Raw genomic sequence first — 57,671 nt, 5'->3', positions numbered from 1 at the left:
GAAACTTTAGGTGGAGCCACAACGCATTGTGAAATTTCAGGAGTGACTGATTATAAGGCAAAAGATGATAAAGACGCACTTGATAAAATAAAAAACATTATTGACAAAATTGGCGATTATGATAAAGCAGGTTTTAACCGAATCAAAGCCGAAAAACCTGCTTTAGAACCGAAAGACATTTATGGAATTTTACCTAAAGCCAGAAATGAGCAATATGATATGATGGAAATTATCAATCGTTTAGTTGATAATTCTGAGTTTGAAGCTTACAAAGAGGGTTACGGACAAACTATAATTACAGGTTACGCCAGAATCGATGGTTGGGCTGTTGGAATTGTAGCGAATCAAAGAAAAGTTGTAAAAACAAAAAAAGGCGAAATGCAGTTTGGCGGTGTGATTTATTCTGATAGTGCAGATAAAGCAACCCGATTTATTGCAAATTGTAATCAGAAAAAAATTCCATTGGTGTTTGTACAAGATGTTACGGGTTTCATGGTAGGATCAAAATCTGAACAAGGCGGAATCATAAAAGACGGTGCAAAAATGGTGAATGCTGTAAGTAATTCGGTTGTACCTAAATTTACAGTTATTGTGGGTAACTCATACGGGGCAGGAAATTATGCCATGTGCGGAAAAGCGTATGATCCAAGATTAATTTTTGCATGGCCAAGCGCTGAACTTGCCGTTATGGGGGGAACTCAGGCTGCAAAAGTTTTGGCACAAATTGAAGCTTCTTCGCTTAAAGCAAAAGGAGAAATTGTAGACGAAGCCAAAGAAGCTGAATTATTCGCAAAAATAAAAGCACGTTATGATGAACAGACTTCGCCTTATTATGCCGCTTCAAGATTATGGACAGATGCTATTATTGATCCGTTAGATACCCGTACATGGATTTCTATGGGAATCGAAGCGGCAAACCATGCTCCTATTCAAAAACAATTTAATTTAGGTGTGATTCAGGTTTAATATTTCCTCAATAACAAAAACCTTAAAAAGCAATAAACTTATTTCCAGATACTTAAATTAATTATATCATTAAAAATTAGTAACTTTAATGTGTAATTTTTAATCACACAGTATCATGGAAAATGTAAAAAGTTTAAATAAATGGGCGAACTCGCACACTTATTTACCTGTAGATTTAGTACGTATTGCTTTGGGTGTTTTTTTATTTATGAAGGGTGTTTGGTTCGTAACAAACATTCAATATTTACATGATCTAATTTCTCCTATTGATCAATATGGCGGTGGTATGTTTCTCTTGCATTACATTGCACCGGCACATATGATTGGAGGGATTATGATTGTTTTCGGATTACTTACACGTTGGGCAATCGCAGCGCAATTACCCATACTTTTTGGAGCAATTCTCATCAACTTTATGGGACATATGCATTCTGAAAGTTTAATTTTGGCAATAATAGTTTTAATTGCTTGCGTTTTTTTCCTTTTTTATGGAAGCGGTAAACATTCAGCTGATTATTATTTCAAAATGCAACAATAACATTCTTTATCCTCAATATATCTTTCCGGAATATTGAGGATAAAAAATAACCACACTTTTAAAAGTTAATTAATTCTTTAAAATTTCTTTAATTGTATTATATGAGTTAAATTCGCCACCATGAATTGGATTCGTAAAACCGTTATATTTTTATCACTTTTGATAATCGCTTTTTTTGCTGTTCAGGCAAATGAATCGACTATTCAAATAACTGAAAATCAAAAAACGGATACCAATTTTTCTATAGATCACGCAGATTCATTAGCTTTTATACAACCTCAGGCAGCTTACCAATTTGCTGCAAATATAAAAAGCACCCCTACTATTTTAGTTAAATGGTTTGACTCTTTACTGATGATTATTCCTCAGCATAAAGCAGTTAAATCAACATCAAACTTTGCAAATCAGTTTGCAGCCCAGAGCAAAAAAGTCCTCTTGATGCTCTATCCCTTCCATTTTTTCTGGTAGACAACTCATGAAATTCTAACTTAGGAAATACATACTTTTTCCTAACAATTTGAAATGCTTTTTCCTCAAAAGCCCTTTCATCTTTTCATAATAATTACCAAATTTTAAAAAATTCCATGGAAACAAGTGTAACCATAATTGGTATTGTGATCGCAATCATAGTAGCCATTCCCGTATATTTTTCAGCAAGATCAAGTGCTGCAAATAAATCAAAAATTTTAAACATAAAAAAGAAGTTCAATCCAACTCATCCCGATGATTTTGATTTAACTGAATCTCAAAGCAATAAAACGCTTACAATAGATCAAAAAAACAGAAAATTTATACTGATGAATTTCAATCCAAATCAACAAGAATCTATATATCTGGATTTAAAAAGTGTTTCATCCTGCAAATTAGTTTTAACAACCGAAGGACCATCAGACACTATTGTAAAAATTGATTTCGAATTTCAGGAAAAAGAAACTTCTAAAAAAATTACAATACCATTCTATGATTTTGATGATGACCGCATCAAACAAATAAGCGCGTACCAAGATCATCAGTTTGCAAAAAAATGGCATAAAATCATTCAAGATTCTATTTCACGTTAGTTATTTAATTCAGAAAAGAGGCTCCTTGTGAGTCTCTTTTTTTTGCCTGATACATGATATTTGTCATTTTATCTCTACTTCATAAATTCTAATTTTGATTTGAAACAAATTCCGATTTTATGAAAATCTCTCTGACTCAAAAATGCAATGTCCCAGGTCCCAGATATACAAGTTATCCAACAGTTCCGTACTGGAACGAAAGTGATTTCACAAGTCAAAAATGGATTGAGTCATTTCAGAAAGCATTTTTAGAAAGTAATTCTCAAAACGGAATCAGTTTATACATTCATTTACCATTCTGCGAAAGCATGTGTACATTTTGTGGCTGCAATAAACGAATTACAAAAAATCATTCAGTCGAAGAAACGTATATAAAAGCAGTTCTCAAGGAATGGGATTTATACTGCAAATTATTACCTGAAAAACCTTTAATAAAAGAAATACATTTAGGTGGAGGAACTCCAACATTTTTTTCCATAAACAATTTAGAACAACTCATAAACGGTATTCTTTGTAAAGCAGAGAAAGCTGAAAATTATGAATTTAGTTTTGAAGGTCATCCTAATAATACAACCTACGATCAACTTAAAAAGTTATATGATTTAGGATTTCGACGAGTAAGTTTTGGTGTTCAGGATTATGCTGAAAAGGTTCAAAAAGCAATTCATAGAATTCAGCCTTTTCATAATGTAGCAAAAGTTACTTTTTGGGCAAAAGAAATTGGTTATACTTCAATAGGTCATGATATTATCTTTGGTTTGCCTTTTCAGACCATTGAAAATGTAATTGATACAGTTGAAAAAACAAACTCTTTAAAACCGGATCGTCTGGCTTTTTACAGTTATGCCCATGTGCCATGGATAAAAGGAAACGGACAACGTGGATTTGATGAAGAGAATCTTCCTAAGGATGCTGAAAAAAGAAAACTATACGAAACAGGAAAACAAATGCTTTCTAAAAACGGTTATACAGAAATAGGAATGGATCATTTTGCACTAAAATCTGATAGTTTATATAAAGCCACAACAAACAAACAATTACATCGAAATTTCATGGGTTATAGCGCCTCAAAAACGCAACTTATGATTGGTTTAGGAGTTTCTTCTATTAGTGATAGTTGGTACAGCTTTGCGCAAAATACAAAAAGTATTGAAGATTATTATCTATTATTAGAACACGATAAATTACCTGTAGTAAAAGGTCATATCCTAAGCAATGAGGATTTGATTATTAGAAAACACATTTTAAATCTCACCTGCGAATTTGAAACTTCCTGGAGCAAAGAAGCACTTTATTTCAAAGAAATTCCGGATGTTCTGGAAAATTTAAAAGAAATAGAAAAAGATCAATTAATTATAATTGAAGGAGATAAAATAAAAATTACCGAAGCCGGAAGACCTTTTGTTCGTAATATATGTATGGCTTTTGATTTACATTTAAAAAGAAAATCACCAGAAACTAACTTATTTTCAATGACAGTTTAATGACAATTAGGAGTTGCTTGTACAAACAAATTCATATTAGATGGAGAAATATAAGGAATTCCTAATCCAAGTCCTCTTAAGATAAATAACACGCCAATCACTACAGCGACATAGGGAATTGCTTTTTGAATTTTATTTCGAAAAGGAAGCTTTAATAATGAATGCACATAAACAACAATTGTCATTAAGGGCACAGTTCCTAATCCGAATAAAAGCATATATAAAACTCCAAAGCCCGCACTTTGCATTGCAATTGCACCAAATAATGCTACATAAACCATTCCGCATGGTAAAAAGCCATTCAATAATCCTATTGTAAAAAGTGATTTATAGGTTTTCTTTTTAAACTGGTTTCCTAAACTGGATTTTACTTTTGAAATAATTCTATAAACCGGTTTTGAAAAATTATATTTTGAAAAAGTTTTTTCAGGAATCAAAACCACAATAATCATGGTTAAACCAATAATAACAGACATTTTTTGTTGTATTCCGGCAAGAAAAAACCCTCTGCCTAATAATCCAAAAATCAATCCGATTGTCGCGTAGGCGTTTAATCGTCCTAAATGATAAATGATTATCTGAGTAACTTTTTTAGCTTCATTTTGATGATCCACGGGCAACATCATAGCAATTGGTCCACACATTCCAATACAGTGTAAACTACTAATCAATCCTAATATAAAAGCAGAGTATAACATTTGTTTCGTTTTTTGCCAGTTATTATTTGAATTAAAAACGTTTTTTTTTAAATCAAATAATTTAGGTGTCAATTTAATATATTGTTGTCTCTGTCCTTTTTAGAAAATAAAAAAAATCAGGCAAAGACGCAAAGTTTTATACACAATATTGTCATTTCGATAAAGGAGAAATCTCTGCGAGAAGCTCGACAAAGATTGGACTTGCGTTGTGGAGTTACTTACGGGGATTTCTCCTCCGTCGAGATGACAACTTTTTGCGATTTTGCGAGAGATTTATTCGACATAACAGTATTGATTTTTTAACTTAATGACATTGCCCGTAGGAATTACACAATCGTTAATTCACATAGATAACCTCTTTCGATAGATAGCTTTTACCATTGTATTGCCATTCCATATTAACATCCCAACGTCCTTTTATTAATTTACTTTTAGGAATTAGTAAAGATGAATTTATCAAAGCAATTTGAATCTCAAAATCAAATTTCTTATTTGAAGGTCTGTATAATAATATATTACCTTTTATTTTATCAGTTTCGTACGTCACAGGAAAAGTCACCTTTACTCCTTCTTGAGAATACTTCACTGAAGGCTTCTGTTGTAAATCATGAGCATTTTGAATGCGCGCCATTTCTTCTTGAAAATGTGAATCGTGTTTGTAATATTCTTCTACAACTAAGTCGTTGTCATATTTACTATTTGATTGCACCTGAAAAACAAAATATAATATAAATGTCATAAAGAGTGCAAATGCAATAACAATTCCTGTTCCCCAATTGATTTTCATGGTATTTTCTTTTAATTAAAACTTCTTGGTCCTAAAAAATTTGTAGCAGTTTTTTCCAGCAGCTCTTTGCCATTATAAACTCCAATTTCAACTTTGGTTTTATCACTTTCTAAAAGCACTTTATCTATTTCTATAAATAATGTACCTTGTGAAATTCCTTCTTTTTTTATTTTAAAATGTTCGTTTCCTACCTTTTTAATTTGTCCTTTTTGATCGATTAATTCAAAATGAATATCATTATAATCTTTCATGGTTTTATTGACAATTTTATAGGTATAAACATTACTGATTTTATCGCCTTTATGCTGAAAAAGCTGTCCCGGTAAACGTAAAATTATAGCTTCAACATTTGTACGTAAAAACACCATTCCGATAAAAACGCTTAATAAAATGAACAAAACAGCGGTGTAACCCTTCATTCTGGCTGTGAATTTGAAAGGCTCTTTTTTAGCAATTTCATCTTCAGATGCGTAACGAATAAGTCCTTTTGGCAAACCAACAGTTTCCATTATAGTATCACACTCATCGATACAAGCGGTACAATTGGTACATTCTAATTGCGTTCCGTTTCTAATGTCAATTCCCATTGGGCAAACATGAACACATTGATGACAATCAATGCAATCTCCTTTTCCTGTAAGTGCTCTGTCTTCTTTTTTATTAAATTTTGCACGGCCTTCTTCTTTCTCCCCACGGACAAAATCATACGCTACATTGATTGATTTGTTGTCTAAAAGTACTCCCTGCAATCTTCCGTAAGGACAAGCAATTATACAAACCTGTTCGCGAAACCATACAAAAACAAAATAGAAAACTCCTGTAAAAATAAGTAGCGCAATAAAATTACTTGCTTGTAGAACCGGACCTTGTTCTACCATTAAAAACAACGTATCGCTACCCACTAAATATGCGAGAAAGATATTTGCAATACCAAAAGAAATCAAGAAAAAAATAGTCCACTTGATAAGTCTTTTACGGATTTTTTCTGCATTCCATTCTTGTCTTGCTAAACGCGATTGCGCTCCACGATCACCGTCAATCCAATATTCGATTCGGCGGAAAACCATTTCAAGAAAAATAGTCTGAGGACAAATCCATCCACAAAAAATTCTTCCAAAAACAACTGTAAATAAGATTATAAAAACAATCCCGACAAGCATTGATATTACAAACAAATAAAAATCCTGAGGCCAAAAAGGAAATCCGAAAATATTGAAACGACGTTCCATAACATTGAACATCATAAATTGATTTCCGTTTACTTTAATAAACGGATTTGCAACTAAAATAGCCAATAGGATATAACTAACTATTTTTCGATAATCATAGAACTTACCAGACGGTTTTTTAGGAAAAATAAATTTTCTATTACCTCCTTCATCAATAGTTCCAATGGTATCTCTAAAAGCTTCGTCTGGTAAATTTGACATGATTATGTAATTATTTTTTAACTTCAGTACTTTCATTTTTTGTACTTGCAGTGGCATCTTTTGGAGCACTTTCATCTACCCAAACTTCACCTTCCGGAGCTTTTGGTTCTTTTGGATTACTTCCTTGCAGAGACAAAATATAACTGGCAACTTTTTGAATTTCTTTTGGTTTTAAACCATTGGTTTTCCATGAGACCATTCCTTTTCCGTCACGTCCTCCGTTTGTTATCGTATGAAAGACGTTTTTAATTCCTCCACCCAAAATCCAATGATCATCTGTTAAGTTTGGTCCAATTTGCCCTCCCGCATCAGCTCTGTGACACGCTGCACAATTTGTTGTAAAAATCTCTTTACCGGCAGCTAAATCTGTAGCATCAGTAAGTAAAACAACTGATTTTTCATCCATTAAATCCGGTGCAGTTTTTAGATATTCCTCGACATCAATTTTTGCCTGCGCCATTTCCGTTTTCAATTCAGCTTCCTGATCATCACCTCCAAAAACTTCGTAACGGGCAAAATAAATCACACCAAAAATGATTCCCCCATAAAATAAATACACCCACCACGGTGGTAAATTATTATCTAGTTCCTTAATTCCGTCATAATCATGATCCATTAACAAATCGCCTTCATTTTCTATTGGCTGCGTTTTGGTAAGTTTTTGCATTAATTCTTTGTACCAGGTACTTTCTTGTAAACTAAGACTATTTTCATAGGCTAATTTTGCTTTTTCTTCGGGTGTCATTAATTGATACATGACACGATTTACTGCGCTCATTGTTATTTCGATGGCAATCAGAATAAACAGAAAGACAAAAAGAAATACTGAAACCATTGGGTATCTTATAAAAGCAGGACGATCACCTGAATCTATAAAGTATTCCATCAAAGCAAAAACGATGAAGAAAATCAGTGGCACTCTTAAATATACTGGGAAAAATTTTTTCATTTTAAATATCTTTTGAAATTATACAGCTCCTTCATCTAAAGGAATTTCACTCATTTCCTGAATTTTTTCTTTTTTATAAGAGAATACCCAAAAGCCTAAGCCTACAAAAAAGAAAAAAAAGATTAGCAGAGACAGAATCGGGTAAACTTCTATACCCGATATATTCTCCATATTGTGTTTTATTTGTTCAAACATAATGTTGTTATTTTGAAGTGTCTTTTACTTTTATATCTGTTCCAAGTCTTTGTATATAAGCTATAAGAGCAACAATTTCTCTTTCATTCATTGGAACAAATTTTTCACCTTTTGCAGCAGCTTTTTTCTTGCTATCCTCGTAACTTTTTACAAAATCAGGATCATTTTCTAAGCTTTTTTCAATTGAAAGCGCTTGAGTTCTTAATGTTTTTTGAGCATTTGCAACTTCTGCTTCGGTATATGGAACTCCAAGTGTTACCATGATCTGCATTTTCTTTTGTGTTAATGAAATATCCATTGCCTCATTATCAAACAGCCATTTATAACCTGGCATAATTGAACCTGCAGAAATACTTTGCGGATTCCAGAAATGGTTAAAATGCCAATTGTCATTATACTTCCCACCTACTCTTAATAAATCCGGACCTGTACGTTTTGAACCCCAAAGAAATGGGTGATCATAAACAAATTCTCCTGCTTTAGCTTGTGGTCCGTAACGTTCAACTTCACTTCTGAAAGGACGAACGGATTGTGAGTGACAACCTACACAACCTTCTCTAATATATAAGTCTCGTCCTTCAAGTTCTAAAGGCGAATATGGTTTTACACTGCTAATTGTAGGTATATTTGATTTTACCATAAGTGTTGGCACAATTTGAATTACACCTCCAATTAAAATAGCAATTGTAGCTAAAATGGTCAACTGAATTGGCTTTCTTTCTAACCATGAATGGAATTTTTCTCCATTAATTCTTCCGCTGCTTATTCTTTGTAAAGCCGGAGCCTGAGCTAATTCATCTTCAATAGTATTTCCTGCTCTAACAGTCCTGATAATATTGTAAACCAATGTCAGCATTCCTATTAAATACAAAGTACCTCCAATGGCTCTCATCCAATATAATGGCATAATTGCTGTAACTGTTTCCAGGAAATTACCGTAAGTTAAAGTTCCGTCAGGGTTAAATTGTTTCCACATCGAAGCTTGTTGAAAACCAGCTACGTACATTGGAACTGTATATAAAATAATTCCTAAAGTACCAATCCAGAAATGGAAGTTTGCTAGTTTATTTGAGAATAATTTGCTTTTTGTCATTCGTGGAATTAACCAATAAATAATACCAAATGACATAAATCCATTCCATGCTAAAGCTCCTACGTGTACGTGTGCAACGATCCAGTCTGTGTAATGCGCTATAGCGTTTACGTTTTTTAATGAAAGCATTGGTCCCTCAAAAGTTGCCATTCCGTAACCTGTAATTGCTACGACAAAGAATTTCAAAACCGGCTCTTCACGAACTTTATCCCATGCACCTCTTAAAGTTAAAAGTCCGTTGATCATACCTCCCCAAGACGGAGCGATAAGCATTACTGAAAAAGCGACTCCTAAATTTTGTGCCCAACTTGGCAAAGCCGAATATAATAAATGGTGTGGTCCTGCCCAGATATAAATAAAAATCAATGACCAAAAGTGAATAATAGAAAGACGATAAGAATAAATGGGACGATTAGCAACTTTTGGGATAAAGTAATACATCAATCCTAAAAATGGAGTTGTTAGGAAAAATGCCACCGCATTATGCCCATACCACCATTGTACTAATGCATCCTGAACTCCTGCGTAAACAGAATAACTTTTAAATGCTGAAACAGGAATTTCTATGTTATTAAAGATGTGCAAAACGGCTACAGTAACAAATGTTGCCAGATAAAACCAAATTGCTACATATAAGTGACGTTCTCTACGACGTAACATTGTACCAATCATATTAATTCCCATTACAACCCAGATAACAGCGATCGCAATATCAATAGGCCATTCTAATTCAGCATATTCTTTTGATGAAGTATATCCTAGCGGTAATGTAATCGCAGCGGCGACAATAATAAGTTGCCAGCCCCAAAAATGCAGGTTACTTAAAAAGTCACTGAACATTCTGGCTTTTAGCAATCGCTGCATGGAATAATACATTCCGGCAAAAAAAGCATTTCCTACAAAGGCAAAAATTACTGCATTAGTATGCAAAGGTCTTAACCTGCCGTAGCTAAGCCATGAAATACCATCTGTGATGTTGGGAAAAAGGTACATAACCGCTAAGGTTAGCCCTACTAACATACCTACCACTCCAAAGAGAATAGTGGCGTAAATGAATTTTTTTACAATTTTGTTGTCGTAATAAAACTGTTCCATTTCCATAATTATACTTGTTTTTCTTCTGTTGTTGATTGATTATTTGGGGGAGTAATTTTAGTCTCATCATCAAAAAGCATCCTGACCGACGGCGTATAATCATCGTCATATTGTCCGGATTTGACAGCGACGATAAATGCAATAAAGAACCCTATTGCTACAAAAATGCTTACTGATATTAATAGATAAATGACACTCATATCCTAGATTTATGTTAACAAAATTAACAGTTCAGCAACTATTAAAACATGATAATTATCATAATAGAACGATATGTTAAATGTAGGAAAAAATACTTAATAAAATGTTAATTATTTATTTAAATTACTGTTGCTGAAATAATTAGACATAATAGTAACAAAACTAACTATCGTAATAGTACTCAAAGGCATGATTATAGCGGCTACTAAAGGAAGAAGATTACCGGTCACCGCAAAAGAAAGTCCAACAATATTGTACAGCAGTGATAAAACAAAACTCATTTTAATAATTGAAATTGACTTTTGTGATAATTTTAAAAAATAATTCAGGCGTGAAAACTCAGATGCATCTAAAATTGCATCACAAGCCGGAGAAAAAACATTGACATTTTCTGAGATAGAAATCCCGACATTGCTTTGCGCCAAAGCTCCGGCATCATTCAAACCGTCACCAACCATCATTACATTTTGTCCCTGATCCTGCAGGTATTTAATAAAATCAAGTTTTTGTTCGGGCTTTTGATTAAAAATCAATTCCGTCCCTTTTGGTAAAATGGATTCAAGATTACTTCTTTCCCCATCGTTATCTCCGGAAAGCACTTTTATCTGATAATTTTTACTTAGCGTTACAAATAATTTCTCAAGACCTTCTCTATATTGATTTTGAAAAACAAACCTGCCCAAATACTGATTGTCAATTTTAATGTGAAGTGCTGTTTTTTCAATTTCAGACGTATCTAAGATCGGATTATCAACAAATGAAGCTGATCCGATTTTAATGATTTTATTTTTTACAGAAGCCAGAATTCCTTTTCCTGTTATTTCCTGAAAATCGCTAATTGCTATTTTTTTTGTTTCATTTAAAAAATCATATAACATTCGGCTTAAAGGATGGTTTGAGCCACGTAAAACATTTTTTATCAGAATATAATCCTCGTCCGAAATCGTATTTCCTTCATAAACAATGTTTGACTTTTTATTGGTTGTGATTGTTCCGGTTTTATCAAAAACTATGGTATCCACTTTTGCTAATTGCTCAATTACTAATGCATTTTTAAGATACATTTTCTGCTTGCCCATAATTCTTAGAATATTTCCGAAAGTAAAAGGTGCGGTTAAAGCTAATGCGCAAGGACAAGCCACAATTAAAACTGCTGTAAAAACATTAAAAGCCGTATTGGCATCGATAAATATCCAATATCCAAAACCTGCAAAAGCAATCAATAATAATATAGGAGTAAAATATCGGCTTATTGCATCTGTAATGGTTTTATGTTTTTGAAATACTTTTTTCTGAAAAATTTCATTACTCCACAATTGTGTCAGGTAACTTTGTGAAACGGAATGCAATACTTCCATTTCAACTACTTTACCAATTCGTTTTCCTCCGGCAAAAACTTTATCTCCGGATTTTTTAGTAATAGGAACAGCTTCTCCGGTTACAAAACTATAATCAATTTCGGCTTTTTCACTTATTAAAATTCCATCAACGGGAATCAATTCCTGATTCCTAATCAATAATCTGTTTCCTTTTAGGACATCATATATAGGTACACTTTCTTCTGATGTATCTGAATTGATTCTGGTTACTGCAATTGGAAAATAGGATTTGAAATCTCTTTCGAAACTTAAAAAACTATAGGTTTTTATCTGGAACATTTTTCCAAGCAGCATAAAGAAAACCAATCCTGTTAAGCTATCGAAAAAACCTGATCCATAATTCATTACAATATCAAAAGTGCTTCGAACAAACATTACTATTATTCCTAAAGCAATTGGAATATCGATATTAAGCATTTTAGATTTTATACTTTTATAGGCTGAAACATAATAACCACTTGCCGAATATAAAAAACTAGGCAATGCTAAAATGAAGATTAAAATTCTAAAAAATGGTTTGTAATTATCTAACCAAAATTCTTTTATTTCAAAATATTCCGGAAATGATAAAAGCATTATGTTTCCGAAACAAAAAAATGCAACACCTAATTTATAAGTTAACGTTCTGTCTACATTTGTTTTACCGGTTTCATAGTTTTCTAAACTTATATAAGGTTCATATCCTATTGAACTTAACAAGTAAACAATAGTTTTGAGCGAAACAAGATCTGAGTTAAAAGTAATTCGAACTCTTTTTTCAGGAAAATTAACTTGTGAAATGCTTATTCCAAGCTGAAGTTTGTTTAGGTTTTCGAGAATCCAGATGCAGGAACTGCAATGAATGTGCGGAATATTTAATGAAGCTATTGAAGTGTTTCCTTCCTGAAATTCCAATATTTTTGACAATATCGCTTCGTTGTCTAAAAAGTCGTATTTCCCCTGAATGTCTTTTGGAGTGGCACCTGGAGAATTTTCAAAATCATAATAACAGGTTAAATCATGAAGGCTAAAAATTTCGTAAACGGTTTTACATCCATTGCAACAAAACTTTTTTTCATCAAAATTGATCTCTTCATTTTTTTCAATGGTTAACCCACAATGAAAACAATTCTGCTCACTCATAAAATTTGTTTTTTTAGATACAGCAAATGTTAAAAAAATACGAGATTCCAGTTATGATAATTATCATATTATATTTAAAACGGATTTTAAATTTAACGAATTAAAATAAGCAAATAGAAATAATACTCTTTTTCTTCTTATTTTCAGGAATAATAAGCCTTAGAACGCAAATATTGGTTAATTTTGCAGTAAATTTTTTTGCCATGAATAAATGTGATCAATGCATCGTACGACAACTGTCTTCTCTTAAAGCACTTAACAAAGACGAAGTTGTAAAATTGGCTAATAGTAAGACTACGTATAAAATTAAAAAAGGTGATGCAATTTTTGAAGAAGGTGAAGTAACTAATGGTGTCTTTTGCATAAAAGATGGTGTTGGAAAACTTTCTAAATTAAGTGCAAACGGAAAAGACCAGATTGTAAAACTGGTACAAGCAGGTGAACTTTTAGGACAACGTTCTATGATTAGTAACGAACCTGCAAACTTATCTGCCAAAGCTGTTGCAGATATGGAAGTTTGTTTTATTCCGAAAAGTGAAATTTTACACTTTTTTAATAATAACAATCAGTTTTCTATGAATTTGATGCAATCTGTTTGCGAAGATTTAAAAGAATCTGAAAACGATAAAATTGCCTTAGTTCAAAAAACAGTAAAACAGCGTTTAGCCGAAACGTTATTACATTTGCATGATACCTTTGGCGAAAATGAAGATAAAACTTTAAAAGTTCAACTTACGAGGGAAGAACTTGCTGGAATTATTGGTACCGCTACAGAAAGCTGTATTAGATTATTATCTGATTTTAATAAACTGGATTTAATTGAATTAGTAGGTAAAAAAATAATGCTTAAAAATATCAAAGCATTAAAAAAAATGGCTGAATAATTACAGCTTTTTAGCTTCGTTCCAAAATACATCCATTTCTGCCAAAGTCATATCCATTAAAGGTTTACCTAATTCACCGGCTTTGCTTTCCAGGTATTGAAAACGTTTAATAAATTTTTTGTTAGTACGTTCTAAAGCATCTTCAGGATTAACATTTAGAAAACGCGCATAATTGATCATTGAGAATAAAACATCTCCAAATTCAGCTTCAATTTTATCCTGATCGCCTGCTTCTACTTCAACCTGCAGTTCTTGTAATTCTTCCTGTACTTTATCCCAAACCTGATGTGGTTCTTCCCAATCAAAACCAACGCCTTTTACCTTATCCTGAATTCTGCTTGCTTTTACCAACGCGGGTAGACTTTTAGGAACTCCTTCCAGAACAGATTTTTTGCCTTCTTTAAGTTTTAACTTTTCCCAGTTTTGTTTTACTTCTTCTTCATCTTTTACAACGGTATCGCTATAAATATGAGGATGACGATGAATGAGCTTCTCACAAATTTCATTGCAAACATCAGCAATATCAAAATCATTGGTTTCTGATCCTATTTTTGCATAAAAAACAATGTGTAATAATAAATCACCTAATTCTTTTTTTACTTCATTAAGATCATCATCTAAAATAGCATCTCCTAATTCATAAGTTTCTTCGATTGTAAGATGTCTAAGGGTTTGTAACGTTTGCTTTTTATCCCACGGACATTGCTCACGAAGCTCATCCATGATAATTAATAATCTTTCGAATGCCTGAAGTTGAGGTTCTTTGCTCATTGTATTTATTTATTAGATCAAAATTAATTCATTTTACTAATTAATGCATGCAATAAACAAAAAAGAAGGTCAAAAAGACCTTCTTTAATATATATAATAATTCTTTTATATTGATTCCTTGATTATTCGACCATTTAATGGCTGAACGTTTCTGAAATTATTAACTGGCATTATTTTTCTTAGGTCTTCTATAATTTTAGAAGAAACTCCAATTGAATTTTTAAAAATAAACCATTGAACACCTTCGGTACATGGCGGAGTAGTAAGCGAACCTATGTAAGTATAATAGGTTTTATTTTCCGGCAAGACGCTATTGATATTAAAATCTTCATTTATTTTAATACTCTCATTCACTTTTACCGGTAAATACTTATCCAGAAATTCAAAAGCTTCATTACTTTGTTTGTCTTCCTGAGCCATAATTGCAATTACAGCATACTTACCATCCTTATTCATATGAACCATGTGAACCACTAACGGATATCTAATACCTCGAATAGTATGTTCTGCCGGTTCATGAAAATGAAATTGTTTTAATTCATATTTATCCCCATCAATCATAATATAATCGTCAGGCTCAAAATCAAACTGAATGGAATGTCCATTATTTATTACGTCGTGAATTCTTGTTTTTGTATCATAATGAAAATCAATTGGCAGTAAAGTTTTATCCGTTTCTGTTTCCTCTATATCAATTGGTGATTGTGCGTTTCCCCCGCAGTCATTCTGATCAATTTCTGACCAATGTTCCGGACCAGTTTCTCCTTCATAGTTCCAATGTTTTTTTTCCTCTTCATTTGATGAATTATTTTTGTCTGTGCAAGATGCCATCATCAACATCAAAGCTGAACCTAACAAAATTTTTGTTGTTACTTTTTTCATTTTTTTATTTAAAATTTAAAATTGTTTACAAATAAATCTCTTATTATAAATCTTCAAAATCAAAAGTTGCCTTGACAATACAAACTTTTAACCTAAAATAATTAAATAGAGTTATTTCTTACAAAAATATATTTTAAATTTTGTTTCATAACTAATAAATATCATAAATAATAAAAAACTTACAAAAAAAATCCCTGTTAAGAAAATATCTCAACAGGGATTTAATTAATTTGAATATATAAAATTACTATTCTTCTTCTTTCTTAGCTTTTGCTTTTTTAGCAGCATGTGCTTTTTTTGGTTTTTCTTCAGCTACTGGAGTTTCCTCTTGAGATTCAGTTGGAGCCGGAGCTAAATCTGTAACCAAGCCTTTAGCCTGAAGGGTATTGTACCAGTTTAATACTTTTTTAATATCCGAAGGGTAAACTCTTTCTGCATCATAATCAGCAAGAATTTCTTTGAAATAAGCTGCTAATGTAGCATTATCTTCTTTGTGAGAAATAGCCTGACCTTTGTTTTCTTTTGTTGCAATACGCTGCATTACTTCAGTCAATGGTTTTTCTCCATCGTAAGTGTAAATTGAAATCTCTGATAATAAACTTACGTTACTTTTTAAGTTAACAGTAATTTTTTTTCCGTCTGTCAATGATTCTGCCACAAAACCTGTACGAGTTTGCACTTTCAATACATATAAACCTGGTTTTCCAGATATGGCTAAAATTTTCTCTAAATTCATGTTTATTAAAATTAGTATTAAGAATTTGATTTATTATATTTTATTGAATTTGAATTTCTTCAATCAATTATCTTCCTTTTTTAGCGGCAGCAAATTTCATTCTGTACTCCTGAAAAGTTTTGCCTTCGGTAATATTTTTTAATTTCTTTTGTATCAAACGTTTTTTTAATGATGATATTTTATCCGTAAATAAAACGCCTTCAATATGGTCGTATTCATGCTGAATAACTCTTGCAATCAAACCATCAAAAACTTCTGTTTTCATTACAAAATCTTCTTCGCAATATTCAATAGTAACGGTTGGTTTTCTATAAACATCTTCGCGTACGTCAGGAATGCTTAAACAACCTTCGTTAAAACTCCATTCTTCACCTTCTTCTTTAAGAATTTTAGCATTTATAAAAGTTTTTTTGAAACCTTTTAAATCTTTTTGCTCATCAGCAGGTAAATCATCATCATCACTAAAAGGAGTCGTATCAATAATAAACAAACGAATAGGCACACCTACTTGCGGTGCAGCAAGTCCTACTCCTAAAGCGTTGTACATTGTCTCGTACATGTTTGCTATTGTTTCTTTTAAGTTTGGATATTCCGGCGTAATTACCTCACCCACTTTTCTTAAAACAGGATCTCCATATCCTACAATTGGTAAAATCATTTGTATTATTTTAATGTATTATCTAATGAAAACTCCTGAATTTAGTTCTCATAATTCAGCTGGCAAAAATAGTAAAAAATAGTCAAGAATAATTCTAAAGACGTTTTATATCGCATTTTTTGCATACTGATTGAAATCTCATCCATAATTATGCCAAATTATTTCGTACAATTCGTACTTTTGTTAGTAAACCTCACTATATGATTGATCGTATTTCGAAATTCACCAACAGTACTTCTTTTTTAAACGCCTCCAAAGTAACCATTGCTTCTGTTGTTCCTGTTTTAGTTTTGAATTTTATAGGACATTTCGAAATAGGCTTTACAATTGCGTTAGGTGCATTTTTTACTTATCCCAGTGATGTTCCCAGTTCTTTAAGTCATAAAATAAAGGGACTAATTGTTGCGTCATTTATAGTATCAGGCGTAAATTTATTAGTAAATCTTGCTTATCCGTATCCATTTTTATTTTATCCGTTTTTAGTTCTATTACTTTTTTTATGTTCAATGATTTCGGTTTATGGTCAACGTGCTACTTTAGTTTCGTTTTCGGCTTTATTATCGATTTCATTATCATTTGGTCATTTACATACCGGTTTAGAAGCTTTTGAATATTCAGGATTTATTTTTATTGGAGGAATTTTATATTTAATTGTATCGCTTGTATTTCATTTTGTACAACCTTATAAGTATGTTGAATTGCAAATTGCAGAAGGTATAAAATTAACGGCAAAATATTTAAAACTAAGAGGTGATTTATGGTCTCCCGAAGCTAATAGAAAAGCCATTATCGAAAAACAATTAAGTGTTCAGGTTGATTTAAATCTGATTCATGAAGATTTACGAAAAATGCTTATTGGCAATCAAAATGCATCTGCAACTACAAGTCAGAACCGAAAAATGCTGCTTGTATTTATAACATTGGTAGAAATTCAGGAACTAGCATTATACACTTCATTTGACCATAGTAAACTTCATGAAAAATTTGCGAAACATCCTGATGTTCTCAGAACGTACCAAAATGTAGCGTATAAACTGGCTTCGACTTTAAAGAAACTTTCTAAAAACGTACATCATATTAGTGTATATGTTGATAAAAATGACTTGAAAAATGAACTTGACGCTCTGGAATTTGCCATTTTTGATTATGAAAAAAGTTTAGGCAAAGATGACGCTGCCGAAGGCGTTTTGATGTTGACCAATATGCTGAAATATGCTAAAAACCAAGTTGGAAAAATTAAAATTATTCAGCGTGCTTTTTCACTTGCCATGCAATCTTATAAATTAAAAGATAAAGACAAGGAGCTTGAAAAATTCCTGACGCCTCAATATTATCCATTGCGTACTTTAATAGAAAATTTAAGCTATTCATCTTCTATTTTCAGGCACTCATTACGATTGACTATCACAATCATGATTGGGTTAATTATAGGCGGATTGTTAAACGTTCAAAACACGTATTGGATTTTACTAACTATTGTTGTAATCATGCGTCCGGGTTATGGCTTAACAAAAGAACGTTCTTATAATAGAATTTTCGGAACTATTTTGGGGGGCGTTATTGCTTTTGGAATTGTTTTAATAATTCAGAACCACTTTGCTCTTAGTATATTATCTATTGTTTGTATGCTTCTTGGTATTTCCTTTACACAAATCAACTATAAAATTAGTGCGACATTTGTTACTATGTATGTTGTTTTTATTTACGGAATTCTGGTTCCTAATATTGTTCAGGTGATACAATTTAGAGTTATAGACACACTTGCCGGAGCCACACTTGCTTTTTTAGCCAATCAGTTTTTATGGCCTGCGTGGGAATTTATTAATACGCCAATTCATATTGAAAACTCTATTAGGGCCAATAGAAATTATCTTAAGGAAATTGCTGATTTTTATAATATAAAAGGTGAGATTCCTACTTCGTACCGATTGGCAAGAAAAAATGCTTTTGTAGAAATTGGCAATTTAATGACGTCTTTTCAACGTATGATGCAGGAACCAAAATCGAAACAAAAAACGCTTCCGCTAGTTAATAAATTGGTGGTTTTAAATCATTCAATATTATCGGCGTTAGCTTCGTTATCAACTTATATTCAATCACACCAGACAACATCAGCATCAGAATCATTTAATTATATTATAAAAACGATACTTTCAAATTTAGATCATTCGATTTCTATTTTACGAAATGAAATTATTATAACGGATACATTTTTTGATAAGGAAGATGTGACTTTACAATTTGAAGAACTCAAAAGAATCAATTTCACGCGTTTAATTAAGGATGATGAATTAGATAAAGAAACACGCCAGGCAAAAATGCAGGAAGCCCAAATGGTCATTGAACAATTAATATGGATGAGTAATCTGGCAGAAAAGATTTTGAAAATTACGGAAGAATTTAAAGCAACAAATCCAGATTAATTCATCTGGATTTGTTATTTATTATAAGAGTAAACTTTTAATTTGTTAGCTTTAAAACATCCGAAGTATGTTTTCTAAGTTCTGCTAAAAGTTCCGGTTTATCATTTAAAGTTTGTCCGTATGAAGGAATCATCTTTTTCATTTTTGCTTCCCATTCCGGTGTTTTTATCTGACTGGTAAAACATCTGCTAATTAAATCTACCATAATTGCAACTGCAGTCGATGCTCCCGGAGAAGCGCCTAATAATACTGCTAAAGTTCCGTCATGCGTATTAATTACTTCGGTTCCAAATTCTAAAATCCCACCTTCTTTTTCATCTTTTTTAATTACCTGAACGCGTTGTCCCGCTTTTTCAAGTTTCCAATCTTTAGAACGCGCTGTTGGTAAATATTCGCGTAAAGCTGCCATCCTGTCTTTTGGAGATTGACGAACCTGCTCTATTAAATATTTAGTTAATGGAATATTGTGAAATCCCGCTGACAACATCGGAATTAAATTATTTGCTTTTATAGATAATGGTAAATCTAAGTAGGAACCATTTTTTAAGAAACGAGTCGAAAATCCTGCAAAAGGCCCAAAAAGTAATGCTTTTTCACCATCGATTACACGTGTATCAATATGAGGAACGGACATAGGCGGCGCTCCAACACTTGCTTTTCCGTATACTTTTGCCTGATGTTTGGCAATAACTTCCGGATTTGTACATTTTAACCATTGTCCGCTTACCGGGAAACCTCCATAACCGTTTCCTTCAGGAACATTTGCTTTTTCAAGTAATGGCAATGAACCTCCACCTGCTCCAATAAATACAAATTTAGTATATGATTTTCTTGTTTGATCCGTTGTTAAATCAGTGATTTTTATTCTCCATGATTTATCCTCACGTTGTCTTAATTTTTTTACTTCATGATTAAAGTATAAAGAAACACCATCAAGTTTTTCTAAATAATTAAACATACTTCTGGTCAAGGCTCCAAAATTAACATCGGTACCAATTTCCATATGTGTAGCAGCTAATTTTTCATTAGTTTCCCTACCTTCCATTACAAGTGGCATCCATTCTTTTAATTTTTCAAAATCAGAACTAAATTCCATTTGAGAAAATATTGGATTGCTTTGTAAAGCTTCGAATCTCTTTTTAAGATACTCGACGTTTTTTTCTCCCCAAACAAAACTCATGTGAGGAACACTTTTAATGAAATTCTCTGGTGATGGTACTTTATTTTCCTGCACTAAGTAAGACCAAAACTGTCTGGAAATCTCAAAAGATTCTGCAATACTTATTGCTTTTTTAGGATCAATAGTTCCATCAGCCTTTTCTGGGGTGTAATTTAGCTCACAAAAAGCAGAATGTCCTGTTCCTGCATTGTTCCAAGCATCAGAGCTTTCGGCAGCAGCAACATCTAATCTTTCGTAAATTTCAATTTTTATATCCGGTTGCAGCTCTTTCAAAATTAATCCAAGAGTTGCGCTCATAATTCCAGCTCCAATAAGCACTACTTCACTATTGGAACGTATTGTATTGTCAGGCATAACAGTAATTTGTGTTTAAAGTGCAAAGGTACTTTTTATAATTGCAAAAAAAAACTAAAAATACATGATAAAAGTTATGTTTTTGCTAAAAATAAAGGACTATTAAATTAACAAAGAGAGAAAAATTAAAAACGCTTTGAAGAAAGATAATCCTGAAGCATAATTGTAGCTGAAATTTCGTCAATTAATCCTTTGTCCTGACGCTTTTTTTTACTCAATCCGCTATCGATCATGGTTTGAAATGCCATTTTCGAAGTAAAGCGTTCATCAACACGAACTACTTTCATGTCAGGAAAAATATTAGAAAAATGAGTTACAAAACCTTTAATTACAGAAGCGCTTTCTGAGGGCTGCCCGTTCATTTGCTTAGGTTCGCCAATTAAAACTGCCTCTACTTTTTCCTTTAAAAAATAATCTTTTAAAAAATCTATTAAAGTAGGAGTTGGAACCGTCGTTAATCCTGAAGCTATAATTTGCATTTCATCTGTAACAGCAATTCCGGTACGTTTTTGTCCGTAGTCTATGGAAAGAATTCTTGGCATTTTTTAATTTTTATCAAAGATAACTATTTTAATTTTCAGATTCTTTAGACAACATAAAATTCACTTTTCCTCTTCTGTATTTAAATCAAAAATTAAGAAAATTAATCAATTATTTAAAAATAAATTAACATACTATTCCTTTAATTTTATAAGAATTTTAACATAATATCAGTTTTTAGGTAGATTTTCTATTTGTAAAATATTTAATTCTTAAAAAATGTCATTTTTTGTGTAATTTTTTCATTAAGTTTGCGCACGTAATTAAACAGTATAATCATACAAAAAAATACTATAAAATAATCTAAAATCAATTGAGTTCAATATGACTAATTATAAAAAAAGCATTGCTTTGTTTTTGAAACGATTTTTTTTAATTATTCTAATTTACCAACTGAGCAGATTCTTGTTTTTCTTCATGAATTTAAATTTGTTTGAAAATTTTACTTTTCAAACATTTCTAGGTGGTTTAATCTTTGATATTGCCGCAATTGCTTATATAAACACTATATTTTTAATTGCCCATTTAATTCCAGGAAATTTCAAATACTCTCCAACTTATCAAAAATATCTTAAAATTTCATTTTATGTTGTAAACCTTATATTTATAGCAACAAATTTTATTGATATAATTTATTACCGTTTTACCGGCAGAAGAAGCACTTTTGGGATGATTACTGCAAAAGGTATGGAACATGAAGCCATAGGACTTATACCATCGTTTTTAAAAGAATTCTGGTACATTGGACTGGCTTTTATAATTATCAGTTTCTTGTTTTGGAAATTAATTCCAAATTTGAATAAAAATTTAGTGCACCAAAAGTTAACCCGAAAAGATTATTACATTAAATATTCTTATCTAGTTCTTTCAATAGTTATAATATTAATTGCCGGTCGTGGAGGATTTAGAAAAAAACCTCTAAAAATCGTTGACGGAATTAAATACGGCGCACTTAGTAATACTGCATTAGTTTTAAATACGCCATTTACTATTTTAAAAACTATTACAAAAAAAGAAGATATTGATAAAGTTAAATATTTTGATAACAAAGAACTCGAATCAATTTACAATCCTGTTATTTCTTTGAAGCCTAAAGGTGCTACTATCAAAAAAAACGTAGTAATTTTAATTTTAGAGAGTTTTGGAAATGAAAATATTGTTCGCGGACAAACTCCTTTCTTAGATTCTCTTATTACAAAATCATATTACTTTAAAAATGGGTTCGCAAACGGAAAAGTTTCTATAGATGCTGTTCCATCAATACTTTCAAGCATTCCAAGTTTGATGAATAACTCATTTATTTCTTCAAGTTATTCATTGAATAAAATAAATGGTCTCCCTAAAATTTTCAAAAAAGAAGGATATAATACTTCCTTTTTTCATGGTGCTTTTAATGGAAGCCAAAACTTTGATCAATATGCTAAAGTAGCTGGTTTTGATCATTATTTTGGAAAAGATCAATATACCGGAAAAGAAGCTTTTGACGGAAGATGGGGGATTTTTGACGAAGAATTTTTACAATTCTATGCTACAAAATTATCCTCTTTCAAACAACCTTTCTTTAGTTCACTGTTTACGATATCTTCGCACAATCCTTATATTATCCCAGATAAATACAAAGGTAAATTTCCAAAAGGAACAACTGATATTCAGGAAAGTATTGCGTATACTGATTATGCTTTGAGAGAATTTTTTAAGACGGCAAAAAAACAAAGCTGGTACAAAAATACTTTATTTGTGCTTTCATCTGATCATACTTCCTCAGGGGGAGATAAAGATATTGATAAAACAAATATTGGAAAATTTAGAATTCCAATACTGTTTTTTGATCCATCAAATCCTAAATTAACCGGTGTTAATGAAAAAAACTTTCAGCAAATTGATATTATGCCAAGTATATTGGATTATCTAAACATAAAAACCGATATGGTAAGTTTTGGAAAAAGCTACAAATCAAAACAAAATTTTGTGGTTTATTATCTTCAGGGAACCTATCATTATATAAAGGACAATTATTACCTAGCTTTTGCCAATAACCAAACAATTGGTTTATATGATTGGAAAAAAGATGTTTTACTGAAAGATAATTTAATAAAAAAAGATCCCTCAAAAGTAAAGGAATATGAAAAATTCCTAAAGGCATACATTCAATCTTTTAACGAAAGGGTTACTACTAATAAGTTAGCAATTTAATTTATGAATATAAAAAAGTCCGTTTGAAAATAATTCAAAACGGACTTTACCCAAATATTCAAAACCTAAAAAACTCTACCTGTTAAATAGTCTGCTAAAAAAACCTCTTTCTTCTTCTTCCTCCTCTTCTACTACACGTTCGTCATATTGAGCAAATTTTGCCTGACCCTTTTCATGTTCAAAAATCAAATCTTTGATATATTCAACATAGCTTTTCTTTTTTTCCTCTAAGAAGCCAATAAGGTATTTTTCGCTAAATTCCATTCCGCTTGCCGCTTCAATTTGCAATAGCTTTTTATACAAAGGTTCTATATGTAATGCAATAACTTCTTGAGGAACTGCCTGACGTCTTCCAAAATAATTTACAATAACATCATTCTCATCTCTTGAGATTTCAAAATCAGTAATTACCCAATAAAACCTTCCTGATTTTGCTAAATTTTTTACAATGGCATGAAAGTTTTTCCCGTTTTTAAGATTTTCCCATAATACTTTAAAAATTACTCTTGGCATATCCGGATGGCGAATAATATTATGTGGCTGCCCCATTAATTCATAATCTTCATATCCTGAAACATCAACAAACACTTCATTTGCATATTCAATAATGCCAAAAGCGTTTGTTTTACTCATAATGACCTGAGTTTTGTCCCACGAGACTTCTTTATCTATAATAGTTTTTTGTCCGTGAAGATGATTTTCCTGATTCATGTCTTGCTAGTTAAATGATTTATTTTGGAATACTATTTCTTAATCGTTTTCAGAAATTAATGGCGCAAAATTAATTCGAACAAAAAAGTCAAAACCTGATTTTTGTCATATTCTGACATTTAAAAAACTTTTAGTGGATATTTATGAAAATAAAATTAAGTATAGCAGAATTTTTATTTATCAAATTAAAAACAAAAAGTTAAATCTGTAACATTTTCAAAAGGTTTTACCTTTTTGCATTTGCACAAATACGCTATCTTTGCCAAAAATTAAAACTTATGAATTCTTTACAAACTATAATTGAACAAGCTTGGGAAAACAGAGCTTTATTACAAGAAACTACTACAACTGATGCTATCAGACAAGTGATAGAATTGGTTGATACAGGAAAATTACGTTGTGCTGAACCGGTTGGTGATAAGTGGCAGGTAAACGAATGGGTAAAGAAAGCTGTTGTAATGTATTTCCCAATTCAAAAAATGGAAACATGGGAATCTGGTATTTTTGAATATCACGATAAAATGTTGCTAAAAAGAGGTTTTGCTGAAAAAGGAATTCGTGTAGTACCTAATGCTGTTGCCCGTTATGGAGCTTATATTTCAAGTGGTGTTATCTTAATGCCAAGTTATGTAAATATTGGTGCATATGTTGACGAAGGAACTATGGTTGATACCTGGGCAACTGTTGGTAGTTGTGCTCAAATTGGTAAAAATGTTCACTTAAGTGGTGGAGTTGGTATTGGTGGAGTTTTAGAACCATTGCAAGCTGCTCCGGTAATTATTGAAGACGGTGCTTTTATTGGTTCTCGTTGTATTGTTGTAGAAGGAGTTCATGTGGGTAAAGAAGCAGTTCTTGGTGCTAACGTTTGTTTGACAGCTTCAACAAAAATTATTGATGTAACAGGTGATGAACCAGTAGAAATGAAAGGTTTTGTTCCTGCTCGTTCCGTTGTGATTCCTGGAAGTTATACTAAAAAATTCGCTGCAGGTGAGTTTCAGGTTCCATGTGCTTTAATCATTGGCACTCGAAAACAATCTACAGATTTAAAAACTTCATTAAATAATGCGCTTCGTGAATATGATGTAGCGGTTTAAGTTTTTAAATTCCCAATAAAAAAATCCAAATTCCAATTGTAATGATTGGAATTTGGATTTTTTTTGCTTCAATTTGTAAGTTCTTAATAATATGCTACTTTCTATATGAAGATACTTGTAATTCAACAAAAAATGATTGGAGATGTTTTGATCAGCAGTATAATATGCAATAACCTGCGTACTGCTTATCCTGATGCACAAATAGATTATTTGGTTTACGCATCAACAACTCCCGTTTTGGAAGGAAATTCAAACATTAGCAATATTATTTTGTTTGAAGAAAAGCACCGCAAAAGTAAAAAAGAATTATTAAAACTTGGATTTCAGATTCGAAACGAAAAATATGACCTTTTAATTGATGCGTATTCTAAATTAGAAAGTTGGATCATTGTTTTATTGAGCAATTCAAAACGAAAAATATCGTATAAAAAACCAGGCAGAAATTTTTTATATACTGATAATGTTCCTTTTGAACCTTTCCCTAAAACCAATTTGGGTTTAGCAATCGAAAGAAGACTTTCATTATTGGAACCTCTTGATTTAAAAATAAAAACAGATCCCATTCCTAAATTGTTTGTTTCTGAAAAAGAAAACAAGGAAGCAATTGCCGTTTTTGAAAAACATAAAGTTCAAAAAGACCGAAAAACCGTGATGATAAGCCTTTTGGGAAGCGAAAAATTAAAAACCTATCCTTTAAAATTCATGTCTAAAGTTGTGGATTATATTGCTGATAATTCAAATGTCAATATACTTTTTAATTATTTCCCAAAGCAGCTTGAAGATGCTAAAACGGTTTATAATGCTTGCAAACCTTCGACTCAGGAAAAAATATATTTTGATTTATTAGGAGGTGATTTACGTTCTTTTATTGGTATTGTGAATCAATGCGATTTAATTATTGGAAATGATGGCGGAGCAATAAACATGGCAAAAGCATTGGAAAAACCTTCATTTATTATTTTTTCTCCATGGATCGAAAAGAAAATCTGGGCCACTTTTGAAGACGGGATCCATCATCTTTCCGTTCATTTAAAAGATTATCGTCCTGACTTATTTGCACAAAAAACCGAAAAAATGCTAAAAAAAGAATCTTTATCTCTATATCAGGAATTTAAACCTGAATATTTCGAAAGCCAAATCAAATTGTTTTTAAATCAAAATTTGAGTAATTCTTAAACAATAACTTTATCTGAAAGTGTTTTTTAATAAAATTAGAGATTAATCGATCTAGTGCAAGAGTGTAAGTTTTAAGAACCAAAAAAAATTAACAAAAAAAGGAATCTAAGATTTCCAGAATTTAAGTTTCTTTTTCAATCTTTTCTTTCTGGCAAATTCCTCTTGAAAGTGAGAAGTTGCCTGCCACATTTTTTCGAAAATTTCAGCTTCTGTTTGATTTTTATAAAACTTTGAATATTCATTACTCATTACTGCAATCATCTCTTTTTTAGGCGTTAATCGACTAAAATTATTCATTCGCTGTTCAAAGCTCATATTTTCGTGAAAATTCATTCGGTTTAAATCGACCAAAAAGAAATTGTATTGATTTTCACCTTCTTTTTTAATCAAAGTATTTCCTGGAGAATGATCTAAAAACTCTACTCCTTTTTCATGCAAATCAAAAGTGAATTTTGTAAAATGTCGTAAAATATTTTCATTATCCGGATAATCAGGAATTTCAACCAATTCTCTATATGTTAATTCTGTAACCAAATGTTCACTGGCATAATAGCTATCTCTTAGTCCTAAAGAATTAAAATTTTCAAGAAAAGCAATTGGTTGTGGAGTTCCAATTCCTTTTTCTAATAAAATTGTAGCATATTCAAACGAACGTCTTGCCTTTGATTTTCTGAAATATTTATAGGCAACTTTATTAATAATATTCGGAATCTTAAAAGATTTTATATTGATCTTTTTTCCGTTTAAATCAAACAATTTAATTTTATTACGATCTCCGTTTCCAAAAAGTTCTCCTGAAGTCTGAAAATTTCGAATAAAAGAAAGTATATCTTTTGAGCTTTTTACAGCTGTAGAAAATTTAAGTTTTGTAATCATATTATAGTATGAATATTTTTTGCTATTTTGAATTAATTACTTTTTTGTATTCGTCATAAGTCTTTTCTGCTATCACAGAAGCCGTATATCCGTTTTCAATTACTATTTTGCTTTTTTCTATAAAGTCTTTTTTCAATTTTTCATTACTTAAAAGCAAATTAATTTTAGAAGCAAGATTCTTGAAATCTTTAATTGGCGTAATATAACCATTTTCACCATCTTTTATTACATCAGGAACAATCCCAACATTTGTTGACACAACCGGAACGCCAACATACATGGCTTCTAAAACTGATGTAGGACCTCCTTCTCGCTGCGAAGTCATTAAAAAGATATTAAATTGAGTATTTAAACCCGAAGCATCTTCAATTTTATTTGTAAAAATTATAAATTCCTCAAGATTTTTTTCTTTAATACTATTCAGATATTCCTGCGTCAATTTTGAAAATTCACCTATTTGAAAAAACACTATATCTTTTCTTTTCAATTCATTAACTAAATAATCTGCGGTATTAATAAAAGTAGTAAGGTCTTTAGCATTTGTATGATTTGCTATATTCCCAACAATTAATTTACTTTGATCAATATTATATTTTTCTTTTAAATTTACTTTTCCTTTTACATGTAAAATTGATTGAGGAACGCAGTCAGGTACAACTCGTAATTTCTTTTTATTTGTATTTGAAAGCACTTCAGAAAAATTATTTTCAACAGATTTTGAAACGCAAAAAATAGCATCAATCCCTTTAGAATTATATTTAAATTTACTAATAAAACTACTGCTGGCGCTAATCGCTTTTTTAGAAAAAACAATTTTAGCATTTAATTTCAGAAAAAGCCTGCTTAATACATAAAAAGTTAAAGAGTTACTAGTGTGAAGATGAATAATATCCGGTTTGACAATCGCTACTAATTCCTTAAATTGTTTAAAATTCGCGAACTTAGTAAGCTTTCTTTCTTTTGTTGGAACAAATGATATATGATGAGATAAACATAATTTTTCGAGTACAGTATCTTTAATTCCAAAGACAATATTTTCAACTCCCAAACTATTCAATGCCGGAATGCAATAAATTAATTGCTGTTCATTTCCTCCCCATGCTTTTGCCCCTGATATATGTAATACTTTCATATAAGTTCTCAATATTTCTTTGATTGCAAATATAGGATTGTAAATTAAAATATAATCACAAAACACATTAAGAGCTTACTATTATTTCTTTATCCTTAAAAGAAGTAGATTAGAAACTGCAAAAATCATTGGTAAATGTAAAAATATTAAACACTTTTAAATTTATCAACGAAGTGTACATTATATTTGCATTTTAATTACCTATCATAATTTTGCAATGAACGAAGAAATATTAAAAGCATACGAAATCATCAAAGACGGAGGAATTATTCTTTATCCCACTGACACCGTTTGGGGAATTGGCTGCGATGCCACAAATCCTGAGGCTGTTGCCAAAATATACAAACTCAAGCAACGCGCCGAAACGCAAAGCATGATTGTATTGATGAATGGCGAAAAAATGATGTATAATGTGTTTAAAAACATTCCTGAAGCAGCATGGCAAATTTTAGATTTGTCTGAAAAACCAACGACTTTGATTCTGGATGAACCAAGAAATGTTGCTGCAAATATAATTGCAGCAGACAATTCACTAGGAATTCGTATTGTAAAAGAGCCTTTTTGCTTTAAATTATTAGAGCGAATGAAAAAACCTTTAGTTTCAACATCGGCAAATATTTCAGGTCAGCCCACTCCTATAGCGTTCAAAGACATCAATCCTGAAATCATAAAAGGTGTTGATTATGTGGTAAATCTATATCGCGATAAAGTTGCCGGAAAACCATCAACAATAATAAAACTTACAAAAGATTCACAAGTAAAAGTGATTCGTAAGTAATTTTAAATTTTAGATTGCAGATTTTAGATTTTCTAAAATCTGCAAAACCTTTGAACCTTTGCAACTTTCAACCTCTGAACCTTTTTTTAAATACTTTTCAAACACTGAATCAACCAGTCAATATCTTCTTTTGTGTTATAATGACTAAATGAAATTCGGAGATTTGGGAGTTTTAAATCTGTTTCTGAAAGCATTTCTTTTAAAACGTGCGAAGGTTTTATGCTTCCGGATTGGCACGCACTTCCTCTTGAAACTGCAATTCCTTTCATATCTAAACTAAACAAAAGCATCGACGTTTTATCAGCAGAAAAAGGTAAAATAATATTTATAATATTGTAAAAATCCTCTTTTTTTCCATTGATTCTAAAGCCTGGAAAATGACTTTCAAGCTGATCAATCAGATATGTCTTTAAGTTTGAAATATACTTTCTTTCTTCTTCTAAATTCTCATATGAAAGTGACAAAGCTTTCGCCATTCCCGCAATTTGATGTACAGCTTCTGTTCCTGCACGCAGTCCTTTTTCTTGTTCTCCTCCAAAAATCAAAGGTTGCAAACCTGAGTTTTTTCGAATAAAAGCAAAGCCTACTCCTTTTGGCCCATGAAATTTATGCGCACTTGCAACAATAAAATCTAAAGAAATCTTTTGCAAATCAATCTCTGTTTTACCAACAGACTGAACTGTATCTGAGTGAAATAAGGTATCGTATTGCTTGCAAATAACTCCAACTCTGTCCAGATCTAAAATAGTTCCTGTTTCGTTGTTTACGTGCATTAAACTCACAATTGTCTTTTTTTCTTCGGATAGTAAATTAGACAAATGCGTTAAATCGATACTTCCGTCAGGATTTATATTCACATAATCGACCTGAACATTATATTCAGATTCTAATACTAAAACAGTATGCAAAACAGCGTGATGTTCGATTTTAGTGGTAATTATGCGTTCTATTTTAAGGTCTTCAACCGCAGAACGAAGAATCCAGTTATCAGCTTCTGTTCCTCCGGAAGTAAAAATAATTTCCTGTGCAGAACAATTTAAATGTTTGGCGATACTTTTTCTGGAAAGCTCTAAAATAGTCTTTCCATTTCGTCCAAAACTGTGGGTAGAAGATGGATTACCAAAATCTTCTGCCATAACTTTAGTCATTTCCTGAATCACTTCAGGACGCATAGCAGTTGTAGAGGCGTTATCGAGGTATACTTTTTTCATTGCGGCAAAGTTATGAAATATCAATTGTGAAATCTTAAATATCATTTGCCAAATTTTTCACTATTTTTGACGTCAAATAAAATTACGATGAAAAAATATGCAAGCCTTATACTATTCGCTCTATTATTAAACGGTTGCGATGATGGTGATTTAACAGTAGACACTATTGATTTTGACGATACAACTATTACATCTCAAACTTGTGATCCCCTAACGAATAATCTAATATACAGACTTAAACCTCAGGAATCTTTGTTAATTCAATTGCCTGATGATAAAATTATAAACGATCAAACGATTAAAGATCAACCGTTAGTATACGATATCGACAATTCACTTTATCGTGTAGTTTACAGGGCTTATGATGGTACTGTAGCAACAGCAAATATTTGTGGTGCAATACCTCCAACATCGCCTAAAGTAACAGAAGAATGGCAGGCAACTGCGGGACAAATTGTAATAATCAGTCAACAAAATACAGATAATACTGCAACAGACGGAAGTTCAAAAATTACAGGTTACACCCATAATATTGCTTTTAGAAACATCACGTTTTTAAAACCTTCCGGACCACAAGTTGAAGAAGAATTTAATTTTGGAAATTTTGTAACTGCCTATACTTCTCCAAGTACAATTTACACAAATCCTGTGCAACAATGTTCAAATACAAAGCAAATTTATAACTTTAATACAACATCAGCTTTAACAATTGACAACATAGATCCGTTGTTAATTGTTAATGAAATTACGCCAACAGACAAGCCAAGAACAGGCTTAATAAATGCCACTACAAACAAAGTTTTATTGCGCAGTTATATTAATGGAACGCTAACACAATCCTATTTTTGTGGCTCAACAATTCCATCAAGTCCTGCTGTAAATGAAACGTGGATAGCACAAAATGGTAGTGAAGGGCAAAGCGGAATAATTCAAGTTACTACGACAAAAGTACTAAACACATACACTCATAATATTGTACTTAAAAGTGTAAAATTGGTAAAGGGCAATAGCAGTTTTAACCTCGCTACTAACTATATTTTAGGAAATTTAGAAGTTACTGTAGCGCCATAAATCTATTACAATTCACTTTTATTCCTACAAAAAAACGTCCGTTTTTCTTTCTGATTTGTAATTGAATCAGCTTGAAAAACGGACGTTTTTTTATGCTTTAAAAACAAGAGTTTATCACTTAAAAAAGCATCTTATTTATTGTTTTGCCTAAAATAAACTTCGGTGGCACCTAAGCCATATTTTTGATAATTCCCATCCTGAAAATCAATTCCGTCGTAACGGCCCAATAAAAAATCAAGTTCAGCTTTTAGAATTCCTTCACCAACACCATGAATAAAAACAATTTTTGGGATTCGATTTTTAATTGCAAATTCAATATGTCTTCTGGCAGTTTCAGTCTGCAAAGTCAAAATATCATAATTTGACATTCCCCGTTTATTAGGAACCAGTTTTTCAATATGCAAATCAAATTCGGGAGCAGGAATTTCGCGCTTATCCTTCTTTTCTTTCACAAAACTTCTTGCTTTTGGCTCAGTTTTCTCTTTTGTAATTTCATCTAAATCTATTCTTCTAATAGAATTCATTAAATTATTGGAATCGTGTATTTTAATCAACTCATTGACAAAAAATGTCATCATAAATCCGTCTTCGGTTTCAATCAAAACCTCATTGTTTTTTACCGAAATCACTATTCCGTTTATGGCTTCGTCTAATACAGAAACCTTATCTCCTTTAGTCAACATCTTGTTCTTCTTTATCTTGATTTTTACTTGGCGTTTTAGCACTCAACTGCATCATTCCAAACATGAAAACTACAATTGCAATTACCGTTATGTAGATATTTTTTTCGGGTGAAACCTGCTCATATAACGCAACCGAAATAGCAAGAATCATTATTATAATTTTAAAAGCTTTCATTTTTTTTAGTATAAGATTTCAAAAGTATGAAACTTTAAAATAGCACATCACTTCTGTTTGAATCTCGATCAATATTTTTTTTTATGAAATTGTAAAAACAGACACTTTAAATCCTGACAATATACAACTTCAAAATATCTAAAAATACTGTTTGGAACTGAGGGTTTAGAATGTGGTTTTAAACTCAATTTATTCTTACTTTTTTTTAAGAATAATTTTCTACGGAATTGAGAATATCCTAGCCTATTTTCCTCTTTTTATTTTTAATTTTTTGAACAGAAATTTTCTTGAAATTATTTTTTTATCTGATTCAAAATATCATTCATCATCTCAATTTGTACTTTCTGAATTTCGATTAATTCTTGTTGTTGGTGCATAATCAAATGATCAATTTTATCGTGAATCATTCTAATTTCTAATTCTGATTTCAGGTTAATCATGTAATCTTTTTTAGCACGATTTCGGTCTTTTTCTTCCTGACGATTCTGGCTCATCATAATTACCGGAGCTTGCAAAGCGGCAATACAAGATAAAATCAAATTCAGTAAAATAAACGGATATGGATCAAAACCTCTGTTAACTAAAATATAAACATTGGCACCAATCCAAACCACAATAAAAAACAAAAAGGAAAGTATAAAAGTCCAGCTTCCGCCAAAGTCAGCAACCTTATCCGCAATTTTTTGACCAAAACTCCTTGTTTCTTCTTCATCTTCGACAATGCTCACGATTGATTTATCCTCTTTTAAAGAAGTAATAACACTTTTTTCAAGATCAGAAAGTGTTCCTATTTCCGTAGATAAATAGTTCGAAATGTATATTTGACGGTATTCGTTTAACTCTTTTACCGCGATGCAATCATTATCACTAAAAAATGGAAAATCTTTAATGATCAATCCCAAAATAGGATCATGAATAGATTTTCCCCAAATTTTCTCACTTTCAGGAAAAGAAAGATCCGAAATGGCACTTTTAAAAGTCGAATTATTTTTCATTTTATTTAAATTTTACGGGCTAATTTACGCATTTAACTTCTTTAGAATCATATAAAAAACGAGCAAATAATTTTATTCCATTTATCACAAATACGATTCTCAGCACAAAATTTCTTTAGATAAATCGTGTCCTTATTTACAAAAAACGCACTACTTTTAGCGTTTTAAATATCCACTCAATTTTATAATTGTGACTAAAGACATTATCATACAAAATATAAAGGCTTTAAAAAGCCATTCAAATATAAATTACGGAATCAAAACCAAAACTGAAGATTTTACCGAGAAGCTTTTTTATACCCTTTTTGATTCGAATGCTGATTTAGAAGAAAGCATCGATGAACTCGAAATTTGCTTTAAGGAAATTGCTGTTTTAGCCTGCAAAAAACCATCAAATTTATGCGGCTCGATTTGGGAAAGATTTCTGGAGAAATTACCCGGCGTTCTTGAAAAGCTAAATCAGGATGCTGAATATATTCTTGAAAATGATCCTGCATCAAATAGTATCGACGAAGTTTATTTGGGTTATCCCGGATTTTATGCGATTGCGATTTATAGATTAAGCCATGAATTATATCAGCTGGATTTGCTGTTGTTTTCGCGATTAATGAGCGAATACGCACATAGAATTACCGGAACTGATATTCATGCCGGCGCTGATATTGCTTCTCCGTTTTTTATTGATCACGCAACAGGAATTGTGATTGGCGAAACGACTGTGATTAAAAAGCATGTAAAAATTTATCAGGGCGTTACTTTGGGCGCTTTGAGCGTAAGTAAAGAAATGAAAAATGCCAAAAGACATCCAACCGTAGAAGCTAATGTTTGCATTTATGCCAATGCAACTATTTTGGGCGGCGGAACTATTATTGGCAAAAATAGTATTGTGGGAGGAAATGCCTGGATAACAAAATCGATTCCTGAAGACTCTATAGTAACCAATACTACTACAACTGAAGTTAAAATAAAAGAAAAGAAATGAACGCAAAAAAATTAGTTAACCTAATTGGAAACACTCCATTGATGGAAACTGTTAATTTGGTTAAAAATAAAAATGTAAAACTTTTACTAAAATTAGAAGGAAATAATCCCGGCGGAAGTGTAAAAGACAGAGCTGCTTATAATATGATTGCCGCTGCTGTAGAAAGAGGCGATATTAAAAAAGGCGATAAACTTATTGAAGCTACAAGCGGTAACACAGGAATTGCTCTGGCAATGATTGCACAATTGTTTCAAATTGAAATAGAGCTGATATTACCGGAAGATTCTACAAAAGAAAGAACTCAAACCATGAGAGCTTATGGCGCTACAGTGATTTTAACGCCCGCTAGCGAAGGAATTATTGGCTCAAGGGATTATGCCGACAAAAAAGTGGCTGAAGGCGGTTATTTGATGTTAAATCAATTCGCAAACGATGATAACTGGAAAGCACATTATAAAACCACAGGACCTGAAATATGGAACGATACTGATGGAACAGTAACGCATTTTGTTTCGGCAATGGGAACAACCGGGACCATAATAGGAACTTCGACTTATTTGAAAGAAAAAAATCCCGCAATTCAAATCATTGGCGCACAACCAAGTGACGGATCTCAAATTCCAGGAATCCGTAAGTGGCCACAGGAATATTTGCCAAAAATATTTGATGCTTCAAAAGTAGATACTGTTGTAGATATTAGCGAGGAAGAGGCTAAAGAAATGACAAAACGTTTAGCACTCGAAGAAGGGGTTTTTGCCGGAATGAGCAGCGGAGGTTCTGTTGCAGTTGCCCTAAAAATAGCCGAACAATTAGAATCAGGGGTAATCGTTGCTATTATATGCGACCGCGGGGATCGTTATTTGTCTTCGGATTTGTTTGATTAAGAAAAAGGTTCACAGATGCAAAGGTTCAGAGGTTCAAAGATTTTAGTGTACGGATAAAACCGGTTACAAATACCCAGACGCACTGCTGTGCGCCTCTACTTAAAACCTTTGTAACTATGCTCCTTTGAACCTTTGCAACTTTCTTCTAGTTTCCAAACTCAATTCTAAACTCGGCACCTTTATTTTTGCCTTCGCTTGTTGCGTTTAAGGTTCCCTTGTTTTTTTCGATGATCTTTTTGCACAAGTATAAACCAATTCCTGTTGAGGATTCATTTGCGGTTCCTAATCGGCTCATTTTAGTAAATTTCTTAAATAATTCATCAATCTGATTTTTATCAAAGCCAATACCTTTATCAACAACAGTTATTATTAATTTAGAATTTTCATTGTAGATCCTAACTTTAATCTCACTGTCAAAATAAGAGAATTTAACAGCATTACTAATTAAATTTACTAAAACCTGAATCAACAAACCTTCATCAATTCTAAGCTTAGCTTCAGGTAATTCTAAACTCAAATTCAACTTTATATTTTTCTCTACCAAACGCTGTTCCAGCTGCTCATTAATAAAAGGTACAATACCGGAAAATAAAATTGTTCTAATTTCCTGATTGCCTTTTACAACACGATCCTGTTCCTGCAATAATTTGATGAAATTTTCAATATATCTAAACTGCAAATTTGTCGACTCACATATTAACTCCGCTAATTGACGAATAGATTCAGATGGGTTTTCGCTAATAATTAATTTCGCCAAACCCTGAGGATTTCCTGCAAAGTTTTTCAAATCGTGCGAAAGCATATAAATTAAATCTTGTTTTTCATTTATAAAACTTTCGGCTTCATAAATAGACTCCTGAATATTACACATCAATAAACCAGCTTCATCGCTATAATCTGTAGGCAAAACAGATAATTTTCGATTATTTCTGTAATCATTTAATGATTTTGAAGCAATGGAAATGGGTCTAATTAATTGGTTTAAAACCAAAAGTGTTATCAAAGTTGCCAGCAAAGTCATCATTAAAGAAAAAATTAAAATTGATGTAGGCGATACAGTATGATTATAATATAGGACGAAAAACAAAATTCCGATCAGAGGAATATGTATTCCTATAAAAGCTACAAATAAAAATTTGAAGGCATAACTTTTTTTCAAAAAGCTAATTTGTGAAAGATTATGATATAACTTCATAAAATAATAACAATCTTATAGATTAAAAATAGCAGATTTGGGCGAATTGCTAAAAACAAAGTTAGCTTTAAAAGTCAATTAAAATAATAAATTAAAGAATTTGATAAAATATTTTGAAAATTAAATTTGAAAAAGTTTACAAACCCTTATTTTTGCGCTATGGGAAGAAAAAATACAGACAAAGTTGTCTTTCATCAAATTCAGGTTCTGGATGCCGGAGCAAAAGGAGTATCAGTAGCAAAGGCTCCTGACGGAAAAGTAATCTTTATCCCGAACGTGGTTCCGGGTGATGTAGTTGACGTGCAAACTTTCAAGAAAAGAAAGGCCTATTATGAAGGTAAAGCCGTAAAATTTCACGAATTATCAGAACATCGCATTGAACCTATTTGCGATCATTTTGGAGTTTGCGGAGGTTGTAAATGGCAAAATATGAAATACAGCCAACAGTTGTATTACAAACAAAACGAAGTAAAAAATCATTTGCAGCGTATAGGAAAAGTGGAACTTCCTGAATTTGAAACTATATTGGGTTCAGAAAAACAGTTTTTCTACAGAAATAAAATGGAATTTTCGTTTTCTAACAGCCGTTGGTTAACCGAAAAAGAAATTGAAAGTACAGAAGATTTAGGAAACAGAAACGCATTAGGATTTCATATCCCGAAAATGTGGGATAAAATTCTTGATATTCAAAAATGTTATTTACAGGAAGATCCTTCAAACGCAATCAGAAACGAAATTAGGGATTTTGCTAACGAACATAATTTAGATTTCTTTAATCCAAGAGAGCAATCCGGTTTATTGAGAACATTTATGATTCGTACTGCTTCGACCGGAGAAATCATGGTTTTGATTCAGTTTTATGAAAATGACAAAGCAAATCGTGAATTACTTTTAGATCATCTCTACGAGAAATTCCCGCAAATTACTTCGTTACAATATGTAGTAAATTCAAAACAAAACGATACAATCTACGATCAGAATATCAAACTATATAAAGGTAGAGATTATATCCTGGAAGAAATGGAAGGTTTAAAATTCAGCATCAACGCTAAATCTTTTTACCAGACAAACTCTGATCAGGCGTATGAATTATACAAAATAACTCGAGATTTTGCAGGACTTTCAGGCGATGAAACCGTTTATGATTTATATACAGGAACCGGAACTATCGCACAATTTGTTTCTAAAAAAGCAAAAAAAGTAATTGGAGTAGAAAGTGTTCCTGAAGCTATTATCGATGCTAAAGCAAATGCAGAACGCAATAATATAACGAATTGTGAGTTTTTTGTAGGTGATATGAAAGTCGTATTTAACGAGAGCTTCATTGCACAACACGGTAAACCGGATGTAATTATTACAGATCCGCCAAGAGACGGAATGCATAAAGATGTTATTGATCAAATCTTGAAAATTGCTCCTCAAAAAGTAGTTTATGTAAGTTGTAATTCTGCAACACAAGCACGTGATTTAGCTTTAATGGACGAAAAATATAAAGTAACCCGCGTTAGACCAGTTGATATGTTTCCGCAAACACATCATGTTGAAAATGTTGTACTTTTAGAACTTCGCTAACAAAATATAAATGAAAAAAATAATCGCTCTTTTATTAGTTTTTACTTTTGGTTTATCCAGCTGTGAGAAAGATGATATTTGTGATGCAAATACGCCCACTACTCCCAGATTAGTGATTTCGTTTTATGAATTTAGCGAACCAACAAAACCAAGAAATGTAAACAATTTAATGGTAATTGGAGAAACTAAAACTGAGGGAATCATTTTCAATGAAACTGTAACGGACACTACAAGGTTTGTGACCAACGCAAGTACTATCTCAATTCCGCTAAAAACAGATACACTTACAACAACTTATCGCTTTATATATAACTCGTTAAGTACAAATCCTGCTGCCATTAATACTGATGTTTTAAAATTTGACTACACGCATCAAAATGTATATGTATCAAGGGCTTGTGGTTTTAAAACTACTTTTACACTGGATGCGGCAAAACCTTTTGAACAAACAGATCCTGCCGGTGATGGTTTATGGATGCAACAAATTTTTGTAAAAACTCTTAACGTTGAATTTGAAGATGAAACACATATTGAAGTATATTTTTAGTTACTGTTTATTGTTTTCAATGTTTTTGGGTCACGCTCAGGAAACGTCAAATAAAACAGTGACAAAAGAAAAACCAAAAGCCGAAACTGCAAAACCTGCAATTGAGGAAACAAAAAAAGACAGCATCAAAACAGATCGCTATGGTCTTCGCGTAGGAGTTGATTTGTATAAGTTAACCCGAGGTCTTTATGATAAAGATTACAAGGGAATTGAAGTTGTAAGTGATTTTCGCTTAACTAAAAAATACTATCTGGCAGCTGAACTTGGTTTTGAAGATAAAACCACAGATGACGACAGATTGAATTCAACAGCAACAGGAACTTATATTAAAGGAGGTTTTGACTACAACACTTACGAAAACTGGCTTGACATGGAAAACCTTATCACAATAGGTTTACGTGGTGGTTTTAGTACCTTTAGTCAGCAATTAAACAGTTATAAAATTTACAATGCAAACCCATATTGGGGAGAACAGCCCGCAATTGCTTCCGGTCAAAAATATACCGGACTTACTGCAGGATGGCTTGAAGTTGCAATGGGTTTAAAAGCAAAAGTTTTTAATAATGTATTTGTGGGATTTGGAGTTCAGTTAAAACTTTTAGTTGCCAATTCAAAACCCGAAGGATTTGATAATTTATACATTCCGGGATTCAACAAAACCTATGACGGAAGTTTTGGAGTTGGCTTCAACTATACTGTTTCTTATTTTATTCCGCTTTACAAGAAAAAAATCATTATTCCCGAAATTATAAAGGAAAAGCCTAAGAAGTAATCTTATACTGAAATGAAAAAAATATTCATTCTTTTTATCTTTAGTCAGATCGCTTTTGCGCAAAAAACAATTGTAAAAACATTTCTACATTTCTCAGGAAAAATAGACAAATATCCCATAGAAATGACCGTTGAATTTATTCAGGGAAAAGATTCTGTTTCAGGAAGCTATTACTACGTAAAAAACGGTAAAGACATGCCTATTTTTACAAAAGGTATTTTTAAGAATAATGAAATAAAACTTATTGAAACCTCATATACACCAACCAAAAATGGGAATGTTTTTCTAAAAACAGGTTCGTTTTCTTTAAAATTAAGCAATGAGAATGCATTAAATGGCATTTGGCAAAACGAAAAAAAAGACAAGCAATTTAATGTATCACTAACATGTATTGAAAACTTATCTTTATTTAATCCGAAAAATTTTAGTTATAAATTAAACCAGTACAAAGGTAAAGCTGAAAACACAACCGGTGAGTTAGCAGATTATTACCTGATTAGTAAACTGGAAATTTACAATTCTAAAAAAGAAAAAATTCAGACACTTTCCGGTTTCAATAAAGTGATTTACGAAAAAGATGGAGAAGTTGAATTAGAAGATCTTAATTTTGATGGTTTATTAGATTTAAAAATTCCAATTTACTTTCCTGACAGAACAAAGTATGATGGCAGTTTTCTTTATTTTGTTTATGACAATACAAAGAAACAGTTTATCAGAAATACCAAACTGGAGGAATTGGAATATTTATTCTTTGACCAAAAAAACAAAGAGTTTGTAAAATATGAAGCTGACGGAAGCGGAAACGAATCCGACTATTATTATAAATGGTCCAACAATAATTTTTATCTGATTAGAAAAGCCGAAAGTTTTGAAAACAGTGAAAAAACAACTTATACTGAATATCAAATCAAAAACAATAAATCAGTTAAGATTAAAGAATATCAAAAATAAAAAAAGCCATGAATTGAAATTAATCAGTTCATGGCTTTTAAGTTATATTCTAATTCCAGTCTATGACAACTGAAAATCTATAGCTGCATTTGAATGTATTAAAGTAGTATCAAAAACAGGAACCAAAAGATCCTCAGGTTTTATTACTAAAGGAATTTCGGTACAGCCTAAAATAATTCCTTCTGCGCCTTCTTTTATTAATTGATTGGCAATTGCCAGATAACGTTGTTTAGTTTCATCGGTAACAATTCCTTTTCCAAGTTCCTCAAAAATTGTGGTGTGAATAAAATCTTTATCCGCTTCACTTGTCGGGATAATTGCTTCGATTCCTTTTGAGATAAGTTTGTCTTTAAAAAAGTCAAGTTCCATTGTAAACTTCGTTCCCAGCAAACCAACTTTTTTCAAGCCTTGTTTCTCGATTTCAATTGCCGTTGCAGTTGCAATATGAATAATGGGTAACTCAATTGCTTCTTCAAGTCGGTCAGCAATAAAATGCATTGTATTTGCACACAAAACAATTGCTTCTGCCCCACCTTGTTTTAAAAACTGGCAACCTTTTAAAAGCATATTAAAAGTTGAATCCCAATCGTTATTTTCGTTATTTCTTTTTATATCAGCATAATTAAAAGAGTAAATTAAACATTCTGAGAAGTTTAAACCTCCCAGTTTCTCATTTATTCCCTGATTTATAAGCTTGTAATAATCACCAGTCGAAACCCAGCTAATCCCGCCTATAAGTCCAATTATCTTCATAAATAACTATTTTTTTAGATACTCCTTAATTATTTTTTAATGCCGAGAACACAATCTCGATAGCTATCGGGATTCCCAAAGTTAACTGTAAATATTTTTTCACGCAGATTTAAAAAGATTTAAGCAAATGTACGCAGATGATTATCCCAATTTTAATCTGCTTAAATCTGCAGAATCTGCGTGAAATAAAAATCTTTATAATCCCTTAATCTGTGGCTAATTAAAATTATCCTATTTCTCTAATTCCTTTTATAAAAATCCATTTCATGAAAAGCTTTTCACCATCTTTAGTTTTAACCGCCTGAAATTTAGGCGAAATCAAAGTAGCGATAATAAAAGCCGTCATAGGAATCCAAAGTCCCGTTAATCCTGTATACATAGCAACTAAATATCTTCCCGCAATAAATAAAATTGCAAAACATCCTAATTGATATAAAAAACCTCTTACTTGTAATTTTGACATTTTTTGTTTTTTAAGGTTCAGAGTTACAAAGGTTCAAAGCGACAAAGGTTTTCCCCTTGTTCCTTTGAACCTCTGCCTCTTCATTATTTGTTAATTTGTAATTTTATCATTTTTTTGAGAATCAAAATTACACAAGTTCAAAACGACAAAGCATTTACCTTTGTTCCTTTGAACCTTTGCTCCTTTGTACCTATTTATTCAGAGACCTGAAATTTCGTTCTCTTACTTCCCTCGTACATTTCGTATTTAACCAAACGTGCTTCAAGACTTGCGTTGAATAATTTGATTTTACGTGAAGGTTTTAATCCTACAAACTTCAATGCCTCGAGATTTGCTGTTATAAACCAGGCATTTGTTCCCGGGTAGCTTTTCTTTAAAGTATCACCAATATTTTTGTAGAATTCTTCCATATGAATATCCAGACGCTCATCATAAGGCGGATTAAAAACCATATGTAACTTTCCTTCAACATCCTTTTCAGTATCAAAAAAGTTTTCTTCCTGAATCGTGATATAATCTTCTAAATTAGCATTTTTGATATTGTCTTTGGCTTTATTCACCGCACTTGGCGCTTTATCAAAACCTTTTATCGTATAATGAAACTCCTTAGTTTTTTTCATTAAACTGTTTACAATTTCTTCAAACAAATCATTATCCCAGTCTTTCCACTTTTCAAAAGCAAACTCTTTACGGTTAATATTTGCCGGAATATTGCAGGCAATCATAGCCGCTTCGGCAAGAAAAGTTCCGGAACCACACATTGGATCCAGAAAATGACTTTGCCCTTCCCAACCTGACAATAATAAAATTCCTGCTGCCAGAACCTCGTTGATTGGCGCAATATTCGTAGCCGTTCTGTAACCACGCTGATGCAATGAATTTCCGGAAGTATCTAACGCAACCGAAACCTGGTCTTTATCAATATGTATATTTATCCTTAAATCAGGAAAAGCTTTATCAATACTTGGGCGTTGGCCAGTTCTTTCTCTAAACTGATCCACGATTGCATCTTTACATTTTTGAGAAACAAACTCAGAATGATTAAAATAAGTCGAATGCACGGTTGCATCAATCACAAAAGTCTGGTTGGCGTTCAATAATTTTGACCAGTTTACACCAGATATACCTTTATATAATGCCTGCTCATTATTAGCTCTAAACGAGTAAATAGGTTTTAAAACTTTAAGTGCAGTACGCAACGATAGGTTAGCTTTATACATAAAACCTTTATCGCCTTTAAAGCTCACCATTCTCACTCCTTTTTCGACATCCTGAGCACCAAGATCACGCAATTCTTTCTCTAATATTTCTTCAAAACCAAAAAAACATTTGGCAATCATTCTAAAATTTTCTTCCATCTTTATTTTTGTATTAAAAAAAACTCCAATCGCAACACATAAAATGATTCTTTAGGTATCGTCACGAAATAGTTATTTTTCGGCAAAAATACACTAAATTTGCGGTACTTTGAATTAATTGAAATAGAATAAATGTCTGAAGCACCAAACTCATCAACACCAAATCAGGAGCGTAATACCGAAAATTGGTTTACTTCATGGTTTGACACTCCATATTACCACATCCTTTATAAAGACCGAAACTACCGCGAAGCGCAGATTTTCATGGATAATCTTACACATTATCTTAACCTGCCCGAAAAAGCAAAAGTGCTGGATTTAGCATGCGGAAAAGGTCGCCATTCTATTTATTTAAACCAATTAGGATTCAATGTTTTAGGTGCAGATTTATCTGAGAACAGTATTGCCGAAGCCAGCAAAAACAGTAACGAAACCCTACATTTTAAAGTGCATGATATGCGCGAACCTTTTGAAGAAAAGTTCGATGCCATTTTTAATTTGTTTACAAGCTTTGGCTATTTCGAAAACGATGAAGACAATCTGACAACGCTAAAAGCCATTAAAGAAAGTTTATCTGAATATGGTTTTGCAGTAATCGACTTTATGAACGTGGCAAATGTGATCGAAACCCTGGTTCCTGAAGAAGTAAAAACAGTTGATAATATCGACTTTAAAATTAAAAGATACCTTCAGGACGGACATATTTTTAAAGAAATAGATTTTGAAGACCAAGGACATCAATATCATTTTACCGAAAAAGTAAAAGCATTAACCCTAAAAGACTTTGAAGAATTAATGGCCGAAGCCGGAATTTTTCTATTAGATATTTTTGGAGATTATAAACTCAAAAAATTTCATAAAACCGAAAGCGAACGATTAATCATGATTTTTAAATAACTGGTTAATTGTTAATTGTTTAACCGTTTAATCGATTAAACAAACCAACAATTAAACAATAAACCGATTAAACAAAAAGATGAATTATCTATTACCCTTATTTTCTGTGCTTTTAGGTTATATTGTGGCTTTGTTTTTAAAACCAAAAAGCAAAACCAATCTAAAATTATTGCTTGCATTTAGCGGTTCATTCCTATTGTCGTTAACCGTAATGCATTTATTGCCGGAAGTGTATCAATCCCACAATCATAATATTGGTATCTTTATAATGGTTGGGATTTTGTTCCAGATTATACTTGAATTTTTCTCAAAAGGAGCTGAACACGGGCACGTTCACGGACATGCACAAATGAGTCAGATTCCGTGGCTTCTTTTTATAAGCTTGTGTATTCACGCATTTTTAGAAGGTTTCCCGGTAAGTCATCATCATGATTTAGCACTTGGTATAGCCATTCATCACTTACCAATTGCCGTAATTTTGACCACCTTTTTTATCAATGCAAACCTAAATAAAAAAGCCATTTTTGCATTCATGCTAACTTTTGCAGTTATGACGCCACTTGGTACAATTGCATCAGAATTTTTGCCCGTTTTAAACGACTATTATACTGAAATTACAGCTGTAGTAATTGGGATTTTATTTCATATTTCATCCACAATTATTTTCGAAAGCAGCGAAGGACATAAATTCAATATCGCAAAAGTTTCTATGATTGTTTTAGGGATTCTATTAGCGTTTATGTTATAATTTGGGCGTGACCCTATTTACAAAATGCGCTATTTAACAAACCGCTTATGTGCGCCTTTCGCAAATACGGTCGGGCTATACGTACTACTTCGGTAGTTTACTCCTATCCCTTACGCAACAGCACTTTCAGTAAAAATCATGTTCAGGAAATTCAAAAAACTTTGTAACTTTGAGACATTACAACTTACAACCTAAAAAACAAAAATGACATTTACTAAAACCACAGAACAAGCCTCAAAATACGAACATTTAGAAAAAATGTCTGTTCATGAATTGCTTACCAATATTAATCAGGAAGACAAAACCGTTCCCAATGCAGTCGAAAAAGCAATTCCGCAAATCGAAGCTTTAGTTGCACAAGTTGTTGCTAAACTAAAATTAGGCGGGAGAATTTTTTACATCGGCGCCGGAACATCTGGTCGTTTAGGCGTTGTTGATGCATCAGAATGTCCGCCAACATTTGGAGTTCCTTTTGATTTAGTAAACGGAATAATTGCCGGCGGTGATACTGCCATTCGTCGCGCCGTAGAAAATGCCGAAGACAATGCGACACAAGCCTGGATTGATTTACAAGCCAATAATATTGGTGCAAATGATGTAGTAATTGGTATTGCTGCCTCAGGAACAACACCTTATGTAATTGGCGGTTTACAAACCTGCAATCAAAATAATATACTTACAGGCTGCATTACAAACAATGCTGGAAGTCCGCTTGCTTTAACGGCACAATTTCCTGTTGAAGTTGTTGTAGGTCCTGAATTTGTTACCGGTAGTTCCAGAATGAAAGCCGGAACAGCTCAAAAATTAGTGCTTAATATGATTTCGACCGCTGCAATGATCCAACTAGGGAAAGTAAAAGGCAATAAAATGGTCGATATGCAATTAAGTAATGTAAAACTGGTGGATCGCGGCGTTAAAATGATAATGGAAGAAATTCCCGTTTCATACGAAGAAGCATCTGAATTACTAAAAAAATACGGCAGCGTTAGAAATGCTGTTGATAATTATAAAAAGTAAAAGGTTTTCTGTGAAACGAGAAATGAAAACATCTTTGTCAAAGTATAAAAATTTGACTAAGATTACAGCGATGAGTTTTCACTTGAAACTAAAAAAAACCTGAAACAACAACCATATGTCAACAAATAAAGAATTACTAGGAAAAGGAATTAAATATTTATCAGGTTCTTTGCCTCTATTATTTATTGGCCCTACGTTGATTTACAATGCTTTTATGAATCAACATACCAACTGGCATTATTTAGTTTTAGGGATAGGGATTGTCGCTTGTCTAAGTGCTATGTTTTTAATTTTCTACGGATTGAAAACTATTATGAAAGGTTTGTTTAACGACTAATTTAGTCCTCTTAAGCAAACCCGACAGGTTTTAAAAACCTGTCGGGTTTAGCAACAATAAATAAATTAAAAACATCCAATATCATTATATGGAAAGTCTAATTCACATTCAAAAAACGTTCGAAAAAGTCAATTATATTGATAAAAAAATAAACAATCGGGAGTTTGAAGATTGTGTTTTTAAAAACTGTGATTTTTCTAATAGCAATTTTGGCTACAATACTTTTTTAGACTGTGAATTTATTGATTGCAATTTGTCCATGACGAGTTTATCAGGTACAAGTTTAAAGAATGTAACATTTAAAAACTGCAAACTTTTAGGAATTGCTTTTAACGAATGTGATGATTTTTTATTTCAGGTTTATTTTGAAGAAACCACCTTGGATTACGCTGCTTTCTCCAATAAAAAAATGCCAAAAACCAAGTTTATCAATTCTTCATTACGCGATGTAACTTTTATTGGTTGTAATTTAACAAGTTCACTATTTGATAATTGTAATTTAGAAGGTGCAATTTTCAACGATACACAATTAGCAAGCGTAGATTTTAGAACAGCGTATAATTATAAAATTGATCCCGAATTTAATCCTATGAGAAAAGCGCAATTCTCGACTCAGGGAATTGTGGGACTTTTAGATAAATATGACATTAAAATTGTTTAAAAACCAAGCGGTAATAATTTAAAAAAACTGCCATGAATACAACTGAATCTTATTTAGAAAGCGTTAAAAAACAGTTTTTGTATTATAAAATGCTGGGCGAGAAATCTATTGATCAATTAGAACCTGAACAGCTTTTTGTTTCTGTAAATGAAGACACGAATAGTATTGCGGCTATAATAAAACATATTTCCGGTAATATGCTTTCCAGATGGACAGATTTCCTGACATCTGATGGGGAAAAAGAATGGCGAAATCGTGATGCCGAATTTGAAAATGATTTACAATCAAAAGACGAAGTTTTAACGGTCTGGAATAAAGGCTGGGAATGTTTTCTTGATGCATTAAACAGTTTAAAACCCGAACAACTTTCGGATATAATCTATATTCGTAACGAAGGTCACACGGTAATTGAAGCAATTAATCGGCAGTTAGCGCATTATCCGTATCATATTGGACAAATTGTTTTTTATGCCAAACAATTAAAAAATAGCGAATGGAATAGTTTATCAATCCCAAGGAATAAATCAGGAAATTATAATGCTGAAAAGTTTGCCAAGGAAAAAGAAATCAAGAACTTTACAGATGATGAATTAAAAAGATTGAAATAATAATTTTCAGACGAAGCAAATCAAATCCAAGACTTTTTTATTGTATTTATTTTAGAACCATAAATATGAAACCAAAAAACAACGAAACGCATCATTTTTTACCTAGCGGCGAATGGGAAGGATTTTATTGTTATTCTAATTCACCGGCACAGCATAAAATGTCTATTGAATTGAATTTTGCAAAATCTGTAATTTCCGGGTCCGGAGTTGACGATGTAAACTCTTTTAGATGGAATGGCACTTATGATTTAGAGCATTTTAAGATTAAAATGGTTAAAAAATACGCAACACATATCATTAATTATCAAGGAGATATTGACGAAAATGGCATTTGGGGCGTTTGGGATAATCCCGAAGATATTAGTGGCTTTGCTGAATTTGGAGCAAGCTTTTTACAAAAAGCCAAAGCAGTAACACACGGAGGTTTTCATATTTGGCCAAAAGCAGCCAATAGCGAATCTAAAGAAGAAATTAGAAAAGAAGTAAATGAATCTAAAAAATTAAAAGAGCTTTATATCAAACGATTCTAAATTTATTATAAAAACAATTGGTTTTGAAAACCGTAAAATTCTAGCCCTGATTGCAATGGATAATTTTTTTCTTTAAAAAATTAAAAGATTGTAATGGAAAGCAGGAAACAGCTCCAAAAAAAATAAACTAAATTTAAAAATGAAAAAAATAATATTCTTACTTCCGTTACTTACTTTGCTATCTTGTTATGATGCGGAACACAATTGCAAAGATTTTAAAACAGGGAAATTCAAATTTGAATTTGTTGTAAATGGCGTAAAAAAAACAACCGTTTTTGAACGTAAAGATGGTATTGAAATTGAAACTTTTGAAGGAAAAACAGACACCTCAACAGTTCGTTGGGTAAGTGATTGCGAATATATCTTACAAAAGAAACACCCTAAAAATATGGCTGAAGAAAAAGCAATCAGTATGAAAATTCTAACCACTTCTAAAAATTCTTATACTTTTGAATTTGGAATGGTTGGTTCTGATCAAAAACAACGCGGAAAAGTTGTAAAACTGGACTAAATAATTGAATTAAATAGAACTAAACTCTTGCGGAATGGAAGTATTTTTGAATCCCGATGCATGGATTGCATTATTAACGCTGACTTTTCTTGAAATTGTTTTAGGAATTGATAATATCATTTTCATATCGATTGTTACGGGAAAATTACCGGAGGAAGATCGCAAGAAAGCAACCCGATTTGGTTTGTTTTTAGCGATGTTTATGCGTATCGCTTTGTTGATGGGAATATCATATTTGATTGCCATGAAAGCAACGATCTTCAGTATTGACTGGGGTTGGTTTGAAGGTGATTTTACAGGGCAGGCTTTGATTTTATTCTTTGGAGGTTTGTTTTTAATTTATAAAAGCACCAAAGAAATTAGTGAAAAAGTTGATCATAAAGGCGATGAAGAAAAGACAATAGGCACGGTGGCGAAAAAATCATTTTCTAATGTAATTGTACAAATTTTATTAATCGACCTGATCTTTTCTGTTGATTCTATTTTGACTGCGGTTGGTATGACAAATGGTGTTGAAGGCGCATTGACGATCATGATTACTGCAGTAATAATTTCGGTTTTAGTGATGATGTTATTTGCCGTTCCGGTTGGAAATTTCGTTAATAAAAATCCTTCTATCCAAATTTTAGGACTTTCGTTTTTAATACTGATTGGTTTCATGTTAATTACTGAAAGTATGCATTTATCCGGTGCTTCGCTCGCCGGTGAACATATTGGTGCCGTTCCTAAAGGATATTTATATTTCGCAATTTCGTTTTCATTAGCAGTTGAGTTTATCAATATGCGAATTAGAAAGAAACATTTATAATTTACCACTTAAAAAGTTCCGTTTCAGGAGCTTTTTTTATATCCTGAATTTTAAAAATAACATTGTGATTTCACCAATCAAAACGTATAAATAATAATCAAAACTTTGTGCGTTTGTGAACTTTGTGGCAAACAGAAAAAAATTAAAAGGTGTCTCTTTTAAATTTCTATTTTAAGTCTTACTTTAGAACCTAAATCTTACGCATGAAAAATACGATTTCACATAGAGTTGCTGACTTTTTAAAGGGTTTTCCTCCTTTTAGCTTTTTACACCAGAAGGATCTTGAAAAATTATCTGAACAAATTTCAATAATTTACAAAGATAAAGATGCTGTAATTTTTGCCGAAAATGATACAACTCATGACTCTTTTTATGTAGTTCACAAAGGAGCTGTTGCACTCAAAAAAAGCCAGAAAAACATGGTTCTGGATATGTGTGATGAAGGAGATATTTTTGGATTGCGTCCGCTTTTGGCGCAGGAAAATTATATCATGGAAGCTGTAGCTTATGAAGAAACTATTTTATATGCGATTCCTATTGCTATTTTTAAACCTTATGCGCTTGAAAATAGAACTGTAGGAAATTTTTTGATCGAAAGTTATGCGTCTAATACTAAAAACCCATATTCAGATATTCATAAAGATAAATTATATGGCGATGATTTATTGACTGAAAATCATCATTCCGCCAGGGATTCTTTTGATTTGCAACCTATCAAATATTCTAAAAAAATAGTCACTTGTGAACCTTCTACAACTGCTCGGGATATTGCCAAAATAATGACCAAACAAAAAGTTGGAGCAATATTAATTGTAGATGAAATGCTGCCTATAGGAATTATTACCGATAAAGATTTACGCAATAAGATTGTTACCGGAGATTATTCGATCCTGACAACTGCGGAAACTATAATGACCAAACCGGTTATTACGTACCCAAAGAAAATGACGGTCACGGAAGCTCAAATGGCAATGATGAAAAGTAATATTAGTTATTTATGCCTGACAAAAGACGGAACAATAAATACAAAAGCAGTTGGGATTTTATCAAAACATGATGTAATGGTAGCATTGGGTAATAATCCGGCCGTACTGATAAAAGCGTTGAAAAGGGCTAAAAAAACGAAGGAAATAAAACCTATTCGCGCCCGAATTATGCAATTACTTCAGGGATATTTAGATCAGAACATCCCGATGACGTTGATTTCTAAAATAATAACTGAGCTAAATGAAGCTTGTACAACCAGAGTAATTGAAATTTCATTAGAAAAAATGAGTAGTCCGCCTCCTGTAAAATTTGCCTGGCTGGCATTAGGAAGTCAGGGACGAAGCGAACAAATGCTGCATACAGATCAGGATAATGCGATTGTTTATGAAAATGTTTCTGATGTTTTTAGGGATGAGACCAAGGTTTATTTCTTAAAATTTGCCACGCTTGTCAATAAAGGTTTATTTGAAATTGGTTATGATTATTGCCCTGCCGAAATGATGGCTTCGAACCCTAAATGGTGCATGAGCCTGGAGGAATGGAAAAATCAGATTCATTATTGGATTACAAATCCCGGCAAAAATGAAGTATTACTTTCTTTTATATTTTTCGATTATAGCCTGACGTATGGTGATGCTGCAATAGTTGACGAACTCTCTGAATCTATTTTTGAAAATGTAAAAGCAAATCCTGTTTTTTATGTTCATTTAGTTAGCGGTGCTTTACAAAGCCCTTCGCCAACCGGTTTTTTTAGACAATTTTTAGTGGAACAAGACGGAGCAAACAAAGATAATTTTGATATTAAAAGAAGAGCTTTAATGCCCTTAACAGATGCTGCACGTGTTTTAATTTTATCACATTCGGTTAAATCAATAAGTAATACTGCGGCGCGTTTTGAAAAACTAGCAGAATTAGAACCTAACAACAGTGAATTGTATTTATCATGCTCTTATTCTTTTAAAGCCTTATTGAAATTCAGAACTAAACAGGGACTTTTGCATCATGACTCAGGTCAGTTTATTGCATTGGAATCTTTATCGAAAATGGAAAAAATTAAATTGAAACGAACTTTTAAAACCATTAAGGAATTGCAGGAACTTATATCAGTACGTTTTAATATTTCAAATCTCGTATAATTATGAGTTTATTTAATTTTTGGAAAAAAGAAGTAAGTCTATTTAATGAAAATCTTACCATTGAAGAAACTCGTTTTGTAGTTCTGGACACGGAAACTACGGGTTTTGATTATGATAATGATCGCATATTGTGCATTGGTGCTTTAGTTTTGCAAAATGGCACTATATCGATTCAGAATAGTTTTGAAGTTTATCCTGAACAAGATCATTACGATAAGGCAACAGCTCAAATTCATGGAATCTTAAAGGCTTTTATAATTCAGCGTCCAACAGAATTAGAAGCTCTGGAACAATTTTTAGTTTTTTTGGGTGATTCGATTATAATTGCTCATCATACCGTTTTTGATGTTACGATGATTAATAAAGCACTTGAACGAAATGGTTTACCGCAATTAACCAATAAACGTTTAGATACTGCTATTTTATACAAAAAGACTTTAATTAAATCGCATTTGTTCGAGCGAAAAGACCATTATACTTTAGATGATTTGGCAGATAAATTTGATATCTCTAAAAAAGACAGGCATACTGCTCTAGGCGATGCTTATATAACAGCTATTGCATTTTTGAAAATTGTAAAAAAACTAAAGGAGAAAAAAGAATCTAATTTGAATTCCTTATTTAGATAATATCGTAACCTAAATTTATAGTAAAATGATTTTCAATATAAATTTGCCTTTAAATAAATGGTAAAAAAATAGCCTGATATTCCATCAGACTATTTTTATTTTTTTGAATTACGTATTATACTTATAAAAGTATTGGGTGGTTTTTATGAAAAAAGAATTTTCTTTTTTCATGATTTTCAATACCTACTGTAGTATAACCGTTCGCAATCTAAAATCTTAGTCTTCTATAAACAATCGATACGGAAATACATTTGAAGATCTGTTTTTTAAATTTTTCATAAAACTTTCGCACAAATAATCCCATTCAGTTACTGATAAAAACTCCTTTTCAACTGAGTTTACTTTTAAGTGAATATCAACTGTTCTGCTAAATCCTGCTTTCACAGAGATTTCTTTTCTGGTGCCTTTTTCTATTTTGACATCAGTAATACAATTTCTAAAATGATGAAAACTAAATGCTTTTATATCAGCAAAAGTTACAATTCGCCCACGTGTTAATAAAGCATTACGATAAGCTAAAATTCGGTCCTTGTTATTTTGCTTGTTTAATCCTCCAACAGTATTTGTAACTAATATTGTTTCACTACTTAAAAAAGACGATCCATTAGATTTTAAAACTGTACCGGCTTTAATATCATTTCCTTCTTCTGCACAAGTTGACCAAAAGTTTATTGCAAATGATTTTCCTGTAGATTCATCAATTCTAGGCTTTATCATGAGGTAAGGAGCATTGTTTTTAGAAAAACTACTCTCTTTTGCCTGCTGCTCAACTGAAGCCAGTAATTGATTAATTTCGACCAATGAACTGTTCATAAAGTCTTTACCTAATCCTGCAAATGAAGAACTTTCATCTTTCAACAGATCTAATACATTTTGAAGTAATTCTGAAGCACTTCTGGAATCAAATCTTGAAACTCCACCTGTTCTTAAAACTGCATTACCTTCTTCTAATACGCCATCTTTAAATTCTTTTATTTCATAACGATTATTAAATCCATCTGTGACGCTTTCTACATCTAAATAGGTATTATTATCTGTTTCAAGTGCTACATAGGACAAAAATGTACCAATTGTTTTATTAATTGTATGTTTCTTTTTATTGATTACCGGAAAACAATTTGTTGTAAAAGATACATTATCGATTATTTGAGGAATTAAGGATTCAGGAAAAGTCATTTTAATCCAGATAATCTTATTCCCGTTATTATTGGTTACATCTTCAAAATATTTATATTCAGGACCATATTCTGTAATTGACTTGTATTTTAATTCTCCTTTTAAAGTATAAAAATTATCAAAATAAAACTCATTCACTTCCTGCATCACTTCACTTAGGTGTGTATAATTTCGATTAATTATACTCTCAATATCAAGATGATTTACGGGTACATTATACCCCTCTTCTGCCTGAATTTGAATATCATCCTGAAAACATTTCATTTGTTTTAAGTAGTAATGAAACATTTCTTTCTGGTGGGTATTTTTAATATCGATGTACAGCATTAAATCCTCTAACTGCAATACATTGGCATTTTTTAATTCAATTCCCAAAAAAACTTCACCGGAAGGCAATGAATGTTTATAATCGCGAACTGCATCTTTGTAAAAAAGATTAGAGACTTCATATAGATTTCTTTCGTAAGCAATATATTTAACCTCAGCTGTAGATAATTTTACTTCTAACGTAGGTGACAGCGCAATTTCTTTAGTAATTGGAGCAAGGGGATTATAGATATTATGAATTCTCCTGTTTACCGTCATTTGGTTTTGCAGCGAAACTTTCATATTATTGTCTATTGGCAGGGCATGCATAATTGCCATAGCTGGTTTTGCTCCGGCAGTAACTTCAGGAAACATGATTTCCAAAACTCTTTCTACTACCCGGGTTTTAGAATCTTCGAGTTCATGTGCTACTTTCTCCAATTCATAGGATAATGCGTTAAGCATCATTGAGACCACAGGATCAAAGGATGTTTCCATCTCAACATCTGAAAAGCCCCACGATCTAGCCGCTCTTTTTAATACTCTGTCTTTTATTCGCTCTTGTCTCATTGTTTTTTATTTTTGGTCAACCTTAGATCTATTTTTTTTAATGGACTATAATTTAAATTTTCAAATTTCAATTATTATTTTTACTTATTAACTATTATTTCTTTACTTACATTTTTAAATAATTGTGTCAGTTTTAGTCATATTATGATTTATTCCGTAGTAGTAATATTTACCAATTAATTGTGTGGTATCCTTTTCACATTTAGAAATTGAATATATTTTATGGATATATAAATAAGGAAGTGATGGTGCATCTTTATTTCCTAATTCATCTTCTTTAAAATATATTGTAATAAATCATCAGAATGCGAAGCTTCTATACTACGGTTATCAAAAAAATTGTTTAGAATCAGCATCCTGCCATAATCTGGTTTAGATTCTTTATAATTTCTATCAAAGAAAAAACGCTCCTTGTAATAAGATCTGTAGTAGTACTTTTTTGTTTTTAAGAAATTATGCCCTTCTGCTAAAAAAAAACTTTCAACCTCTTTTTTATAAAAAAAATGATATATGCAAAATCTTCTGGTGGCTTACTGACAATAAACAATTCTCCACTTCTTTCTCTACTAGAATTCACATTCATCTTAAAAACTTCAGTTTTTTCCTCCTTACAGGAGCAAAAAAACAGAACTGTAAGCATTATAAGTCCAACTTTTTTTAAATCAATATTTCCCATAAATACGTTTTTTAAATTTCATAGTGGTTATAAATGGAGTAAATTGATATTTTTTACTATGTTGCAAATAAAACCAAGATCTAAATCCTGAATCTTTTGTAAAATCAGGTTTTTCATTTGGATCAACATCCAAATGGATCTAAACCATAGTGATCAAAAAGTTCAATTTCTAAAATAGCAGAATATCAATTTTAATTTATGCCTCTTAAATAAAATTTTATTTGATATTATAAGAATAATAATTACTGATATGAAAAAAAATTGTACAATTTTATTTTTATTTTTATTTTAGTTAACCATACAAGACTCAATACGTCATTTGGTATTGCAATAAGTCTTTTTTGATCAATAGGGTTAGGGGTATTATTATAGTATTTCACTAAATCCATTTCTCTAACTTATCAAGAATATCAATTCTATTGGATGCGACACTTTCTCTATTAGTTGGAGTTCTCTCTTTTTGATAAAACTCTAAATTACCCCCTTGTATGCCTTGTAATATTTATAAGTTGTTAATTCATCAATATGTACTACCATGTCTAATGGGTATAAATTGTCTATAGCTTCAAATTTGGACTCTAATCCTATTGCATAAACAATCCAGTCCTTTCTTTAAAACTTCAGCACCCGTCCCTTCGACAAAACCAATTGTTGCTCATGCTATTGACATAGTAACCAAGAAATCAATCAATTACATTCTTTAATTCTGTTTTTTATCTAATGTTTTATAATTCTATTGTAAATTTAAGATTCGCAAAATCATAAACTTGTTTTTGCCCTTCTTCGTAAAACGTTTTTTCTGCAAGATCGAGGATGTCTTCATAGCTTAAGTAAGCAATCATTCTTCCATCACTTATATTTATCGTATCTCCTTTGTAAGTCAAATTAAAAACTTGCGAATTAATTGAAATCGTTGCGCTGTAATTCTGAATAATATTGTCGTTAGAATCTTGAAAAAAGAATTGATTATCTTTTGAATTATAACGAAAATAGCACTTGTTCTTATTATTCTTAAGTAATAAAAAATGAGTGTTAATCAATACTTATTTCCTCTACTGTTTTTATCATAACTCAATCTAATTAGCGTTTTTATTACCGGCTATTTTTTCATAAAAACCTGTAAATCTAATTAAATAATACAGTATTTTCATAATCCTACCAATTGATTTTTTTTACTACATAAAAAGATTCCTTTTTGCCTCTTACTGCCTTAAAATGAATAGAATCTTTGATTTTTTCAAATTCATCTATAAGTATCTTATTATCATCCCTAAATTTATTATAAGTAGCTAATTTTATTGTATCTCCCAATTTTAAATTATCCAAAGACCTGTGAATATTATATCTTTTCAGCAATTCCTGACCATTTTTTTTTAGAAATCAGATGATTTCTTTCTTTTAAAATAATAGTAATTGGCTTGTTAGCCAACGATTCATCAAAATCTAATTGATAAATTGGTTCTTTTCTATTTTTATCATTATATACTTGATAATCAAACGAACCATCTCGAAGAGTTTTATTATCTACACGATAAAGCCAATCAACATAATCAACTGAAGAATTAGCGGTTACTTCAAACTCCATTGGAATCGATATAACAATACTATCCTTAATAGATTGATCTTTTAAACTTGGTAAAATAGTTACTACCTCATTAGAAACAATTTGTTTAATTTCAAGAGGATTTTTTGACTCGCAAGAAATTAGGATTGAAAAGACTAAAAAATACAAATGTTTTATTTTCATAGACTATCTGTTAATTTTTTTATCAACGTAAAAAAAATATTCTTCACTCCTCATTACTTTAAAATTGATGGAATCATTGATTTTATTAAATGCGTTTATCAACTCAATATTTTCTTTTCTAAATTTATCATAAGGCGTTAATTGTATAACCTCCTTAGATTTTAAATCATCTATAGATTTATTAATTCCATACTTTTTCAGTAATTTTAAAGCCTCATTTCTAGAAATTAAATAGTTCATCTCTTTTATAATAATATGAATCCTTTTATTATTTGATAATAGATCAGAATCTAACTAAAAAATAGGCTTTGTTTTGTCTTCATTGCTAAAAACTTCATAATCAAAATAATCTTTATCAAGGAATTTATTATCTACACGATAATTCCAAGTAATATATTTAACCTTTGTAGAATTAATATTTATTTCAAATTTTAACGGTATACTCATGCGAACGCTATCTTTAATAAGATGGCGATCCATATAATTATCTTCTATTGTTACAAATTCTTTAGAAGTAATTTGTTTAACCTCAATTGGTTCTTTTTTATCGCATGATGCTAAGAACAATAGTAAAATTATATTTAAAAACATCCTTTTCACAACAACTACCAATTAATTTTTTTTGAAGTATAAAAATTTTCCTCCTTACCTCTCATGGCTTTAAAATCAATGTAATCATCATTTTTTTTTAAACTATTTATAATTTCCTTATTTTCAATTCTAAATCTTTGATATGGAATTAATTTTATTGTATCGCCAAATTTTAAATCTTCGAGTGACTTATTAATTTTATACTTTTCAAGTATTCTTTCAGCTTGTCTCTTAGAAATTAGATAATTTCTTTCTTTAATAATTATATCAATAAACTTTTCTTTTGGAATTTCATCAAAATTTAAATTATGAATTACTTTCGATTTGTTTTGTTTATTATAAACTTGATAGTCAAAAACATCATCTGGAAGAACATTTCCATCTACATGATAACGCCACGCTATATAACCCACGTCAGAAGAATTTATCATAATTCTAAATTCATTGGGAATACTTAAAACGACGCTGTCTTTAATCGAAGGTTTTTTTATGCTTGATAAAATTGTTACCATTTCATTAGATATAGTCTGTTTAATCTCTATAGGTTCTTTAGAATGACACGAGATTAAAAAAGAATATCTGTATTTTATGTTCATGCTTGTAATTACTAATTTAACCCGTTGGGTGAAATTAAATTATTTGATTTTTAATATTATTAATTGGTCTGTCAAATATAAATTTGTTAATATATTGAACCAATGTAAGTGCTGCTATTTTTGCTAATATTCTTGTTTTAAA

General features: G+C 31.5%; 62 protein-coding genes and 1 pseudogene (1 of these 63 running past the window's edge). 29 read left to right on the top strand and 34 right to left on the bottom strand.

Annotation, left to right across the window (positions count from 1 at the left end):
- The 5 genes from KHA90_RS18455 to hemN all read left to right on the top strand — a co-directional run.
- Positions 1–966, top strand: the 3' portion of a protein-coding gene (locus KHA90_RS18455; protein WP_213304363.1) for an acyl-CoA carboxylase subunit beta. The gene continues 663 nt to the left of window position 1, outside the view; 966 of the gene's 1,629 nt are visible here — the last part of the coding sequence; its start codon lies off the left edge, out of view; the stop codon is at positions 964–966.
- A 115-nt stretch (positions 967–1,081) separates the two neighbouring features.
- Positions 1,082–1,504: a DoxX family protein gene (locus tag KHA90_RS18450; RefSeq protein WP_213304360.1), complete on the top strand. Its 423-nt coding sequence runs from the start codon at positions 1,082–1,084 to the stop codon at positions 1,502–1,504.
- A 120-nt stretch (positions 1,505–1,624) separates the two neighbouring features.
- Complete coding sequence (locus tag KHA90_RS18445) at positions 1,625–1,972, top strand: hypothetical protein (protein WP_213304357.1); 348 nt, start codon at positions 1,625–1,627, stop codon at positions 1,970–1,972.
- 116 nt (positions 1,973–2,088) lie between these two features.
- Entirely contained in the window at positions 2,089–2,565 is a 477-nt protein-coding gene (locus tag KHA90_RS18440) for a hypothetical protein (RefSeq protein WP_213304354.1), read from the top strand.
- Between the two features lie 119 nt (positions 2,566–2,684).
- Complete coding sequence (gene hemN, locus KHA90_RS18435; RefSeq protein WP_213304351.1) at positions 2,685–4,049, top strand: oxygen-independent coproporphyrinogen III oxidase; 1,365 nt, start codon at positions 2,685–2,687, stop codon at positions 4,047–4,049.
- Here the strand turns inward: hemN and KHA90_RS18430 are convergent.
- The 8 genes from KHA90_RS18430 to KHA90_RS18395 form a co-directional block, all read right to left on the bottom strand.
- Complete coding sequence (locus KHA90_RS18430) at positions 4,046–4,747, bottom strand: sulfite exporter TauE/SafE family protein (protein WP_213304349.1); 702 nt, start codon at positions 4,745–4,747, stop codon at positions 4,046–4,048. The genes hemN and KHA90_RS18430 overlap by 4 nt on opposite strands.
- A gap of 337 nt (positions 4,748–5,084) precedes the next feature.
- Positions 5,085–5,534 carry a FixH family protein gene (locus KHA90_RS18425; RefSeq protein ID WP_213304347.1) on the bottom strand — a complete coding sequence of 150 codons (450 nt, stop codon included), beginning with the start codon at positions 5,532–5,534 and terminating at the stop codon, positions 5,085–5,087.
- A gap of 11 nt (positions 5,535–5,545) precedes the next feature.
- On the bottom strand, positions 5,546–6,964 hold the full coding sequence (gene ccoG / locus KHA90_RS18420; RefSeq protein ID WP_213304343.1) for a cytochrome c oxidase accessory protein CcoG: 1,419 nt from the start codon (positions 6,962–6,964) through the stop codon (positions 5,546–5,548).
- Positions 6,965–6,974: 10 nt separating this feature from the next.
- On the bottom strand, positions 6,975–7,913 hold the full coding sequence (locus KHA90_RS18415; protein WP_213304340.1) for a cbb3-type cytochrome c oxidase N-terminal domain-containing protein: 939 nt from the start codon (positions 7,911–7,913) through the stop codon (positions 6,975–6,977).
- 18 nt (positions 7,914–7,931) lie between these two features.
- Positions 7,932–8,108, bottom strand: coding sequence for a CcoQ/FixQ family Cbb3-type cytochrome c oxidase assembly chaperone (locus tag KHA90_RS18410; RefSeq protein ID WP_213304337.1), 177 nt, complete (start codon positions 8,106–8,108; stop codon positions 7,932–7,934).
- Between the two features lie 7 nt (positions 8,109–8,115).
- A complete protein-coding gene (gene ccoN, locus KHA90_RS18405; RefSeq protein WP_213304334.1) occupies positions 8,116–10,302 on the bottom strand; it encodes a cytochrome-c oxidase, cbb3-type subunit I in 2,187 nt (728 codons plus the stop codon).
- A 2-nt stretch (positions 10,303–10,304) separates the two neighbouring features.
- Positions 10,305–10,496 carry a cbb3-type cytochrome oxidase assembly protein CcoS gene (gene ccoS / locus KHA90_RS18400; protein ID WP_213304331.1) on the bottom strand — a complete coding sequence of 64 codons (192 nt, stop codon included), beginning with the start codon at positions 10,494–10,496 and terminating at the stop codon, positions 10,305–10,307.
- A gap of 111 nt (positions 10,497–10,607) precedes the next feature.
- A complete protein-coding gene (locus KHA90_RS18395; RefSeq protein ID WP_213304317.1) occupies positions 10,608–12,998 on the bottom strand; it encodes a heavy metal translocating P-type ATPase in 2,391 nt (796 codons plus the stop codon).
- 203 nt (positions 12,999–13,201) lie between these two features.
- Here KHA90_RS18395 and KHA90_RS18390 point away from each other — a divergent pair, with 203 nt between their 5' ends.
- Positions 13,202–13,882 (top strand): Crp/Fnr family transcriptional regulator, encoded by a 681-nt coding sequence (locus KHA90_RS18390; RefSeq protein ID WP_213304314.1) that lies wholly within the window; start codon positions 13,202–13,204, stop codon positions 13,880–13,882.
- Here KHA90_RS18390 and mazG read toward each other — a convergent pair whose 3' ends face one another.
- The 4 genes from mazG to def all read right to left on the bottom strand — a co-directional run bounded on the left by mazG (position 13,883) and on the right by def (position 16,929).
- The gene (gene mazG / locus KHA90_RS18385; RefSeq protein ID WP_213304311.1) at positions 13,883–14,653 is read right to left on the bottom strand and encodes a nucleoside triphosphate pyrophosphohydrolase; all 771 of its coding nucleotides are present in this window, start codon (positions 14,651–14,653) and stop codon (positions 13,883–13,885) included. It lies immediately after the preceding gene.
- 105 nt (positions 14,654–14,758) lie between these two features.
- Entirely contained in the window at positions 14,759–15,535 is a 777-nt protein-coding gene (locus KHA90_RS18380; protein WP_213304296.1) for a carbonic anhydrase, read from the bottom strand.
- Positions 15,536–15,782: 247 nt separating this feature from the next.
- Positions 15,783–16,271 (bottom strand): DUF5606 family protein, encoded by a 489-nt coding sequence (locus KHA90_RS18375; RefSeq protein WP_213304293.1) that lies wholly within the window; start codon positions 16,269–16,271, stop codon positions 15,783–15,785.
- 67 nt (positions 16,272–16,338) lie between these two features.
- Positions 16,339–16,929: a peptide deformylase gene (def, locus tag KHA90_RS18370; protein ID WP_213304290.1), complete on the bottom strand. Its 591-nt coding sequence runs from the start codon at positions 16,927–16,929 to the stop codon at positions 16,339–16,341.
- A 200-nt stretch (positions 16,930–17,129) separates the two neighbouring features.
- Between def and KHA90_RS18365 the strand changes: the two genes are divergently transcribed.
- Entirely contained in the window at positions 17,130–19,352 is a 2,223-nt protein-coding gene (locus KHA90_RS18365) for an FUSC family protein (protein ID WP_213304287.1), read from the top strand.
- A gap of 37 nt (positions 19,353–19,389) precedes the next feature.
- Here KHA90_RS18365 and KHA90_RS18360 read toward each other — a convergent pair whose 3' ends face one another.
- Positions 19,390–20,886, bottom strand: coding sequence for a malate:quinone oxidoreductase (locus tag KHA90_RS18360; protein ID WP_213304284.1), 1,497 nt, complete (start codon positions 20,884–20,886; stop codon positions 19,390–19,392).
- Positions 20,887–21,011: 125 nt separating this feature from the next.
- A complete protein-coding gene (gene ruvX, locus KHA90_RS18355; RefSeq protein ID WP_213304281.1) occupies positions 21,012–21,428 on the bottom strand; it encodes a Holliday junction resolvase RuvX in 417 nt (138 codons plus the stop codon).
- Positions 21,429–21,843: 415 nt separating this feature from the next.
- On the opposite strand from ruvX, the gene KHA90_RS18350 reads away from it, so the two are divergent.
- Complete coding sequence (locus KHA90_RS18350; protein ID WP_244860426.1) at positions 21,844–23,619, top strand: LTA synthase family protein; 1,776 nt, start codon at positions 21,844–21,846, stop codon at positions 23,617–23,619.
- 75 nt (positions 23,620–23,694) lie between these two features.
- Here the strand turns inward: KHA90_RS18350 and KHA90_RS18345 are convergent, their stop codons facing one another.
- Entirely contained in the window at positions 23,695–24,330 is a 636-nt protein-coding gene (locus tag KHA90_RS18345) for a PAS domain-containing protein (RefSeq protein WP_213304262.1), read from the bottom strand.
- 278 nt (positions 24,331–24,608) lie between these two features.
- Here KHA90_RS18345 and KHA90_RS18340 point away from each other — a divergent pair, with 278 nt between their 5' ends.
- Both KHA90_RS18340 and KHA90_RS18335 read left to right on the top strand, forming a co-directional pair.
- The gene (locus tag KHA90_RS18340; protein ID WP_213304260.1) at positions 24,609–25,424 is read left to right on the top strand and encodes a 2,3,4,5-tetrahydropyridine-2,6-dicarboxylate N-succinyltransferase; all 816 of its coding nucleotides are present in this window, start codon (positions 24,609–24,611) and stop codon (positions 25,422–25,424) included.
- A gap of 105 nt (positions 25,425–25,529) precedes the next feature.
- Positions 25,530–26,600 (top strand): glycosyltransferase family 9 protein, encoded by a 1,071-nt coding sequence (locus tag KHA90_RS18335; protein ID WP_213304257.1) that lies wholly within the window; start codon positions 25,530–25,532, stop codon positions 26,598–26,600.
- 105 nt (positions 26,601–26,705) lie between these two features.
- Here KHA90_RS18335 and KHA90_RS18330 read toward each other — a convergent pair whose 3' ends face one another.
- Positions 26,706–27,476 carry a Kdo domain containing protein gene (locus tag KHA90_RS18330; RefSeq protein WP_213304254.1) on the bottom strand — a complete coding sequence of 257 codons (771 nt, stop codon included), beginning with the start codon at positions 27,474–27,476 and terminating at the stop codon, positions 26,706–26,708.
- A 22-nt stretch (positions 27,477–27,498) separates the two neighbouring features.
- Entirely contained in the window at positions 27,499–28,608 is a 1,110-nt protein-coding gene (locus KHA90_RS18325) for a glycosyltransferase family 4 protein (protein WP_213304251.1), read from the bottom strand.
- A 217-nt stretch (positions 28,609–28,825) separates the two neighbouring features.
- Between KHA90_RS18325 and KHA90_RS18320 the strand changes: the two genes are divergently transcribed.
- The gene (locus tag KHA90_RS18320) at positions 28,826–29,386 is read left to right on the top strand and encodes an L-threonylcarbamoyladenylate synthase (RefSeq protein WP_213304248.1); all 561 of its coding nucleotides are present in this window, start codon (positions 28,826–28,828) and stop codon (positions 29,384–29,386) included.
- Positions 29,387–29,472: 86 nt separating this feature from the next.
- On the opposite strand, the gene KHA90_RS18315 is transcribed toward KHA90_RS18320, so the two are convergent.
- Positions 29,473–30,597, bottom strand: coding sequence for a cysteine desulfurase family protein (locus KHA90_RS18315; RefSeq protein ID WP_213304233.1), 1,125 nt, complete (start codon positions 30,595–30,597; stop codon positions 29,473–29,475).
- Between the two features lie 87 nt (positions 30,598–30,684).
- Here KHA90_RS18315 and KHA90_RS18310 point away from each other — a divergent pair, with 87 nt between their 5' ends.
- Positions 30,685–31,668 carry a hypothetical protein gene (locus KHA90_RS18310; protein WP_213304230.1) on the top strand — a complete coding sequence of 328 codons (984 nt, stop codon included), beginning with the start codon at positions 30,685–30,687 and terminating at the stop codon, positions 31,666–31,668.
- Between the two features lie 131 nt (positions 31,669–31,799).
- Here the strand turns inward: KHA90_RS18310 and KHA90_RS18305 are convergent, their stop codons facing one another.
- The 3 genes from KHA90_RS18305 to KHA90_RS18295 all read right to left on the bottom strand — a co-directional run bounded on the left by KHA90_RS18305 (position 31,800) and on the right by KHA90_RS18295 (position 33,521).
- Positions 31,800–32,351: a Smr/MutS family protein gene (locus KHA90_RS18305; protein WP_213304227.1), complete on the bottom strand. Its 552-nt coding sequence runs from the start codon at positions 32,349–32,351 to the stop codon at positions 31,800–31,802.
- The gene (locus KHA90_RS18300; RefSeq protein ID WP_213304224.1) at positions 32,341–32,526 is read right to left on the bottom strand and encodes a hypothetical protein; all 186 of its coding nucleotides are present in this window, start codon (positions 32,524–32,526) and stop codon (positions 32,341–32,343) included. The genes KHA90_RS18305 and KHA90_RS18300 overlap by 11 nt, the downstream gene beginning before the upstream one ends.
- Before the next feature lie 293 nt (positions 32,527–32,819).
- Positions 32,820–33,521 carry a DUF1003 domain-containing protein gene (locus KHA90_RS18295; RefSeq protein WP_213304221.1) on the bottom strand — a complete coding sequence of 234 codons (702 nt, stop codon included), beginning with the start codon at positions 33,519–33,521 and terminating at the stop codon, positions 32,820–32,822.
- A gap of 190 nt (positions 33,522–33,711) precedes the next feature.
- Between KHA90_RS18295 and KHA90_RS18290 the strand changes: the two genes are divergently transcribed.
- Entirely contained in the window at positions 33,712–34,503 is a 792-nt protein-coding gene (locus KHA90_RS18290; protein WP_213304218.1) for a serine O-acetyltransferase, read from the top strand.
- Positions 34,500–35,387, top strand: a complete 888-nt coding sequence (gene cysM, locus KHA90_RS18285) for a cysteine synthase CysM (protein ID WP_213304215.1) — start codon at positions 34,500–34,502, stop codon at positions 35,385–35,387. The genes KHA90_RS18290 and cysM overlap by 4 nt, the downstream gene beginning before the upstream one ends.
- 145 nt (positions 35,388–35,532) lie before the next feature.
- Here cysM and KHA90_RS18280 read toward each other — a convergent pair whose 3' ends face one another.
- Positions 35,533–36,411 carry a sensor histidine kinase gene (locus KHA90_RS18280; RefSeq protein ID WP_244860424.1) on the bottom strand — a complete coding sequence of 293 codons (879 nt, stop codon included), beginning with the start codon at positions 36,409–36,411 and terminating at the stop codon, positions 35,533–35,535.
- A 330-nt stretch (positions 36,412–36,741) separates the two neighbouring features.
- Between KHA90_RS18280 and rlmD the strand changes: the two genes are divergently transcribed.
- Genes rlmD through KHA90_RS18260 form a run of 4 tightly spaced genes read left to right on the top strand, consistent with a single transcriptional unit; the run spans position 36,742 to position 40,424 of the window.
- Positions 36,742–38,154, top strand: coding sequence for a 23S rRNA (uracil(1939)-C(5))-methyltransferase RlmD (gene rlmD / locus KHA90_RS18275; protein WP_213304209.1), 1,413 nt, complete (start codon positions 36,742–36,744; stop codon positions 38,152–38,154).
- Between the two features lie 10 nt (positions 38,155–38,164).
- Positions 38,165–38,701 carry a DUF6452 family protein gene (locus tag KHA90_RS18270; RefSeq protein ID WP_213304206.1) on the top strand — a complete coding sequence of 179 codons (537 nt, stop codon included), beginning with the start codon at positions 38,165–38,167 and terminating at the stop codon, positions 38,699–38,701.
- Positions 38,673–39,473 (top strand): DUF6048 family protein, encoded by an 801-nt coding sequence (locus KHA90_RS18265; RefSeq protein WP_213304203.1) that lies wholly within the window; start codon positions 38,673–38,675, stop codon positions 39,471–39,473. The genes KHA90_RS18270 and KHA90_RS18265 overlap by 29 nt, the downstream gene beginning before the upstream one ends.
- A gap of 12 nt (positions 39,474–39,485) precedes the next feature.
- Positions 39,486–40,424, top strand: a complete 939-nt coding sequence (locus KHA90_RS18260; protein ID WP_213304201.1) for an XAC2610-related protein — start codon at positions 39,486–39,488, stop codon at positions 40,422–40,424.
- Between the two features lie 60 nt (positions 40,425–40,484).
- Here the strand turns inward: KHA90_RS18260 and KHA90_RS18255 are convergent, their stop codons facing one another.
- The 3 genes from KHA90_RS18255 to KHA90_RS18245 form a co-directional block, all read right to left on the bottom strand.
- Complete coding sequence (locus KHA90_RS18255; RefSeq protein ID WP_213304200.1) at positions 40,485–41,177, bottom strand: aspartate/glutamate racemase family protein; 693 nt, start codon at positions 41,175–41,177, stop codon at positions 40,485–40,487.
- 226 nt (positions 41,178–41,403) lie between these two features.
- Positions 41,404–41,640 (bottom strand): hypothetical protein, encoded by a 237-nt coding sequence (locus KHA90_RS18250; RefSeq protein WP_213304198.1) that lies wholly within the window; start codon positions 41,638–41,640, stop codon positions 41,404–41,406.
- Positions 41,641–41,834: 194 nt separating this feature from the next.
- Positions 41,835–42,998: a THUMP domain-containing class I SAM-dependent RNA methyltransferase gene (locus KHA90_RS18245; RefSeq protein WP_213304196.1), complete on the bottom strand. Its 1,164-nt coding sequence runs from the start codon at positions 42,996–42,998 to the stop codon at positions 41,835–41,837.
- A gap of 132 nt (positions 42,999–43,130) precedes the next feature.
- Between KHA90_RS18245 and KHA90_RS18240 the strand changes: the two genes are divergently transcribed.
- From KHA90_RS18240 to KHA90_RS18190, 11 genes are all read left to right on the top strand, one after another.
- Positions 43,131–43,895 (top strand): class I SAM-dependent methyltransferase, encoded by a 765-nt coding sequence (locus tag KHA90_RS18240; RefSeq protein WP_213304194.1) that lies wholly within the window; start codon positions 43,131–43,133, stop codon positions 43,893–43,895.
- 79 nt (positions 43,896–43,974) lie between these two features.
- Entirely contained in the window at positions 43,975–44,643 is a 669-nt protein-coding gene (locus KHA90_RS18235; RefSeq protein WP_213304192.1) for a ZIP family metal transporter, read from the top strand.
- A 204-nt stretch (positions 44,644–44,847) separates the two neighbouring features.
- Positions 44,848–45,660, top strand: coding sequence for an N-acetylmuramic acid 6-phosphate etherase (gene murQ / locus KHA90_RS18230; protein ID WP_213304190.1), 813 nt, complete (start codon positions 44,848–44,850; stop codon positions 45,658–45,660).
- 115 nt (positions 45,661–45,775) lie between these two features.
- Positions 45,776–45,997 (top strand): DUF6095 family protein, encoded by a 222-nt coding sequence (locus KHA90_RS18225; protein WP_213304187.1) that lies wholly within the window; start codon positions 45,776–45,778, stop codon positions 45,995–45,997.
- 88 nt (positions 45,998–46,085) lie between these two features.
- On the top strand, positions 46,086–46,658 hold the full coding sequence (locus tag KHA90_RS18220; RefSeq protein ID WP_213304184.1) for a pentapeptide repeat-containing protein: 573 nt from the start codon (positions 46,086–46,088) through the stop codon (positions 46,656–46,658).
- A 32-nt stretch (positions 46,659–46,690) separates the two neighbouring features.
- A complete protein-coding gene (locus KHA90_RS18215; RefSeq protein ID WP_213304181.1) occupies positions 46,691–47,266 on the top strand; it encodes a DUF1572 family protein in 576 nt (191 codons plus the stop codon).
- 65 nt (positions 47,267–47,331) lie between these two features.
- On the top strand, positions 47,332–47,796 hold the full coding sequence (locus tag KHA90_RS18210) for a hypothetical protein (protein WP_213304178.1): 465 nt from the start codon (positions 47,332–47,334) through the stop codon (positions 47,794–47,796).
- A gap of 139 nt (positions 47,797–47,935) precedes the next feature.
- On the top strand, positions 47,936–48,307 hold the full coding sequence (locus tag KHA90_RS18205) for a DNA topoisomerase IV (RefSeq protein ID WP_213304175.1): 372 nt from the start codon (positions 47,936–47,938) through the stop codon (positions 48,305–48,307).
- A gap of 34 nt (positions 48,308–48,341) precedes the next feature.
- Complete coding sequence (locus KHA90_RS18200; protein WP_213304173.1) at positions 48,342–49,115, top strand: TerC family protein; 774 nt, start codon at positions 48,342–48,344, stop codon at positions 49,113–49,115.
- A 203-nt stretch (positions 49,116–49,318) separates the two neighbouring features.
- Entirely contained in the window at positions 49,319–51,238 is a 1,920-nt protein-coding gene (locus KHA90_RS18195) for a DUF294 nucleotidyltransferase-like domain-containing protein (protein ID WP_213304170.1), read from the top strand.
- Between the two features lie 2 nt (positions 51,239–51,240).
- Positions 51,241–51,867 (top strand): 3'-5' exonuclease, encoded by a 627-nt coding sequence (locus KHA90_RS18190; protein WP_213304152.1) that lies wholly within the window; start codon positions 51,241–51,243, stop codon positions 51,865–51,867.
- A gap of 216 nt (positions 51,868–52,083) precedes the next feature.
- Here the strand turns inward: KHA90_RS18190 and KHA90_RS18185 are convergent, their stop codons facing one another.
- From KHA90_RS18185 to KHA90_RS18145, 9 genes and pseudogenes are all read right to left on the bottom strand, one after another.
- Positions 52,084–53,919: a type VI secretion system baseplate subunit TssF gene (locus KHA90_RS18185; RefSeq protein ID WP_213304149.1), complete on the bottom strand. Its 1,836-nt coding sequence runs from the start codon at positions 53,917–53,919 to the stop codon at positions 52,084–52,086.
- Positions 53,920–54,385: 466 nt separating this feature from the next.
- The gene (locus KHA90_RS18180) at positions 54,386–54,595 is read right to left on the bottom strand and encodes a hypothetical protein (protein WP_213304133.1); all 210 of its coding nucleotides are present in this window, start codon (positions 54,593–54,595) and stop codon (positions 54,386–54,388) included.
- The gene (locus tag KHA90_RS25850) at positions 54,582–54,728 is read right to left on the bottom strand and encodes a DUF3289 family protein (protein WP_213304130.1); all 147 of its coding nucleotides are present in this window, start codon (positions 54,726–54,728) and stop codon (positions 54,582–54,584) included. The genes KHA90_RS18180 and KHA90_RS25850 overlap by 14 nt, the downstream gene beginning before the upstream one ends.
- A gap of 1,022 nt (positions 54,729–55,750) precedes the next feature.
- Complete coding sequence (locus KHA90_RS18170; RefSeq protein ID WP_213304127.1) at positions 55,751–55,906, bottom strand: hypothetical protein; 156 nt, start codon at positions 55,904–55,906, stop codon at positions 55,751–55,753.
- Positions 55,907–55,934: 28 nt separating this feature from the next.
- The gene (locus tag KHA90_RS18165) at positions 55,935–56,342 is read right to left on the bottom strand and encodes a hypothetical protein (RefSeq protein WP_213304124.1); all 408 of its coding nucleotides are present in this window, start codon (positions 56,340–56,342) and stop codon (positions 55,935–55,937) included.
- Between the two features lie 3 nt (positions 56,343–56,345).
- The gene (locus KHA90_RS18160; protein ID WP_213304121.1) at positions 56,346–56,582 is read right to left on the bottom strand and encodes a hypothetical protein; all 237 of its coding nucleotides are present in this window, start codon (positions 56,580–56,582) and stop codon (positions 56,346–56,348) included.
- A 54-nt stretch (positions 56,583–56,636) separates the two neighbouring features.
- A complete protein-coding gene (locus KHA90_RS18155) occupies positions 56,637–56,933 on the bottom strand; it encodes a hypothetical protein (RefSeq protein ID WP_213304118.1) in 297 nt (98 codons plus the stop codon).
- 14 nt (positions 56,934–56,947) lie between these two features.
- On the bottom strand, positions 56,948–57,529 hold the full coding sequence (locus KHA90_RS18150; protein WP_213304115.1) for a hypothetical protein: 582 nt from the start codon (positions 57,527–57,529) through the stop codon (positions 56,948–56,950).
- A 34-nt stretch (positions 57,530–57,563) separates the two neighbouring features.
- Positions 57,564–57,671 (bottom strand): annotated as a pseudogene (locus KHA90_RS18145) (IS982 family transposase); the annotation flags it as partial.

The sequence above is a fragment of the Flavobacterium psychroterrae genome (assembly GCF_018380615.1).
GTDB lineage: Bacteria > Bacteroidota > Bacteroidia > Flavobacteriales > Flavobacteriaceae > Flavobacterium > Flavobacterium psychroterrae.
This window is presented reverse-complemented; position numbering and strand designations above follow the sequence as displayed.

Bases quoted from the DNA above. Each gene is read 5' to 3' on its own strand.
- KHA90_RS18450 (WP_213304360.1), top strand. From the start codon at position 1,082: ATGGAAAATGTAAAAAGTTTAAATAAATGGGCGAACTCGCACACTTAT.
- KHA90_RS18445 (WP_213304357.1), top strand. From the start codon at position 1,625: ATGAATTGGATTCGTAAAACCGTTATATTTTTATCACTTTTGATAATC.
- KHA90_RS18440 (WP_213304354.1), top strand. From the start codon at position 2,089: ATGGAAACAAGTGTAACCATAATTGGTATTGTGATCGCAATCATAGTA.
- hemN (WP_213304351.1), top strand. From the start codon at position 2,685: ATGAAAATCTCTCTGACTCAAAAATGCAATGTCCCAGGTCCCAGATAT.
- KHA90_RS18430 (WP_213304349.1), bottom strand. From the start codon at position 4,747: ATGTTATACTCTGCTTTTATATTAGGATTGATTAGTAGTTTACACTGT.
- KHA90_RS18425 (WP_213304347.1), bottom strand. From the start codon at position 5,534: ATGAAAATCAATTGGGGAACAGGAATTGTTATTGCATTTGCACTCTTT.
- ccoG (WP_213304343.1), bottom strand. From the start codon at position 6,964: ATGTCAAATTTACCAGACGAAGCTTTTAGAGATACCATTGGAACTATT.
- KHA90_RS18415 (WP_213304340.1), bottom strand. From the start codon at position 7,913: ATGAAAAAATTTTTCCCAGTATATTTAAGAGTGCCACTGATTTTCTTC.
- KHA90_RS18410 (WP_213304337.1), bottom strand. From the start codon at position 8,108: ATGTTTGAACAAATAAAACACAATATGGAGAATATATCGGGTATAGAA.
- ccoN (WP_213304334.1), bottom strand. From the start codon at position 10,302: ATGGAAATGGAACAGTTTTATTACGACAACAAAATTGTAAAAAAATTC.
- ccoS (WP_213304331.1), bottom strand. From the start codon at position 10,496: ATGAGTGTCATTTATCTATTAATATCAGTAAGCATTTTTGTAGCAATA.
- KHA90_RS18395 (WP_213304317.1), bottom strand. From the start codon at position 12,998: ATGAGTGAGCAGAATTGTTTTCATTGTGGGTTAACCATTGAAAAAAAT.
- KHA90_RS18390 (WP_213304314.1), top strand. From the start codon at position 13,202: ATGAATAAATGTGATCAATGCATCGTACGACAACTGTCTTCTCTTAAA.
- mazG (WP_213304311.1), bottom strand. From the start codon at position 14,653: ATGAGCAAAGAACCTCAACTTCAGGCATTCGAAAGATTATTAATTATC.
- KHA90_RS18380 (WP_213304296.1), bottom strand. From the start codon at position 15,535: ATGAAAAAAGTAACAACAAAAATTTTGTTAGGTTCAGCTTTGATGTTG.
- KHA90_RS18375 (WP_213304293.1), bottom strand. From the start codon at position 16,271: ATGAATTTAGAGAAAATTTTAGCCATATCTGGAAAACCAGGTTTATAT.
- def (WP_213304290.1), bottom strand. From the start codon at position 16,929: ATGATTTTACCAATTGTAGGATATGGAGATCCTGTTTTAAGAAAAGTG.
- KHA90_RS18365 (WP_213304287.1), top strand. From the start codon at position 17,130: ATGATTGATCGTATTTCGAAATTCACCAACAGTACTTCTTTTTTAAAC.
- KHA90_RS18360 (WP_213304284.1), bottom strand. From the start codon at position 20,886: ATGCCTGACAATACAATACGTTCCAATAGTGAAGTAGTGCTTATTGGA.
- ruvX (WP_213304281.1), bottom strand. From the start codon at position 21,428: ATGCCAAGAATTCTTTCCATAGACTACGGACAAAAACGTACCGGAATT.
- KHA90_RS18350 (WP_244860426.1), top strand. From the start codon at position 21,844: ATGAATTTAAATTTGTTTGAAAATTTTACTTTTCAAACATTTCTAGGT.
- KHA90_RS18345 (WP_213304262.1), bottom strand. From the start codon at position 24,330: ATGAATCAGGAAAATCATCTTCACGGACAAAAAACTATTATAGATAAA.
- KHA90_RS18340 (WP_213304260.1), top strand. From the start codon at position 24,609: ATGAATTCTTTACAAACTATAATTGAACAAGCTTGGGAAAACAGAGCT.
- KHA90_RS18335 (WP_213304257.1), top strand. From the start codon at position 25,530: ATGAAGATACTTGTAATTCAACAAAAAATGATTGGAGATGTTTTGATC.
- KHA90_RS18330 (WP_213304254.1), bottom strand. From the start codon at position 27,476: ATGATTACAAAACTTAAATTTTCTACAGCTGTAAAAAGCTCAAAAGAT.
- KHA90_RS18325 (WP_213304251.1), bottom strand. From the start codon at position 28,608: ATGAAAGTATTACATATATCAGGGGCAAAAGCATGGGGAGGAAATGAA.
- KHA90_RS18320 (WP_213304248.1), top strand. From the start codon at position 28,826: ATGAACGAAGAAATATTAAAAGCATACGAAATCATCAAAGACGGAGGA.
- KHA90_RS18315 (WP_213304233.1), bottom strand. From the start codon at position 30,597: ATGAAAAAAGTATACCTCGATAACGCCTCTACAACTGCTATGCGTCCT.
- KHA90_RS18310 (WP_213304230.1), top strand. From the start codon at position 30,685: ATGAAAAAATATGCAAGCCTTATACTATTCGCTCTATTATTAAACGGT.
- KHA90_RS18305 (WP_213304227.1), bottom strand. From the start codon at position 32,351: ATGTTGACTAAAGGAGATAAGGTTTCTGTATTAGACGAAGCCATAAAC.
- KHA90_RS18300 (WP_213304224.1), bottom strand. From the start codon at position 32,526: ATGAAAGCTTTTAAAATTATAATAATGATTCTTGCTATTTCGGTTGCG.
- KHA90_RS18295 (WP_213304221.1), bottom strand. From the start codon at position 33,521: ATGAAAAATAATTCGACTTTTAAAAGTGCCATTTCGGATCTTTCTTTT.
- cysM (WP_213304215.1), top strand. From the start codon at position 34,500: ATGAACGCAAAAAAATTAGTTAACCTAATTGGAAACACTCCATTGATG.
- KHA90_RS18280 (WP_244860424.1), bottom strand. From the start codon at position 36,411: ATGATGACTTTGCTGGCAACTTTGATAACACTTTTGGTTTTAAACCAA.
- rlmD (WP_213304209.1), top strand. From the start codon at position 36,742: ATGGGAAGAAAAAATACAGACAAAGTTGTCTTTCATCAAATTCAGGTT.
- KHA90_RS18270 (WP_213304206.1), top strand. From the start codon at position 38,165: ATGAAAAAAATAATCGCTCTTTTATTAGTTTTTACTTTTGGTTTATCC.
- KHA90_RS18265 (WP_213304203.1), top strand. From the start codon at position 38,673: ATGAAACACATATTGAAGTATATTTTTAGTTACTGTTTATTGTTTTCA.
- KHA90_RS18260 (WP_213304201.1), top strand. From the start codon at position 39,486: ATGAAAAAAATATTCATTCTTTTTATCTTTAGTCAGATCGCTTTTGCG.
- KHA90_RS18255 (WP_213304200.1), bottom strand. From the start codon at position 41,177: ATGAAGATAATTGGACTTATAGGCGGGATTAGCTGGGTTTCGACTGGT.
- KHA90_RS18250 (WP_213304198.1), bottom strand. From the start codon at position 41,640: ATGTCAAAATTACAAGTAAGAGGTTTTTTATATCAATTAGGATGTTTT.
- KHA90_RS18245 (WP_213304196.1), bottom strand. From the start codon at position 42,998: ATGGAAGAAAATTTTAGAATGATTGCCAAATGTTTTTTTGGTTTTGAA.
- KHA90_RS18240 (WP_213304194.1), top strand. From the start codon at position 43,131: ATGTCTGAAGCACCAAACTCATCAACACCAAATCAGGAGCGTAATACC.
- KHA90_RS18235 (WP_213304192.1), top strand. From the start codon at position 43,975: ATGAATTATCTATTACCCTTATTTTCTGTGCTTTTAGGTTATATTGTG.
- murQ (WP_213304190.1), top strand. From the start codon at position 44,848: ATGACATTTACTAAAACCACAGAACAAGCCTCAAAATACGAACATTTA.
- KHA90_RS18225 (WP_213304187.1), top strand. From the start codon at position 45,776: ATGTCAACAAATAAAGAATTACTAGGAAAAGGAATTAAATATTTATCA.
- KHA90_RS18220 (WP_213304184.1), top strand. From the start codon at position 46,086: ATGGAAAGTCTAATTCACATTCAAAAAACGTTCGAAAAAGTCAATTAT.
- KHA90_RS18215 (WP_213304181.1), top strand. From the start codon at position 46,691: ATGAATACAACTGAATCTTATTTAGAAAGCGTTAAAAAACAGTTTTTG.
- KHA90_RS18210 (WP_213304178.1), top strand. From the start codon at position 47,332: ATGAAACCAAAAAACAACGAAACGCATCATTTTTTACCTAGCGGCGAA.
- KHA90_RS18205 (WP_213304175.1), top strand. From the start codon at position 47,936: ATGAAAAAAATAATATTCTTACTTCCGTTACTTACTTTGCTATCTTGT.
- KHA90_RS18200 (WP_213304173.1), top strand. From the start codon at position 48,342: ATGGAAGTATTTTTGAATCCCGATGCATGGATTGCATTATTAACGCTG.
- KHA90_RS18195 (WP_213304170.1), top strand. From the start codon at position 49,319: ATGAAAAATACGATTTCACATAGAGTTGCTGACTTTTTAAAGGGTTTT.
- KHA90_RS18190 (WP_213304152.1), top strand. From the start codon at position 51,241: ATGAGTTTATTTAATTTTTGGAAAAAAGAAGTAAGTCTATTTAATGAA.
- KHA90_RS18185 (WP_213304149.1), bottom strand. From the start codon at position 53,919: ATGAGACAAGAGCGAATAAAAGACAGAGTATTAAAAAGAGCGGCTAGA.
- KHA90_RS18180 (WP_213304133.1), bottom strand. From the start codon at position 54,595: ATGGGAAATATTGATTTAAAAAAAGTTGGACTTATAATGCTTACAGTT.
- KHA90_RS18165 (WP_213304124.1), bottom strand. From the start codon at position 56,342: ATGAAAATAAAACATTTGTATTTTTTAGTCTTTTCAATCCTAATTTCT.
- KHA90_RS18160 (WP_213304121.1), bottom strand. From the start codon at position 56,582: ATGAACTATTTAATTTCTAGAAATGAGGCTTTAAAATTACTGAAAAAG.
- KHA90_RS18155 (WP_213304118.1), bottom strand. From the start codon at position 56,933: ATGTTTTTAAATATAATTTTACTATTGTTCTTAGCATCATGCGATAAA.
- KHA90_RS18150 (WP_213304115.1), bottom strand. From the start codon at position 57,529: ATGAACATAAAATACAGATATTCTTTTTTAATCTCGTGTCATTCTAAA.